Annotated in this window: 55 protein-coding genes and 6 tRNA genes; 35 read left to right on the top strand and 26 right to left on the bottom strand. The window is 34.3% G+C overall.

The window, feature by feature from the left end:
• The first annotated feature begins 101 nt into the window (after positions 1-101).
• The 6 genes from ACFSQP_RS11985 to ACFSQP_RS11960 all read left to right on the top strand — a co-directional run bounded on the left by ACFSQP_RS11985 (position 102) and on the right by ACFSQP_RS11960 (position 5,304).
• Positions 102-770 (top strand): bacteriocin fulvocin C-related protein, encoded by a 669-nt coding sequence (locus tag ACFSQP_RS11985; RefSeq protein WP_376894825.1) that lies wholly within the window; start codon positions 102-104, stop codon positions 768-770.
• Positions 771-870: 100 nt separating this feature from the next.
• The gene (locus tag ACFSQP_RS11980) at positions 871-1,602 is read left to right on the top strand and encodes a TlpA family protein disulfide reductase (protein ID WP_376894823.1); all 732 of its coding nucleotides are present in this window, start codon (positions 871-873) and stop codon (positions 1,600-1,602) included.
• Positions 1,603-1,733: 131 nt separating this feature from the next.
• Complete coding sequence (locus ACFSQP_RS11975; protein WP_376894821.1) at positions 1,734-2,591, top strand: GIY-YIG nuclease family protein; 858 nt, start codon at positions 1,734-1,736, stop codon at positions 2,589-2,591.
• 154 nt (positions 2,592-2,745) lie between these two features.
• Entirely contained in the window at positions 2,746-3,792 is a 1,047-nt protein-coding gene (locus ACFSQP_RS11970; RefSeq protein ID WP_376894819.1) for a leucine-rich repeat domain-containing protein, read from the top strand.
• Positions 3,793-4,009: 217 nt separating this feature from the next.
• Positions 4,010-4,534, top strand: coding sequence for a hypothetical protein (locus ACFSQP_RS11965; protein WP_376894817.1), 525 nt, complete (start codon positions 4,010-4,012; stop codon positions 4,532-4,534).
• Positions 4,535-4,929: 395 nt separating this feature from the next.
• Complete coding sequence (locus tag ACFSQP_RS11960) at positions 4,930-5,304, top strand: hypothetical protein (protein ID WP_376894815.1); 375 nt, start codon at positions 4,930-4,932, stop codon at positions 5,302-5,304.
• A 246-nt stretch (positions 5,305-5,550) separates the two neighbouring features.
• On the opposite strand, the gene ACFSQP_RS11955 is transcribed toward ACFSQP_RS11960, so the two are convergent.
• Complete coding sequence (locus tag ACFSQP_RS11955; RefSeq protein ID WP_376894813.1) at positions 5,551-6,156, bottom strand: hypothetical protein; 606 nt, start codon at positions 6,154-6,156, stop codon at positions 5,551-5,553.
• A gap of 386 nt (positions 6,157-6,542) precedes the next feature.
• Here ACFSQP_RS11955 and ACFSQP_RS11950 point away from each other — a divergent pair, with 386 nt between their 5' ends.
• The 22 genes from ACFSQP_RS11950 (at position 6,543) to ACFSQP_RS11845 (ending at position 28,290) form a co-directional block, all read left to right on the top strand.
• Positions 6,543-7,646 (top strand): hypothetical protein, encoded by a 1,104-nt coding sequence (locus tag ACFSQP_RS11950; RefSeq protein WP_376894811.1) that lies wholly within the window; start codon positions 6,543-6,545, stop codon positions 7,644-7,646.
• A gap of 159 nt (positions 7,647-7,805) precedes the next feature.
• The gene (locus ACFSQP_RS11945; protein WP_376894809.1) at positions 7,806-8,675 is read left to right on the top strand and encodes a tetratricopeptide repeat protein; all 870 of its coding nucleotides are present in this window, start codon (positions 7,806-7,808) and stop codon (positions 8,673-8,675) included.
• A gap of 181 nt (positions 8,676-8,856) precedes the next feature.
• On the top strand, positions 8,857-9,444 hold the full coding sequence (locus tag ACFSQP_RS11940) for a hypothetical protein (protein WP_376894808.1): 588 nt from the start codon (positions 8,857-8,859) through the stop codon (positions 9,442-9,444).
• Positions 9,445-9,691: 247 nt separating this feature from the next.
• Positions 9,692-10,645, top strand: a complete 954-nt coding sequence (locus ACFSQP_RS11935) for a Fic family protein (protein ID WP_376894807.1) — start codon at positions 9,692-9,694, stop codon at positions 10,643-10,645.
• A gap of 152 nt (positions 10,646-10,797) precedes the next feature.
• Positions 10,798-12,285: a TIR domain-containing protein gene (locus tag ACFSQP_RS11930; RefSeq protein ID WP_376894805.1), complete on the top strand. Its 1,488-nt coding sequence runs from the start codon at positions 10,798-10,800 to the stop codon at positions 12,283-12,285.
• A 160-nt stretch (positions 12,286-12,445) separates the two neighbouring features.
• A complete protein-coding gene (locus ACFSQP_RS11925) occupies positions 12,446-13,351 on the top strand; it encodes a methionyl-tRNA formyltransferase (RefSeq protein WP_376894803.1) in 906 nt (301 codons plus the stop codon).
• Positions 13,352-13,494: 143 nt separating this feature from the next.
• A complete protein-coding gene (locus ACFSQP_RS11920) occupies positions 13,495-13,791 on the top strand; it encodes a hypothetical protein (RefSeq protein ID WP_376894801.1) in 297 nt (98 codons plus the stop codon).
• Between the two features lie 1,018 nt (positions 13,792-14,809).
• The gene (locus ACFSQP_RS11915) at positions 14,810-15,337 is read left to right on the top strand and encodes a hypothetical protein (protein WP_376894799.1); all 528 of its coding nucleotides are present in this window, start codon (positions 14,810-14,812) and stop codon (positions 15,335-15,337) included.
• 177 nt (positions 15,338-15,514) lie between these two features.
• A complete protein-coding gene (locus tag ACFSQP_RS11910; protein ID WP_376894797.1) occupies positions 15,515-16,606 on the top strand; it encodes a DUF6920 family protein in 1,092 nt (363 codons plus the stop codon).
• Positions 16,607-17,052: 446 nt separating this feature from the next.
• Positions 17,053-17,634 carry a pentapeptide repeat-containing protein gene (locus ACFSQP_RS11905; RefSeq protein WP_376894795.1) on the top strand — a complete coding sequence of 194 codons (582 nt, stop codon included), beginning with the start codon at positions 17,053-17,055 and terminating at the stop codon, positions 17,632-17,634.
• Positions 17,635-17,837: 203 nt separating this feature from the next.
• A complete protein-coding gene (locus ACFSQP_RS11900; RefSeq protein WP_376894794.1) occupies positions 17,838-18,206 on the top strand; it encodes a VOC family protein in 369 nt (122 codons plus the stop codon).
• Between the two features lie 137 nt (positions 18,207-18,343).
• Entirely contained in the window at positions 18,344-18,676 is a 333-nt protein-coding gene (locus ACFSQP_RS11895) for an ArsR/SmtB family transcription factor (protein ID WP_376894792.1), read from the top strand.
• A gap of 45 nt (positions 18,677-18,721) precedes the next feature.
• Complete coding sequence (locus tag ACFSQP_RS11890; protein ID WP_376894790.1) at positions 18,722-19,174, top strand: DUF6428 family protein; 453 nt, start codon at positions 18,722-18,724, stop codon at positions 19,172-19,174.
• 12 nt (positions 19,175-19,186) lie between these two features.
• Complete coding sequence (locus ACFSQP_RS11885) at positions 19,187-19,819, top strand: protein-tyrosine-phosphatase (RefSeq protein WP_376894788.1); 633 nt, start codon at positions 19,187-19,189, stop codon at positions 19,817-19,819.
• A 3-nt stretch (positions 19,820-19,822) separates the two neighbouring features.
• The gene (gene arsB / locus ACFSQP_RS11880; protein ID WP_376894786.1) at positions 19,823-20,869 is read left to right on the top strand and encodes an ACR3 family arsenite efflux transporter; all 1,047 of its coding nucleotides are present in this window, start codon (positions 19,823-19,825) and stop codon (positions 20,867-20,869) included.
• Between the two features lie 270 nt (positions 20,870-21,139).
• Positions 21,140-21,601, top strand: coding sequence for an STM3941 family protein (locus tag ACFSQP_RS11875; protein ID WP_376894784.1), 462 nt, complete (start codon positions 21,140-21,142; stop codon positions 21,599-21,601).
• Positions 21,602-21,789: 188 nt separating this feature from the next.
• On the top strand, positions 21,790-22,179 hold the full coding sequence (locus ACFSQP_RS11870; protein WP_376894782.1) for a hypothetical protein: 390 nt from the start codon (positions 21,790-21,792) through the stop codon (positions 22,177-22,179).
• Positions 22,180-22,616: 437 nt separating this feature from the next.
• Positions 22,617-24,608 carry an amidohydrolase gene (locus tag ACFSQP_RS11865; RefSeq protein WP_376894780.1) on the top strand — a complete coding sequence of 664 codons (1,992 nt, stop codon included), beginning with the start codon at positions 22,617-22,619 and terminating at the stop codon, positions 24,606-24,608.
• 250 nt (positions 24,609-24,858) lie between these two features.
• A complete protein-coding gene (locus ACFSQP_RS11860; RefSeq protein WP_376894779.1) occupies positions 24,859-25,434 on the top strand; it encodes a hypothetical protein in 576 nt (191 codons plus the stop codon).
• Positions 25,435-25,577: 143 nt separating this feature from the next.
• Positions 25,578-26,819 (top strand): DEAD/DEAH box helicase, encoded by a 1,242-nt coding sequence (locus ACFSQP_RS11855; protein WP_376894777.1) that lies wholly within the window; start codon positions 25,578-25,580, stop codon positions 26,817-26,819.
• A gap of 150 nt (positions 26,820-26,969) precedes the next feature.
• On the top strand, positions 26,970-27,944 hold the full coding sequence (locus ACFSQP_RS11850; protein WP_376894775.1) for a carboxypeptidase-like regulatory domain-containing protein: 975 nt from the start codon (positions 26,970-26,972) through the stop codon (positions 27,942-27,944).
• Complete coding sequence (locus tag ACFSQP_RS11845) at positions 27,937-28,290, top strand: DoxX family protein (RefSeq protein ID WP_376894774.1); 354 nt, start codon at positions 27,937-27,939, stop codon at positions 28,288-28,290. The genes ACFSQP_RS11850 and ACFSQP_RS11845 overlap by 8 nt, the downstream gene beginning before the upstream one ends.
• A gap of 63 nt (positions 28,291-28,353) precedes the next feature.
• Here ACFSQP_RS11845 and ACFSQP_RS11840 read toward each other — a convergent pair whose 3' ends face one another.
• Positions 28,354-29,028: a M15 family metallopeptidase gene (locus ACFSQP_RS11840; RefSeq protein WP_376894772.1), complete on the bottom strand. Its 675-nt coding sequence runs from the start codon at positions 29,026-29,028 to the stop codon at positions 28,354-28,356.
• A gap of 33 nt (positions 29,029-29,061) precedes the next feature.
• Between ACFSQP_RS11840 and ACFSQP_RS11835 the strand changes: the two genes are divergently transcribed.
• From ACFSQP_RS11835 to ACFSQP_RS11815, 5 genes are all read left to right on the top strand, one after another.
• Positions 29,062-29,661 carry an alpha-ketoglutarate-dependent dioxygenase AlkB family protein gene (locus ACFSQP_RS11835; protein ID WP_376894770.1) on the top strand — a complete coding sequence of 200 codons (600 nt, stop codon included), beginning with the start codon at positions 29,062-29,064 and terminating at the stop codon, positions 29,659-29,661.
• A 530-nt stretch (positions 29,662-30,191) separates the two neighbouring features.
• Complete coding sequence (locus ACFSQP_RS11830; RefSeq protein ID WP_376894768.1) at positions 30,192-31,139, top strand: alpha/beta hydrolase; 948 nt, start codon at positions 30,192-30,194, stop codon at positions 31,137-31,139.
• A gap of 489 nt (positions 31,140-31,628) precedes the next feature.
• Positions 31,629-32,567 carry an alpha/beta hydrolase gene (locus ACFSQP_RS11825; RefSeq protein WP_376894767.1) on the top strand — a complete coding sequence of 313 codons (939 nt, stop codon included), beginning with the start codon at positions 31,629-31,631 and terminating at the stop codon, positions 32,565-32,567.
• A gap of 382 nt (positions 32,568-32,949) precedes the next feature.
• On the top strand, positions 32,950-34,257 hold the full coding sequence (locus tag ACFSQP_RS11820; protein WP_376894765.1) for a DUF819 family protein: 1,308 nt from the start codon (positions 32,950-32,952) through the stop codon (positions 34,255-34,257).
• 51 nt (positions 34,258-34,308) lie between these two features.
• Complete coding sequence (locus tag ACFSQP_RS11815; protein WP_376894763.1) at positions 34,309-35,010, top strand: DUF4369 domain-containing protein; 702 nt, start codon at positions 34,309-34,311, stop codon at positions 35,008-35,010.
• A gap of 277 nt (positions 35,011-35,287) precedes the next feature.
• Here the strand turns inward: ACFSQP_RS11815 and ACFSQP_RS11810 are convergent.
• The 5 genes from ACFSQP_RS11810 to idi all read right to left on the bottom strand — a co-directional run bounded on the left by ACFSQP_RS11810 (position 35,288) and on the right by idi (position 37,693).
• Positions 35,288-35,361 (bottom strand) — tRNA-Thr (locus tag ACFSQP_RS11810).
• 57 nt (positions 35,362-35,418) lie between these two features.
• Entirely contained in the window at positions 35,419-35,688 is a 270-nt protein-coding gene (locus ACFSQP_RS11805; protein ID WP_376894761.1) for a hypothetical protein, read from the bottom strand.
• A gap of 95 nt (positions 35,689-35,783) precedes the next feature.
• A complete protein-coding gene (locus ACFSQP_RS11800; protein WP_376894759.1) occupies positions 35,784-36,755 on the bottom strand; it encodes a type I phosphomannose isomerase catalytic subunit in 972 nt (323 codons plus the stop codon).
• A gap of 6 nt (positions 36,756-36,761) precedes the next feature.
• The gene (locus ACFSQP_RS11795) at positions 36,762-37,172 is read right to left on the bottom strand and encodes a 6-pyruvoyl trahydropterin synthase family protein (protein WP_376894758.1); all 411 of its coding nucleotides are present in this window, start codon (positions 37,170-37,172) and stop codon (positions 36,762-36,764) included.
• Positions 37,169-37,693 carry an isopentenyl-diphosphate Delta-isomerase gene (gene idi / locus ACFSQP_RS11790; RefSeq protein WP_376894756.1) on the bottom strand — a complete coding sequence of 175 codons (525 nt, stop codon included), beginning with the start codon at positions 37,691-37,693 and terminating at the stop codon, positions 37,169-37,171. Before idi ends, ACFSQP_RS11795 begins: the two co-directional genes overlap by 4 nt.
• Before the next feature lie 127 nt (positions 37,694-37,820).
• On the opposite strand from idi, the gene ACFSQP_RS11785 reads away from it, so the two are divergent.
• Positions 37,821-39,407, top strand: coding sequence for a peptide chain release factor 3 (locus ACFSQP_RS11785; protein WP_376894754.1), 1,587 nt, complete (start codon positions 37,821-37,823; stop codon positions 39,405-39,407).
• Positions 39,408-39,572: 165 nt separating this feature from the next.
• A complete protein-coding gene (locus ACFSQP_RS11780; protein ID WP_376894751.1) occupies positions 39,573-39,785 on the top strand; it encodes a (4Fe-4S)-binding protein in 213 nt (70 codons plus the stop codon).
• 231 nt (positions 39,786-40,016) lie between these two features.
• Here the strand turns inward: ACFSQP_RS11780 and ACFSQP_RS11775 are convergent, their stop codons facing one another.
• From ACFSQP_RS11775 to ACFSQP_RS11685, 19 genes are all read right to left on the bottom strand, one after another.
• A complete protein-coding gene (locus ACFSQP_RS11775) occupies positions 40,017-40,334 on the bottom strand; it encodes a DUF3467 domain-containing protein (protein ID WP_376894748.1) in 318 nt (105 codons plus the stop codon).
• 60 nt (positions 40,335-40,394) lie between these two features.
• Complete coding sequence (rpoC, locus tag ACFSQP_RS11770; protein ID WP_376894745.1) at positions 40,395-44,696, bottom strand: DNA-directed RNA polymerase subunit beta'; 4,302 nt, start codon at positions 44,694-44,696, stop codon at positions 40,395-40,397.
• 68 nt (positions 44,697-44,764) lie between these two features.
• Positions 44,765-48,577: a DNA-directed RNA polymerase subunit beta gene (gene rpoB / locus ACFSQP_RS11765; protein WP_376894742.1), complete on the bottom strand. Its 3,813-nt coding sequence runs from the start codon at positions 48,575-48,577 to the stop codon at positions 44,765-44,767.
• Positions 48,578-48,699: 122 nt separating this feature from the next.
• Complete coding sequence (gene rplL / locus ACFSQP_RS11760; RefSeq protein ID WP_376894739.1) at positions 48,700-49,074, bottom strand: 50S ribosomal protein L7/L12; 375 nt, start codon at positions 49,072-49,074, stop codon at positions 48,700-48,702.
• Between the two features lie 68 nt (positions 49,075-49,142).
• Entirely contained in the window at positions 49,143-49,664 is a 522-nt protein-coding gene (gene rplJ / locus ACFSQP_RS11755; RefSeq protein ID WP_376894737.1) for a 50S ribosomal protein L10, read from the bottom strand.
• Between the two features lie 19 nt (positions 49,665-49,683).
• Positions 49,684-50,373, bottom strand: coding sequence for a 50S ribosomal protein L1 (gene rplA / locus ACFSQP_RS11750; protein WP_376894734.1), 690 nt, complete (start codon positions 50,371-50,373; stop codon positions 49,684-49,686).
• Positions 50,374-50,390: 17 nt separating this feature from the next.
• Complete coding sequence (gene rplK, locus ACFSQP_RS11745; protein ID WP_376894731.1) at positions 50,391-50,831, bottom strand: 50S ribosomal protein L11; 441 nt, start codon at positions 50,829-50,831, stop codon at positions 50,391-50,393.
• Between the two features lie 72 nt (positions 50,832-50,903).
• Positions 50,904-51,458, bottom strand: a complete 555-nt coding sequence (gene nusG, locus ACFSQP_RS11740; RefSeq protein ID WP_376894728.1) for a transcription termination/antitermination protein NusG — start codon at positions 51,456-51,458, stop codon at positions 50,904-50,906.
• 11 nt (positions 51,459-51,469) lie between these two features.
• Complete coding sequence (gene secE, locus ACFSQP_RS11735) at positions 51,470-51,667, bottom strand: preprotein translocase subunit SecE (protein WP_376894725.1); 198 nt, start codon at positions 51,665-51,667, stop codon at positions 51,470-51,472.
• A 59-nt stretch (positions 51,668-51,726) separates the two neighbouring features.
• A tRNA-Trp gene (locus ACFSQP_RS11730) sits at positions 51,727-51,799 on the bottom strand.
• A 79-nt stretch (positions 51,800-51,878) separates the two neighbouring features.
• Complete coding sequence (gene tuf / locus ACFSQP_RS11725; protein WP_376894723.1) at positions 51,879-53,066, bottom strand: elongation factor Tu; 1,188 nt, start codon at positions 53,064-53,066, stop codon at positions 51,879-51,881.
• A gap of 58 nt (positions 53,067-53,124) precedes the next feature.
• Positions 53,125-53,196 (bottom strand) — tRNA-Thr (locus tag ACFSQP_RS11720).
• 82 nt (positions 53,197-53,278) lie between these two features.
• Positions 53,279-53,351: transfer RNA gene (locus ACFSQP_RS11715), tRNA-Gly, on the bottom strand.
• A gap of 205 nt (positions 53,352-53,556) precedes the next feature.
• A tRNA-Tyr gene (locus ACFSQP_RS11710) sits at positions 53,557-53,638 on the bottom strand.
• A 38-nt stretch (positions 53,639-53,676) separates the two neighbouring features.
• Positions 53,677-53,750, bottom strand: a tRNA-Thr gene (locus tag ACFSQP_RS11705).
• Between the two features lie 100 nt (positions 53,751-53,850).
• Positions 53,851-54,153 (bottom strand): ribosome hibernation-promoting factor, HPF/YfiA family, encoded by a 303-nt coding sequence (gene hpf, locus ACFSQP_RS11700; protein WP_376894720.1) that lies wholly within the window; start codon positions 54,151-54,153, stop codon positions 53,851-53,853.
• 29 nt (positions 54,154-54,182) lie between these two features.
• A complete protein-coding gene (locus ACFSQP_RS11695; protein WP_376894717.1) occupies positions 54,183-55,085 on the bottom strand; it encodes a tyrosine-type recombinase/integrase in 903 nt (300 codons plus the stop codon).
• A gap of 190 nt (positions 55,086-55,275) precedes the next feature.
• The gene (rpsU, locus tag ACFSQP_RS11690) at positions 55,276-55,470 is read right to left on the bottom strand and encodes a 30S ribosomal protein S21 (RefSeq protein ID WP_376894714.1); all 195 of its coding nucleotides are present in this window, start codon (positions 55,468-55,470) and stop codon (positions 55,276-55,278) included.
• Between the two features lie 230 nt (positions 55,471-55,700).
• Entirely contained in the window at positions 55,701-57,125 is a 1,425-nt protein-coding gene (locus ACFSQP_RS11685) for a carboxypeptidase-like regulatory domain-containing protein (RefSeq protein WP_376894711.1), read from the bottom strand.
• Positions 57,126-57,671 lie beyond the last annotated feature (546 nt).

Raw genomic sequence — 57,671 nt, 5'->3', positions numbered from 1 at the left:
TTTGTTTATTTTAAGCCAACAGGTCCAAAAGCAGAAAATCTGTGATTTGAAAATCAAGACCAAAAACTGTATTTTCATCTATAATATAATAACTTTACATCATGAAAAATTTTTTTAAAACAGGACTATGTTTAATGATTATTGCCCTAATTTCTTCTTGCCAAACTGAAGAAGAATGTTATAGCTGTAATGAATCAGTAGATAATTGGGCTCGTCAAAACATCGAGTCGATAAGTAAAATGGATAGAGCTGATATAATACAATTGCCAGCAGAAAAGCAGAGAGCAGCCTTCAGAGTTTTAAGCCCTGAAAGAAAAACTTCTGTTTGGTTAGACAAAATTTCATATTTGAAAAACAAATATAAATCTGATGAAGAAATTAAGCTTTTCGAATTTGTTGAGAACGTTTTAGCAAATAGAAAATTTGACAAAGAAATGAGTGATAAAGAATATTATGCAGTTGAAGCTAAATTGCTACCTTTAGTAGAAGCAGCTGGTTGGAGTAAATCTAAAATGGTTTATGCTTTTGGTACTTTACAAAATGAGAAACAGGTTAATAATGACTTTTATGGCTCATCTTCAAAGGTTGCTGTCGCACATGACGTAGATTGCAATTGTAATTGGGGCTGGTGTGGTGATGGAGGAGACTGTGAAAAAGAAACCTGTGATGAAACAGATTTTGGGTGTGGTTTTCTTGGTTTTGGAAGTTGTGATGAAATTTGTAGTGGACACGGACATGATAAATTAAACATAAGTGGTAGTAATAAATAAAATATTTCACTATTCATTAGTATTAGTAATATACCTCATTCTTTTAGGTTTTGTTAGTGATTCCCATACTTGGTTGATTTTCTATATGCAAATCTCTATTATGATACTGACTTTTATCTATTTTAAAAATAAAAAGATTAAGGTTTTACTTTATAGTATTATTTTATTCTTAATACTCGTATTAATTGGAATGTTATTTGAGAATAATTTTTCAAAAGGAATGCTTTACTTAATATTTATACCTTTAGTATTTTATCTAACAAAAAAATCATTCAATAAAAAGTTATTACTACCACTTATCTTAATCATTATCATTTTTAATAGTTTCTTTATTTTTCCTAATTATTTTGAATTTGTTTTAGGAACTTATCATCCTAAAAGTATTGGTGTTAAAATCAATCAAATAAGTTTTACTGATAAATATGGTAATTTAACTCAATTAGACGAAAAAAAAATAATTGTAATAGATTTTTGGAATACAAGCTGTGGAGCTTGTTTTAAAAAATTTCCAAAGTTCAATGAGCTAACAAAAAAATATCAGAATTATGACAATATTTCTTTTTATGCAATTAATGTGCCTACAGAAAGGGATAAAAATTTAGAAGATATTTCAAAAAAAATTGAATCTTTAAACTACAGTTTCAATAAATTATATGCTGTCGACCAAAAAGAAATTGAGAAAATTCTGGATTTCAATTTATACCCTAAAATTTTTCTTATTGAAAATGGAAAAGTAATAAATACAAAACTAAAGCTAAATGAAAAAGAAATAATAATTAACAACCTTGAATATGAATTAAAAAAAACTGTTGCCAACAATGGCTATAAGTAATTGCTTGTTCTCGCCTACTTCTGCAAATCCTCGCGGATTTTCAGTTTGGTGTGTACTTGCAAAGTTAAGTGCTAACCCACGCAACTACTCATAGCCGAGACCGTTGGCGTGCATTTAAAAAACCTAACTAAATGAGAAAATTTGGAAAGACAATTAAGTTGTTTTTAATAGATGGAGAACCTAATGGAAGAATGACTTGTGAGCTTTCCAATTGGACAGGAAAAGCCTATAAAATTCCGAGAATTCTGATTAAGGAATCATATTCAAGAGAAGATTTACAGAATCCTGGAATATATTTACTCTTTGGAGAAAATGAAGATGGAAAAGGATTGGTTTACATTGGAGAGGCTGAAACTATAATTGACAGACTAAAACAACACGTTTCCCAAAAAGAATTCTGGACTGAAGTTATATTATTCATAAGCAAAGACGAAAATCTGAATAAAGCACATATTAAATATTTAGAAAGTCGCTTATATGAGATTACCAAAAGAGTTAATCATTACGAATTAGAAAATAATACAGTTCCTTCAAAATCTTCGATATCGGAATCCGAAATAGCCGAAATGGAGGAATTTATCGAAAACATAAAACTTCTTACCAATACTTTGGGACATCGAGTTTTTGAAACATTGGTTAACGCAGAAGCTAATAAGACTAAAAAATCTAACACTTTTTACATAAATGCTGCAAGAGGAGCAAATGGATTTGGAATTCCAAGCTCAAAAGGATTTATTGTTTTTAAAAATAGTGAGGTAGCAACAAGCACGACTGAATCTATGCAGAAATCACTTAAAAATATAAGAGAAAGATTAATTGAAAATAAAACAATAATCAAATCAGAGAAAGGACTTGTATTTGACAGAGATTATGAGTTTTCAAGTCCATCAACTGCTGCTGCTATTTTAATGGGTAGAAATGCAAATGGACTTCGAGAATGGAAATTGAAAAGTGGAAAAACTTTAAAAGAATACGAGACAACTGAATAAAAAAAACGACACGCCAACACCGTATATAATTTATTGCTAGTTCTCGCCTACTTACGAAAATCCTCGCGGATTTTCTATTCAGTTTTTATTTGCTAAATTAGGTGCTTAAACACGCCACTAATCATACACAAAACCGTTGGCAAACATTTGATGAATGAACATCAGAAATCCAATATATTCATTTAGTATAATAGTCTTTATTTTCGGAATTTTCATTTTCTTTATTATGGGATTTTGGGGAATTGGAGCTATACTTTGGTTGTTTGGAATTTATTCAATTTTAGTATTGACAAGTTTTTTACTTAAAAAATTCAAAGTCAAATACCGACAAATTATTGAATGGACTTTAATATTTGTCTATGTTCTGTCCCACACTTTGTACCATTTAAATTGGGACGTTGGAAGTGAAATTTATTTCACAAATGAAAATGAACCTTTTGTTGAAAAAAATCAGAGTTTTATAATAGTTTTCGGAATAGAGAACCAACCAAAACTCGAAAGTAATTATTTTACAAATAATAAAATATTCATTCCCGAAAATGGAATTTTACTTACTTCTTCAAAAAAGGAAACATTTAAGCATAAATATAGATTTCCTGTAGTTGGTAGTGGAGAAAAGTTTTCAGCGACTTACTTTGAGCAATATAATTGTTACGGAGAAAAAAATTACAAATTTAATTACGTTGTTGGAACAATAAGCGATTTGGGAGAAGTTGATTATAGTTACAGAGATTCAATTGGAGATTTAATTTGTGAAAAACTCAAAAATGAAAATTTTAAAAACAATCTAAAAGCAGGTTATGAAAACGGAAATTATCTTGACCAAAAAGAGGTTTTAATAAATTATCAGAATCTGACTAAACTTCCAAACGGACTTTTAGAGTTGAGAAATCTTGAGTATTTAAATGTGCATTCTAATAAGCTGAAGGTATTTCCTAAAAGTATTTTAGAGTTTCCGAAACTTAAAAGACTGACAATTGGATATAATGAAATTAAAACAATTCCTGAATGGATTGGCGGAATTAAGAGTTTAGAAAGTCTTGCAGTAAATGGAAATGATTTGACTTCAATTCCTGATACATTATTGACTTTACCGAAACTGAACCATTTGCTAATAAGAGAAAATGATTTTGACGAATCGGAAATAAAAGAAACAATTGGAAAATTTGAACAAAAAGGAGTGACAGTCCAATATGAATAAAAAAACTGGTGGCAACACCGTATATAATTTATTGCTGGCTTCTCGCCTACTTACGAAAATCCTCGCGGATTTCCTATCTAGTTTTTATTTGCTAAATTAAGTGCTTAAAATAAGCAACTAATCTTATACAAACACGTTGGCAAACATTTGACGGTCGGAATAGCTGAAACAGCGACCTTAAATACTGAAAGTAGGCATTAAATAAAACTTTAATATTATGAAAATCACAAAATTTTTAGTGTTATTATGTATCTTAACTACATTAGGTTGTTCAGAACAAGAACAAACATCAAACGAAGAAAGCTTAACTGAAGAGTTAAGTAAAAAAATGGATAATGACTTTCAAACTTATCTAAATGGATTACAAACTGTTTACACAAACAAATCTGTTGACAAATTTTTCAACAAAGAACTTTTCAATCTAATTGAACTTGATTCTAAAAGCACAGAACAACAAGAAAATATAAACTTGTACATTAATAGTGGTTTAGAATTGATAAGAACTGAATTGGATGAAGAAGCAAAAAATGCCTTAAAAAGAATTGAATCTGGCGTGTATGATGAATTGATTAAAGAATTTGATTATGACGCAAGTAATTATGTTCAAAAAGGAATTATATGCAATGCAGAAGCTTGTGCCAATAGCATATCCTTATTAGTTGATTGTGGAGGGTGTCACGCTTTGTCACCAGGATGCTGTGCTTTTGTTGTAGGTATCGCTGTTCATTGTTGCGATGAATAAAATAATATTAGTAAATATTTATTATCTTTAAAAAAAATATCAAAATGAAAAAAATATTTGCTTTAAGCACTCTGGTATTACTAAGCATCTTTATTGCTATTTCAATAATTTCCATTTTTCTAATTGTTGATTACAGTAATTTTATGGATTCAATAAATGTGTTTTTATTATATATTTCGACTTTAGTAATATCAACTCTAATTCTCTTTACTCTAAAGAAAAAAGGATTATTTGAATAAAAACGTTTGCCAACAAAGTATATAAAAAATAGCAGCTAAGAGCTAAAACAAATGTTTGTTCTTTTCTGCTATTTTTGTTTGTAATCTGAAAAGGAATAGCTTATTTAACTGCTACTTCTCATACACGGAGACGTTGGCAAACATTAAAACAAAACTATGAAACAATTTTTTTTAATTTTATTTTTATTAATTCATCTTCTTTCATTTTCACAGGAATTCGAAAAAAAATATTTAGATATTAATAAAAATGAAATAACTGAAAAACAGTTCTACAAACAAAAAGATTATAATATTAATCTCGATGTCTTTATTCAATCTGATTCACTAATAATTGGAATGCTCGTAAGAAGAAAGAATCAAGGTAAATTAGATAATACACAATTAAAGCAATTGACAGAATATCTTTCCCGAATATCTGGAGAAGAAATTGATTCCTCTAAAACATTAGTTATTAATTATCTTTCTTCTACTCCTAAAACTCCATATTTTGGAAAAAAACTCAATGGACGATTTTTAAAAACGATTATTTAAGAAGTTTAAATAAAAATCCAAATATCCACCAAATTTGGGTTAATAATCCCGATAATCAAAACCTAAAATATTTTCACAGCGACCGGATTAATTGGGTTGAAGATTCTAATCGAATTATTGAAAATACACTGACTCAAAAAACAGGAGAATTGAGATAAAAACTAACTTATATAAATTTATTAAGACAAATAAAAAAAGCAGTAAAAAAAATTACTGCTTTCACATTTTAAAATTTAATTATTTAAATTAATCTGGAATCACTTGTATTTGACAATTTCCGCCGGTTGTTAAAATCAATTTTGCAGAAGGACAACCACAATGATAATGGTTATTTCCCATATCCGCCCAACCACAACAGCCACCATTGCATACGTAAGCTGTTCTGGAAGCGTAATTTTCTGATTTATTGATATCGTCTTCTAAAAAAATTGCATCTTCAATATTAAAATTTTGCTTTTCAAAATTATCATTCTTTCTTATAATTAAATTTTCATTATCAATCAACAAAGAATATCCATCATTAATTTCCAAAGGAACTAACATAGATTTATTCTCATTATCAATAATAAAACTGATAATTGCTAAAGTAGCTTTCTCATTTTCAACGAAATTAATACTCTCAAAATTAATCTCATCTTTTGGAACTTGAATTTCAGAATTTCTTAAAATCATTTCTTTAAGGTCATCTGTTTTGTTTGCAAGAATTTTTCCATTTGGAGAAATCAAATTGAAATTGTCTGTCTGATTTGCAATTTGCTCGGTAGAATTATCTTCTGAACAACTTTGTAATAAAATAGTAAATCCAAGAATCGAAAATACTAACAACGAAATTTTTAAATTAACTGCTTTCATAATATTCTGATTTAAAGTTTATTAAATGTAAATATAAATTTCTTATTATTCTAATTTTTTAAAATTATTCTATGTTGCTTACAAAATTAATGATAAGAAGAAATAAATGACAAATTAACTGTAGCTAACCACGTATATAATTTATTGCTAGTTCTCGCCTACTTACAAAAATCCTTGCGGATTTTGCGTGCACCAGTTCGCTGCGCTCGTGTCTATTCGGTTTTTATTTGCTAAATTACGTGCTTAAACCACGCAACTATCCTTACACAAACACGTAATGCATTTGACTAAACCAACAAACAGTTACACTAGACAATAACACTATTTCACTCATTTATACTTTTGGGTTAATACATGTAAAATAAACTAGTTGAAAACCAACAATAATGAACAAATCAGATCTCATAACCTTTTCGCTACTCTTTTTCTTTTCAATTTCATTTAGTCAACAAAAAGACACTATTTATGGCAAAGTAAAATTAATCAGAGAAAAATTGACTTTTATTGATAAAAAACAGGCTTATGATTATGAAGCTCATTATGGTTTTGGAAATCCAAAAGCTACAACAGAGAGATTTAATTACTTGTGGTATGAAACTCCGTGGACTCATTACTTGAATAATTTAAAAACTTACAACAAAAAAGGTAAGCTAGAAAAAGAAAAATGGTATTACTTAAACGGAGATTTAGTTTCAATTTATGAATATAAATATGATAAAAATTCCAATCTAATAGAAGAAAAGGAAACTGAATCAAATTACAACAAGTATGTCATAAAATATAAATATGACTTTGAAAACAAATTACGTTCAACACTTTCTTATTCTACAGAAAACCCTGATGAGTACAGATATACGGAATACATTTATTATGAAAATGTTAAACCTATACAAATAAAAAGTTTTGACGAATTTGGTGAGACAACTGGAAGAAAATTTAAATACGACGAAAAAGGTAACAAGACACAAATCATATTCCATAACCCAAATATTTGGGTTAAAAACAATAAAGGGTCTTCACAAGTAAGAGATAGTATTGGACATGATAAATTGATTCAACAACTAATTTATGATGATAATAATTACCTGAAAGAAATTTGGCATTTTAATTCAAATGAATTCAATAATAAAAAATCTAAATTACAGAGAAAAACCAAGTATAAATATGAAGGAAACCTATTAACACATATTTATAACATTAGAGTTAGAGATACATTAACAAACTATAAAGAATTCAAGTACGATTTCAAAGGTAGAATTATAAATGAAAGTAAAATTTATGTAAATAGACCTGATGAAAACCGAACATTAGAATATTTCTATAATGAAAATAATTACATCATTAAATTAATTTTCAATGAAAAGAATAATCCAATAATTATTGACTTTGAATATACATTTGACAAACAAAATAATTGGGTAAAACAAGTAAAATCAATAAATGGAGAAAAGTTATTTGTTTGGAAAAGAAAAATAAAATATTACAAATAAAACGCATCACAAAACCGTATATAATTTATTGCTAGTACAGGCTTACTTACAAAAATCCGCGCGGATTTTGCTTGCACTAGTTCGCTGCGCTCGTGTCTATTCAGTTTTTATTTACTAAATTAGGTGTTTAAATCATATATAAACACGTTGTGCATAATTATGAAGAAAACTATTAGGGTAACAATTTTAGCGTTGATATTGATTTCAAATATTGGATTTTCTCAAAATGATTTGACTGAATTAAAATTTGATACAAAGTATTTTAATGCAGTTGACAAATGGGTTGCATTTCCTAAAAAAGACACGGATTCAACTTACGCATACGGATTCATTTATTTGGATAATCAAGCAGGTTTCACTTTGAATTACGAAACTAGATTCCAAATTAAAGACCAAGAGCTAATAAATATAAAACGAGACCCAACAGTCGGTTTTATGAAATACCGACTTGAACCAAATACAAGTTTAGTTTCTGTTTTGACCGATAATCAAATTTCTGCTCTGAATTTACCTAACGAACCTGAATGGTTAGCGATTTACAAAGAAAATTCCGACCAAGTGGATTATTTAAAACAAGAGGGCTATCACTACAACCACGTTGGTGCCTGTGAACAAGCTCTAAAACCATTGTTAAAAGCTTATAAAATTGAGCCTCATTTTAATGGGCTGGAATTTGAATTAGTATATGCTTACAATCATTTGGGACAATTCGAAAATGCCATTCCAATTTTGGAAAAAGCAATTGAGAACAACCCTAAAAACTATTACTTTTTCAGAGAATTAGGTTATTCGTATTTAGGTTTAAATAAAGTGGCGGATGCAGAAAAAACTTATCGAAAAGGAATTAAAATATCCGATAATGATTTTGAAAAAAGTGAAATGTCAGTTAATATGGCTCAAGCTTATTTCAAACTCAAGAACAAAAAAAAATTTGATGAATGGGCTGAATTAACCAGAAAGTACGCAACTAAAGACAAAAGATACTTACAATATATCGACCAGTTTGAACAGAATTGGAATAAAAAATAACTATGTCAACACCGTATATAATTTATTGCTAGTTCTCCCCTACTTACAAAAATCCTTGCGGATTTTGCTTGCGCCAGTTCGCTGCGCTCGTGTCTATTCGGTTTTTATTTGCTAAATTTCGAGCTTAAACCCGCAACGAAATCATAAACAAACACGTTGCCAACAAGTTGAAAAAAACTGTATGAATAGAATAATAATCGGACTGATTTTAATAATTAGTTCACTAAACTTAACCTTTGGACAGAATTTACAAGAGGGACAAAAAAGATGGAGTTCTGAACAAAAACTAACAATTGACGATTTTAAAATCAAAATCAGCAATGAAAATAATGATGTCGTTTTCAGCCAATTTATGATTTCACACGCAATCGGTGGATTTGACTTTATGAAGCGCAATCTGAATCAAAAAATAGAAAATATATTTCTTGGCAATGCTTCGTGGATAGACACCACAAAAGTTTCTAACATTCAAAAACAAATTGACTTTCAACAAATGCAATTTGACCTTGCCGAAATTCACGCAAGAAAATTTAGAAAAAGAGCATTGGAAAATAAAGGGCAAATCGCAAAAGGCTTTGACGTTATAAACCAAATCAACAACGACATTATGACTGAATTTTCTAAAAGTCGTCTGGAATTGGTAAAAGAAACTGAAAGCGGGCGAAACGTGCAAAAAATCGTGGAATGGAAAGAGAACATAGCAACTGAATTAAAAGAATTGGAGGCGTTTAGTTACGAGAACAAAAGGAGAATCAAAACGGAAAAATAAAACCAGTTGCCAACAACCTATAAAATTAATTGTTTGGTTATCGCCTACATACGAAAGTCCTCGCGGATTTTGCTTGCGCCAGTTCCCTTCGCTCGTGTCTATTCGGTTTTTATTTGCTAAATTTAGTGCTTAAACCACGCAACAAACTATATACAAACACATTGTGTGGAATTAAAAAATTCCGTTTCATACCATAATTCTGTTTTAATGATTGTATCTTTGATACTATCAAATGATAGTATCAAAGATGAAACCACCCTACGAAATAACATCTTCTATTTTAAAATTAATAACTTCTATTTCAGAAAAAATAGGAGAAGTAAATGCTAATTTATTAAACAAGCCTTCGCCAAAATTGCGAAAACAGAATAGGATCAAAACGATTCATTCTTCTTTAAAAATAGAGGGAAATACACTTACAGAGGAACAAATAACAGCACTTCTTGAGAACAAAAGAGTTATTGGGCCTAAAAAAGATGTGATTGAAGTTTTAAATGCAATCAAAATCTATGAAAATTTAGAAGATTACAAGCCTTCTAACGAAAAATCCTTTTTAAAAGCACATCAGAACTTAATGGAAGGTCTAATTGAAAATTCTGGAAAATATCGAAATCAAAGTGTAGGAATTGTAAAAGGCTCTAAAGTAACCCATTTAGCACCACCTTATGAAAATGTGCCATACTTAATGAAAGACCTTTTTGAATATTTGAAAAAGTCTGATGAAATAGAATTAATTAAAAGTTGTGTTTTCCATTACGAAATGGAGTTTATACATCCATTTTTAGATGGAAATGGTAGAATGGGAAGATTATGGCAAACTTTAATTTTAATGGAAAAACATCCAATATTTGAGTTTTTACCTTTTGAAACTTTAATCACTATTGACCAGGGCAACTATTATAAAGCTTTGGCTGAAAGTGATAAATCTGGAAAGTCAACTAAGTTTATTGAATATATGCTTAACGTAATTGATATTTCAATAAGTCAGCTATTAGATTTTAATAATCGGACGTTAAATGAAAAAGATAGATTAGAATATTATGTTTCATTAAATAAAACAGAATTTACGAGAAAAGACTATATGGATATATTCAAAGACATTTCCTCAGCAACTGCAAGTAGAGATTTAAAGAAAGGCGTTGAATTAGATTTATTTGAAAAAATAGGAGAAAAAAATAAAACAATCTATCGTTTAAAATAACTGTTTCCAACACCATAAATAGTTCATGGCTAACTTTTCCCTAATTGCGAAAAATTATCGAACACCTAAATCTCGTTTTTATTTGCTAACTTTAACACTTAATAGATTGCAACGAAATTATACACCAGACCGTTGTGGTGCATAAAAAAACTATGAAAGCATATTTAGAAGATGTATTTAAAACATCAGGAATTCCGACTTATACATTCGTAAGACCTGATGAATATAACACAATATTAGTTTCTTTAAGAACTAAAGGTAGATGCTTAATTGTGGAAGGTCCATCAGGAATTGGTAAGACAACTTGTGTAATAAAAGTTATTGAAGAATTAGGTCTTAATAAAAATGTTACTTCTTTAACAGCTCGAAAAAAAGATGACTTGGAAATAATAAAACTCTTACCAGAATTTCAAGGTATGGGAACAGTTATTATTGATGACTTTCATTTATTGGAGTTTGATTTAAAATCTTCTATTGCAGATTATATGAAAGTTCTAGCAGATGAAGAAAGAATTGAAGATAAATTAATTCTTATTGGAATAAACAAAGCAGGAGATTCTTTAGTCCAAATAGCAGGTGATTTGAATAACCGAATTGATACTGTAAAATTTGAACAAAATCCGCCAAATAAAATAATTGATTTAATTAAACTTGGAGAAGAAGCTCTTAATATTCAAATAAACACAAAAGAGGATATTGCTCAATTGGCAAAAGGGAGTTTTCATATTGCACAATTACTATCAAAAGAAACTTGTATAGCTTCAGAAATTTTGGAATCTTGTAAAGATTCAAAAGAATTAAAATCAAGTATTGAGGTCATAAAAGAAAAAGTTTTAAATGACTTTGATAGAATATTTTATCCAAAAGCTAGGAAATTTGCAATTGGTAATAGATTGAGGAGAGAAGGTAGAGCACCATACTTACACCTTCTTTATTGGCTATCAATTTCTGAAGAATGGGCTATCCAGATTGATGATTTATATTTAAAGTATCCTGAAAATAAGCTTAGTATTACACAAATTGTTGACAAGGGATTTCTTGAAGCAATAATACGTGATAATGAGGAATTAAAAGATGTAATTCATTTTGATCCTAATTCAAGGGTTTTAGCTGTAGAAGACCCAAAATTTATGTTTTATTTACGAAACGTTCTGTGGTCTAAGTTTGCTGAAAAAGTTGGCTATATTAGCCTTACATTCTCAAACAAATATGATTTTGCTTTATCCTTTGCAGGTGAAAATAGGAATCTTGCTTCTAAAATAAATGACCTTTTACTTGATCGCGAAATTTCAGTATTTTATGATAAGAATGAACAGTCAAGAATATTAGCTGAAAATGTTGAAGAGTATCTTGCACCAATTTATAAATCAGAAGCTTATTTTGTCATAGTATTATTAAGCAAAGACTACCCGAAAAAGATTTGGACAAAATTTGAATCAGATAATTTTAAAGAGCGTTTCGGTACTAACTCGATTATTCCTATTTGGTATACTGATAATTATCCAGGGTTATTTGATGAAACTCAAAAACTAGGAGGTTTAAGTTTTGATCCAACTAAAGACCTTGTCGCACAGGCTGAGGAAATTACAGATGTCATAGTTAAAAAATTATCAGAACATAGAACTAAAGAAAAAGAATAAAACGCACTACAGCATTAGCTAAAAGTAATGGCTGGTTCTCGCCTACTTACAAAATTCCTCGCGGACTTTTTATTCGGTTTTAATTTGTTAAATTAACCGCTTACAAACCCAACAGATTATGTACAAAACCCGTGTAGCCAATTAATAAAACACCAAGCACATGAAAATAACACTGTATTTAATGACACAAAAAGGCTTTAACGTGTTAAATGCCTTAATAAACAAGAAGCTAACACCTGTTATTTCTGAAATAATAGTAGGAAGAGATAAAAATATCGACAATGATTTTGCCAATGAGATTATTTCAATTTGTAATCAAAACAATATAAATTACAAAGAAAGACATGAATCTTTTAAAATAACGTCCAATTATTCAATTGCAATTTCCTGGAGATGGTTAATACCTGACAATAAATCAAAATTGATTGTTCTTCACGATTCGCTTTTACCAAAATATAGAGGATTTGCGCCACTTGTAAATATGCTGTGTAATAAGGAAAAAGAAATTGGTGTTACGGCAATATTTGCTTCAGATGAATATGATAAGGGCGATATTATAGCACAAGCATCCACAAGAATTAAGTACCCTATCAAAATTTCAAAAGCCATTGATTTAATTGCTGAAAATTATGTTGAAGTTGTGCTAAACATATTTTCTGTTCTCGAGAAAGGAAATGAGTTAGTCGCTGTTAAACAAGACGAAAATAAAGCGTCTTACAGCCTATGGAGGGACGAAGAGGATTATAGGATTAACTGGGAAAAGCATTCTGATGATATCTTAAATTTCATTAATGCAGTCTCAAGTCCTTACAAGGGAGCATCAACTTATATTAACGGAAAACAAAAAGTTAGAATATTAGAGGCAGAATTAGAAAGTGACGTAGAAATAGAAAATAGAGATGTTGGTAAAGTAATATTTTTAAAAAATAAATTTCCCGTAATTGTTTGCGGGTCGGGCCTTCTTAAATTATTAAAGGTTATTGATGATAAAACACAAGAAAACTTATTACCGTTAAAGAACTTTAGGATAAGACTTACGGACCAAAACCATATCTATAAAAAATAGACAAAGATTTAAAGGAACAGTTCAATAGTCCTATCATAAATTAAGGCTATTGCAAAGCAAATAACCTTTTTATAACGGACGTTATTGTCGTTTGTCGTCCATCTAAAATCTGAAACTTTTTTCGTGTAACAAATACTATTACAATGGAAATAATTAATCAAAACAAAAAACTAGCAACTATTTTGTTTGTTGCTATTACAATACTTTTTATCCCGCTTATAGCAATGAACTTTACCAACGACGTAACATGGACTCTTTTCGATTTTGTGGTAGTGGGTGTTTTGTTATTTGGGTCTGGAATATTACTAGAATTTATTTTAAGAAAAACAAAAAAATTAAAAAACCGAATTATTTTTGCTTTGGTATTACTGGTTAGCCTATTCCTTATTTGGGCCGAGCTTGCGGTTGGAATTTTTGGATCACCATTTGCTGGCAGCTAAAAAACGGCACCTAACATCAAGAATTTCAAATTTTCAACTACTTAAAAAACTCCTAACATATTTATGCTTCAGATTGTATTTCCTAAATTAGCTTACTAAAAAATCACAAATAAATCGGCAAACATTAAGCAACCTAAAAACATAAATTAAAAAGTATCAAAAAAGTTGTACTACATAAACGTTTAACAATTGTAAATTTTACCATTGTCTTATTTTTTATCCTAATTTGGCTACTAAATTTTTATAACGTAGATTCTGTTGTAATTGGCGTTTTCCAAGAAATTTTAACCATCCCTTTTCTTATTGCACAAATTGTATTTCTTATCATTGGGGTAAAATATGTAGTAAAAAATGAAAAAAATTTATCATTAGTAATAAGTATTTTAACATTAGCTATTTGCACGATCCTTACAATTGGTAGTTTTTTTCTAGTTTAACACTTAAACGAAATAAAAAAAAAGGATTTAACAACAACCAAAACCCAAACATAGCGCTACTTCGCAATCGAAATTTGAAACTTAATATTACAACTAAATATTCAAATTGAATCAGTTTCAAAATGGCTTTCTCTACCATGATTACAAAATTTTGCAGCATACCAACTGGCTGGATTTACCCAAAACAAAACTGACTTAAAAACTAAAAACGGACTATTAATTGTAATAACAGCAACTATACTTGTAACATATAATATCAAAATAGTTAAACCGAGGGTTTTTTAGTTGCCACAATAATCGCGTGTCTTAAAACTAGTTAATGGTTGTAACCATAAAAAGCAATAAATAAAGACGCTAATTAACACCCTAATAAAGAGTACAAAAGTATATAACGTGTCGCATTAACACCCGGTACTCGCCTACTTAAAAAAATCTTCGCAGATTTTCTGTTCCGTCTTTTTTTAACTATATTCATAAAACAAAGCACGTAAGCTTTCCTGCACAAATGCTTTAGCTGTAATTAAAATGCAAGCCTTCTTGGCAAACAACCTATGCCCTATTATACATTTCATAATAAAAACATGTCTGATATTTTTATCGAAATAAAACATACACATTTTAGGTTCTTTAAGTTATTAGCGTTCACATTAATTCTATTTTCCTGTAAATCAGTACAAGTAAAAAGCACAGCGGTAGATTTTAAAACATATTGCGCAAACGCAATTAAAAAAGGGTTTGTTGAAAAAAACCCATTAATACTTGTAGATGCTAAACCTGTAGGTTTACTCTCTGAAATTGACTTTAATTCTTTTGAATTTAAGACAGTACATTCAAATAACCTTATGATAATACCAAAAGGTTCAGATTATTTAAAACGATTTTGGGGTGAAAATGCAAAAAATGGTATTATTGAAATTTCTAAATTCATGACGCTACATTGCGGCACACCACCAGAAAGAATTATTTTACTTAATGATACAGAGGTAAATTGGGAACAATTAAAACCTTTGAAATCTGAAGATATAAAATATTGGACACGAATTGATGATGTTGTGGATTCTGAAAAGAATTATTATGAAATTGAAATCATAATTACAAATTTGGAATAAAACAGCCGTATATATAACTTATTAGCTTATTCTTAGGCTACTTACAAAAACTCCTGCGAATGTTGCTTGCGCCAATTCGCTGTGTTCGTGTCTATTCGGTTTTTATTTTCTAAATTAGATACGAAAATAACGCTTTAAGCCATAACCAAAATCGTTAACCTTAAGTAAACTTCAGCAATGCGAATAGCTTTAATTATACTAATTGCACTACACGGAATTATTCATTTATTTGGATTCCTAAAAGCTTTTAACCTTGCTAAATTTAATGCTATTTCACAGCCAATTTCCAAAACTTCAGGACTGCTATGGCTAATACTATTTATTGTTTTTGCTACAGCAGTAAGCTTATTAATTAGTGAGTCCAAAATTTGGTGGCTACCTGCGTTTTTAGCTGTAATTGGCTCACAGCTTTTAATTATTAATTTTTGGCACGACGCAAAATTTGGCACAATTCTAAACCTAATAATTCTGGTATCTGCATTAATTGCGTATGCAAGTTTTAGCTTTAACAATACAATTGCAGCAGAAAGGTCAATCCTTTTAAAAAATACGCAAACTAACGGAGCACAAGTAATTACTGAAAAAACCATTTCGGAATTACCTGTAAGTGTTCAAAAGTGGCTAAAAAACAATGGTACCGTAGGCAAACGTCCAGTTTCCAATGTGCATTTAAAACAAGCGTTACAGCTTAAATTAAATCCCGAACAAGAAAACTGGAACACTGGTAAAGCTGAACAATATGTTACAACACATCCGCCGGCATTTCATTGGACCATTAACACAAAAATAAATTCAATTTTCAGCATAGTTGGTCGCGATAAATTCGAGGCCGGTAATGGAGAAATGACCATAAAACTGCTATCCCTCATACCTGTAGCAGATGCAAAAAACAGCCATAAAGTTAACCAAGCTTCTCTACAACGGTTTTTAGCCGAAATAGTTTGGTTTCCTTCTGCCTCATTAAGTAAATATATAACGTGGCAACCTATAAACAGCTATTCTGCGAAGGCCACTTTGGAATACAACGGAACAAAGGGTTCGGGAGAGTTCCACTTTGACGAAAACGGAAACTTTAAAAAATTTGTAGCCATGCGCTTTAAAGATTCAAATGCAATAGAACCAACAAAATGGATGGTAAATGCTACTCAAATTGAAGAAAGAAATGGTATAAAAATTCCTGTTGCCTGCGAGGCTAGCTGGGAACAAGAAAACGGCGTATGGACTTGGTTGAAATTAAAAATTACAGAAATTAATTACAACATAATGTAACCGCCAAAGGACATAAACCCCATAAAACTACCGTGCCTCAAACCTATTTAAAAACATAACGAGCGGTTTAACTCACTTTTTTGAGACCTATTTAGTTGTCTTCTGCCACTCAAAAAAAATGCGTATCATTAAACCAAAATTTCACTGAAAGTTACGGCTATAAATAACGAAAATTGCCACAATAACATTTTGGAAAAATACCAAAAAATTTAAATCATACAGGCAATACAGCTATTTACATAAGTGGTTAAATAAGCAAGCAAAAGGCCAAAAATAAAAAGCATTTTTAGAACAGAAAAAAATAACATCTGGCACCAATAAAGTACAGTATAAAGTAGCCCATAATTTACAGAACTTATTTTTTACTACTTTAGATGTGCCAAATAGGCCATAAAACCCATAACTAAATTCGTAATTTGAAATACGATTTTTGACATAATAATTATATGGAACATACGTTTACTGAAGAAAAAATATTTGAAAAGAACGACTTTTCTAAAAATACACTTCCAAAAGGCACATTTGAATTGTGTACCTTTTTAAACTGTAATTTTTCAAATGCCGACCTATCAAAAATCAGCTTTGTATCATGCGAATTTTACGAATGTAACTTTAGCTCGGCCAAAATAGTTCAAACAGCATTTCAAGATGCCTATTTTAAGGATTGCAAAATGTTAGGTTTACATTTTGAAAACTGCAATGACTTTGGGTTTTCTTTAAAAGTTAATAACTGCCAATTAAGCCACTCATCTTTTTACAAAAAACAATTTCCTAAAACCGAGTTTATAAATTCTAAACTTCATGAAGTGGATTTTAGCGGATGTAACTTAAGCGCATCCATTTTTAAAAACTGCGATTTTCTGCATGCCGTATTCGAAAATACAAACTTACAAAACACAAATTTCAAAGGTTCCGTTAACTTCACAATCGATCCGGAAAACAACCAAATTAAAGGCGCTAAATTTGATTTAGAAACGGTAGTTGGTCTTCTATCAAAATACCAAATTAAAATAGAGTTTGGTGCTTAAATTTTTTTACATCCAAGGAATCTAATAGCGTTACAATAACACCAAAATAAATAGTTACATAAGCTTGTAGAACGACATGAAATTACCTGTATCTTTAATTTATAGAACGTTAACACAGGCTTGCCAACTTATTACAATTCAATTCATATTAGGCAGAAATATTTTTTAAAATTTTTAATACACACATTAATAAAAGGCAAACCATGAAAAGTCATCTTTCCATTTTTGAAATTCCAGCAACCAATTTGTCGCGGGCAGTAAGTTTTTACGAAGCTATTTTAAACCTCAACATTGAAAAAATGAAAATGCCCAACATGGAAATAGGCATATTTCCATACGAAAACCACATGGTTACGGGTGTTATTATGAAAGCCGAGGGCTACATGCCATCCGCCAATGGTGTAACCATTTATTTAAATGGTGGCAATAATCTTCAAATTATTTTAGATAAAATTGAAGAAAATGGTGGTAAAATACTAGTTCCCAAATCACTTCACGCAGACGAAAGTGGCTTTTACGCTCTATTTATTGACTCCGAAGGAAATAAAATTGGTTTGCATTCCCCAAATTAAACATTTGCATAAAAAAACAAATCAGGCGCATGCAGCTAAAACATGCATAAATTAAGCTTGGTAGTAAAAAAAAGACTATCAATTTTTTAATTATATAAAATATATTGTAATATTGCAATAAACAAATAATAAATAGTATGGGATTAGCTAAAACGGAAATGTTTTCCAACCAACAAAATGAAATTTCGCTTTTTGCCAAAGCATTTGGACACCCTGCAAGAGTGGCTATTTTACAGCATTTATTTAAAATTAATGCGTGTGTTTGTGGCGATTTAGTAAACGAAATTGGATTAGCGCAACCCACAATTTCGCAACATTTAAAAGAATTAAAACATTTAGGGTTAATTAAGGGCCGTGTGGAAGGCACGCGTGTTTGCTACTGTATACACACCGAAAATTGGAAAAAAATGAAAACAGTTATGATGGCATTTTTAAACCAAGATATAACCGAACAACTGGATTGTTGTTAAAAAAATTTAAGCAAATTAATCGCATTATAGCAATAAACAAATATTATGACATTATCCGAACTAAAATTAATATTAAAGAGCCTAAAAACCATTAGTTTCAAATTACCAAACGGGCAATTTGTTCCTAAACATGCACACATTACTGAAATTGGTCGTATTTCAAAACACTTTATAGATTGTGGCGGCACGGAAAGAAAAGAAACGCTAATAAATTTCCAACTTTGGGCTGCCAACGATTACAACCACAGATTACATTCTGAAAAACTCTTGCAAATAATTGACCTTTCGGAAAAAGCGTTAAAGCTTCCAAATCTGGATATTGAAGTTTCCTATCAATCCGATACCATTGGACATTTTGGACTCGATTTTGATGGGCAATATTTCCTATTAACAAATACCTATACCGATTGTTTAGCCAAGGATAAATGTGGTATTTCAGAGGATAAACCGCCAATGGTATTAGAAAACAAATGCACACCCGGATCCGGCTGTTGTTAAAATAAATAATAAATGACTGCTAAAAAAACACCCTTATTTCCAGAAATTAAGGCCTTTATAGACGCCCTAAATCCTAACACCATTTCAAATAAACGTAAAACAGCTTTACAACCGCTCATTAATTTTATACAAACAAAGGCTTCAGAAAATGAGACTATACGGCTAAATTTTATTTGTACACACAACTCCCGCCGAAGTCATTTGGCCCAAATTTGGGCACAAACCATAGGCACCTATTTTCACATTGAAAACCTATTTTGTTACTCGGCTGGAACAGAAACCACCGCTCTTTATCCAACAGTAGCCAAAACACTACAAAATTCGGGTTTCTTAATTCACAAAATTTCGGAAACCGAAAACCCTATTTACAGCATAAAGTTTGGCAGCAATTCACACCCGATTATAGGATTTTCCAAGGCATTAAATTCTCATTTTAATCCAGTATCTGGCTTCGCAGCCGTTGTAACCTGCGCCCAAGCCGATGCCGGTTGTCCTTTTATAGCCGGCGCTGAAAAACGCATTATTATAACTTTTGAAGATCCTAAAATTTACGATACGACAGCGCAACAGGAGGAAAAATACCACGAGCGCAGTTTGCAAATTGCCACCGGCATGTTTTATGTATTTTCACAAATTAATTTGTAAAAAATGGCTTCAAAAAAGTTACATTTTCTAGACAAACATCTTACACTTTGGATTTTTTTAGCCATGATAATAGGTGTTGGCCTTGGCTATTTTTTTCCCACTTTCCCAAATAATATCAACGCTTTTAATAGTGGTACTACCAATATTCCCATAGCTGTGGGGTTAATTTTAATGATGTATCCGCCATTAGCCAAGGTTAATTATGCAACGCTACCTAAAATATTTAAAAACACAAAAATTTTGTCCATTTCACTTTTTCTTAATTGGGTTTTAGGTCCTTTTTTAATGTTTTTTTTGGCCATTACATTTCTAAAAGAATATCCTGAATACATGGTAGGCCTAATTTTAATAGGATTAGCGCGTTGTATAGCAATGGTATTGGTTTGGAACGATCTTGCAGAGGGAAGCACCGAGTATGCCGCAGGTTTAGTTGCTTTAAATAGTATTTTTCAGGTTTTTGCTTACGGTTTTTACGCTTGGATTTTTATTTCGGTTCTGCCCCCTTATTTTGGTTTTGAAAGCGCCATTGTTTCCATTCCAATAGAGACTATTGCTAAAAGTGTGGCTATATATTTAGGCATTCCCTTTGTAATGGGCTTTTTAAGCAGACTAATTTTGGTAAAATTAAAGGGTTTAACTTGGTATATCGCTAAATTTTTGCCTGCTATTTCACCAATTACCTTGCTTGCTCTTTTAATTACCATTGTAGTCATGTTTTCACTAAAAGGCGAGTTAATTGTGCAAATACCTTTAGATGTGGTAATTATTGCTATCCCGCTTCTTATCTATTTTACGCTTATGTTTGTTATTGGTTTTTTTATTACCAAAGCAACAGGCGCGGCTTACAACCAAACAACGGCGGTAGCTTTTACAGCTGCAGGAAACAATTTTGAATTAGCTATTGCAGTGGCCATTGCTGTTTTTGGTTTGCACTCTGGACAGGCTTTTACTGGTGTTATTGGACCTCTGGTTGAAGTTCCCGCATTAATTGTTTTGGTAAAATTATCCTTTTGGTTGCGCAAAAAGTTTTATAACAAGCTTACCATGTAAACCTTACACAAACCAGCAAATTGCTAAATACCAAAAAGCGTTTTTAAAATGGGTACAAATACCGTTACAATTCATGAATTCCTAAATAACTGAATCTTTCATAAATTGATTATTATAACCCCTTTGGTTTATCCAGATGCTTAAACAAAAATGCTACTTGTTCTATTATTTTTTTTTTAATATCTTAACTCTGATAAGAATTAAAAAAAAAACCGCATCAAAAAAGGGCATTTGGAAAGTAAATTAACATTTTACATATCTAAACGAAGCATGTTTAAGCTACTACTTTTAGCCTCCGTGATAATTGTATTTGGATTAGTATGCATTCGTGCCACCAATTATATGCTAATAGCCATAGGAATTTTAAACTTGTTTTTAGGAGTTGTAGGCATTTTTGTTGCCGTGTATAATTTAATAGATAAAACCCCACAACTGATCCTGTCTGAAGCAGGAATTATACATCAGAAAATAACTAAAAAGCCCATTTTATGGCGCGATATTAGTGAGGTAACAATTACCAAAAGGGGCAATAATCATGTTTTAATAGTAACACAAAAAGGACATACTAATCGTGCTGATTTTAAATACCTTTTTCGAAAAACGGCTAAATCCAAACTCAAAAATAATATTATTCCACTAAATTTAGATTCGCTCGCCATAGATTATCCGAAACTGCACAAGTTTTTGGATTTCAAATTAGGCAAGCAAACGGTAACAAATGCCTTGTCTTAATTAAAAAAATACAATTTTTTTATCCAATAATAGTGATACTGGTAAACTGGATAACAAGTTTTTAGCATGTAACAAAAACTAAAAATATTACAAAACCAAGGATGGTGTTTTTATAGTTCCATCTATTTTAAAGCGTATTAAATTTGTTTATTTTAGCCTTTAATGAACGTTCTAAAAATCGCCATAGCATGAAATTAGATTACCAAAAAAAGCAGTTACGATTCAATTTAATTTTTGGTACCATTTGGTTGGGTTATTTTTTCTTCAAACTATTTTATAATAATACCATGCATTGGCTAGATTACGGTTGGGCTGTAATAGCTATATCTTATTTGTCAATGTATTTCTATCAGAAAAAATATGGTTATGTTACTATTAGCAACAATGAATTAACGCTAAACGGTCCTTTTGGAAAAAAAATAAATCTGGATAAAGTTTATCAAATTAAAAAATTTGCTGGAGATTATATACTTGTAACGCCCAAAAAAAAGGTTTCAATAAATGGTGCATTGCTATCCAAAAACCAACTAAATATATTGGAATCTGAATTAAAAAAACTTAAAACCGAATGGCTGTAAGCTAAAAGCAACAACTTGTTTTAAACTAATACACATAAAATTGTATTTAGCGGTATAAGCCATTAAACCAAGCACGAGACTTTAATATCTTTTCATAACCAAGTTGCACTTATCCTTATAAATGACACAGCTGATACTAGGAATAATTTTCAAAGTTTCAAGTTTCAAAACAGGAGAAAAAAAGATTGGTTTTTTAGTTTAGCTGGTAATCACAGTGCCTTCAAATTAAAAATTCAGGTGTAACGAAAGGTGTTTCTAAAAATCGTGAATGCCAAACTTAACCTTAACAAAAAATTCCAAAAATTACGCTTGAAACGAAAAAATTAAAAAATACACGAAATTATTCTGGTTTACAGTAGGATAAACGTTTTGTAAGCTTGAAAATTAAAACTAAATTCGTGTTAACACAATAACCAACCAAATTTATTCCAGAACTTATGAAAACAAATACCTTTTTTGGGGTGTTGTTATTGGCGCTATTTTACATGTCTTGTAAGGATACCAAAACAACTGCCAAACAAACCGAACCTTCCAGTCCTGCCACTATTTATTTTAATGGCGATATTATTACAATGGTGGATAGTATTCCGCAATACGCCCAAGCTTTAGTTTCCAAGCAAGGTAAAATTGAGTTTGTAGGCAACCAGGAGTCGGCCTTTAAAATAGCTGGCACAAATCCGATTAAAAAAGATTTAAACGGAGCAACCTTGTTACCTGGTTTTATTGACTCGCACGGCCATATGTATAATACAGGTATGTTGGCAATGGCTGCTAATGTACTTCCTGCTCCCGATGGTCCTGGCGATGACTTTAATAGTATTGTTGAAGTTGCCAAAGAGTGGATGACCACAGAAAACGGCAAATTTTTAATGTCTAAAACAGGGTGGATTATGATTTATGGCTACGACGATTCCCGCCTAAAAGAGAAAACACACCCAACACGCGAACTTTTAGATAAAATCTCGACCACAATGCCCGTCATGGTTATTCATCAGTCCACTCATTTAGGCTGTTTAAACAGTAAAGGCTTGGAAATGGTGGGTTACAATAAAAACACCAAAGACGTAGCAGGAGGTAAAATTAAACGCGATAAGGATGGTAACCCTACGGGCGTTTTAGAGGAGGCTGCTTTTTTTGATGCTATTTTACCCATTCTAACAAAAAATACCGACGAAGAACTTCAGTTAAGAAGTGTACAAAATGGCCAAGAAGAATATGCCAAATACGGTTACACAACAGCACAGGACGGCCGAAGCAGTTCCGATGTAACTAGCGCCTATAAAATAGCGGCGGCTCAAAATAAATTTTTTATTGATGTCGTGTCTTACCCGGATATTATTTGGAATGCCGAAGCTATGAATTCCGAATTTTATACAACCAACAAGCGCTACAAAAACCATTATCGCATAGGTGGCGTGAAACTTGTTTTAGACGGTTCGCCACAAGGAAAAACCGCTTGGTTGTCCAAATGCTATCATGTAAACCCTGATGGGGAAGACGGTTGTTATGAAGGCTATCCTATTTTACCAGATAGTACAGCTACGGCATATGTAACCAGAGCATTTAAAAACAAATGGCAAATAATAGCACACACCAACGGAGATAGGGCCATAGATCAGTATCTAAACGCTATTCGCACCGCCATAAACACACATGGTTATCCAGACCATAGAAGTGTTATGATTCATGGTCAAACCTTGCGCAAAGACCAAATTCCTAGTTTAGTATCCTTAAACATTTTACCTTCTTTGTTTCCAATGCACACGTTTTACTGGGGCGATTGGCACCGCGAATCTGTTTTAGGTGAAGCCCGCGCAGCTTATATTTCGCCAACTCGCGATGTCCTTAACGCTGGTTTAACCGTTACTTCGCACCACGATGCTCCTGTAACATTTCCTAATTCGCTACGGGTTTTAGATGCTACCGTTAACCGGGTTACACGTACAAATTATGTATTAGGCCCAGACCAACGCCTAACACCGTACGAGGGTTTAAAAACCTTAACAGAATGGGCTGCCATTCAGCATTTTGAAGAAGATTACAAAGGCACGCTGGAAACAGGAAAGCTAGCAGATTTTGTTATTTTAGATAAAAACCCCTTAAAAATAGACCCCTTAACAATACATAAAATTCAAGTTTTAGAAACGATAAAAGAAGGTAAGGTGGTTTATGAAAAAGGCCATATGGTTGGGGCATATACAGATTCCGAAATAGATTTAGATATTAAAGAGGCAGCTACATTTGCAGCACAAACTATAAACAATCAGGTTTCTGTGGCCCACATATCCGAGGCAAAAAAACAAGTTGTTAATGGCCTAAATTTTACTTTTACGCTAACACTTTCCAACAAAGAAGTATGGCAGGTAACAGTTTACCGCAGCACCGATGGTATTTTTAGCCTGATTGAAAAAAATAAAATTACTAGCTAAAATTACCATTACAAATTGGCTAACTGAAGCCTTTACAAACGCTTCTCTTAGAACTTATTTCATTAAAAAACAGCGGACACTTACTTGGACGTCCGCTGTTTTTTTTGCGATAAACACAATTAATTACCTAAAAAAACACAAAATTCATACAAATACACAGGTTCTATTTATTTTTATCTATTTTTGCCCGCATAAAAACAGGAATAATAAGCATTCCTTAAAAACTTAACCTTTTAATCAATCAATTACCATGAAAAAATTACACGTATTTTTACTCGCAAGTCTACTATCTGTTGCAACTTTCTCTCAGGAAAAAGGAACCAACGATCTTTCTGTTGCTGTAGGTTTTGGTACCAGTAACGAATTTTTAGACATTTTAGAAACCATTGTTACCGCGCCATTTGGTTTGGCTAGTTACGCTAACGAAACCAGCACACCCGCAATTATGGTAACCTATAAAAGAGCTTTAGAAAACAACTGGTTTGTATACGCCGATGGCTCCTTTGAAAGTAACAAAGGAGACCTTATTTTAAATAACACTAAAGTAGGCGAATCAAAGCGTACTTATTTAACCATTGGCGTTGGTACAGAGTATCATTATATAGCCAATACCTGGTTCCAAATGTACTCGGGTGGTGCACTTGCCTTATCTACAGCATCATCAGAAAACACTTCGCCGGAAAATACGCAGAAGGATAATACCACGTATTTAAATTTTCAGATAAATGCACTAGGTTTCCGCTTTGGAAAAGCATTAGCCGCTGTGGTAGAACTAGGTGTAGGCTACAAAGGGTTTGCAAACGTGGGCCTTTCCTATCAGTTTTAAAAACTAATTCAATAACAAATTTTTAACACCTAACTAGAGTTTCAATCTAATTAGGTGTTTTTTTATACCATGCTGTAAAACCACCTATGCGTGACACGCTAAACACCAAAGTTTTCGTGTATCTTTGTGCCAAATACACACGCATGTTATTTAAAGATTTAAAGCTGTCTGATAACCTTTTAAAAGCCATAGAAGAACAAGGTTATTCACAACCTACTTTGGTTCAAAACCAAACAATTCCGTTGGTTTTAGCAAAAAAAGATGTTATTGCGTCGGCACAAACAGGAACAGGTAAAACCGCTGCTTTTGCACTTCCTATTATACAATTATTAGAAAGCAACACAGTAAAAACACCTCGCCCCGTAGCTATAAAAGCGTTAATTGTAAGCCCAACGCGCGAACTAGCATTGCAAATTGGAAATAATTTTAAAGCCTATGCGCGTCATACCAACCTGCGCACCGCTATTATTTTTGGTGGTATTTCGGAAAAGCCCCAGATAGACATTTTAACGAAAGGTGTAGATATTTTAATTGCCACACCTGGTCGATTAATAGATTTAGAAAAACAGGGACTCTTAAGTTTATCGGACATAAATATTTTAGTTCTTGATGAAGCCGACCTTATGTTGGACATGGGGTTTATAGACGATGTGCAACATATAGCAAAACTATGTCCAACCAACAGACAAACGCTCTTATTCTCGGCAACCATGCCTCATAAAGTTGTTCAGTTAGCCAACACTGTCCTAAAAAATCCAGAACGAGTAGCCATTACCAATTCTAGCATAACAGCTAAAAATATAAGTCAGCTAATTTATTATGTCCCAAAACGCCACAAAATTGAATTGTGTTTACATGTGTTGCGTAATAACGTAAAAGGAAATATACTTATTTTTAGACGCACTAAATTTGGTGTGGATAAACTAGAAAGTGCCTTAAGCAAAAATGGTTACCAGGTAGCTACTATTCATGGCGATAAATCGCAAAGCGACCGGCAAGAGGCTCTTAAAAAATTTAAAAACGGACTTGTTTCCATTTTAATAGCTACCGATGTAGCTGCTAGAGGAATTGATATTAGCGAATTAGATACAGTAATTAATTTCGATTTACCCAACGTTCCAGAAACCTATATTCATCGTATTGGAAGAACTGGAAGAGCCGGAAGCACTGGCGTAGCTTACTCGTTTTGTGGTCCAGATGAAAAAACATACGTCGGTAAAATTGAAACGCTTTTGCAAAGCCACATTCCCGAGGCTACTAATAATCCGTATCCTTTAAACCCGAAGGAAAAGGCAGTTACACACAAACCAAAACAACAAAAGTCCAAACACAAAAAAAACAGAAAAAGTACAGCTTCCAAAAAGAAAAAAAAGCGCTGGTATTAAATGCGGCACCTCAATTAATTATAGGACGTATTTTCAGAAAAAGAAACAATCTTAGTTACCAATTAAATTATTTATTGTAGCCTAACGCAAGCTTACTTTTTAAAAGTATTTTAAATTGGTACCTTTAAGGTTAAATTGATTATATGATTTATGTTTAAGATATTCTTTCAATTTTGTTGCTTATTTATTGCTGTCTCGGCATATAGCCAGATAACGGTTTTAGACAACAATTCAAAAACACCAATAAGCTATGCCACCATTTCATTTGGAGATGGACAAGGTTTATTTGCAGACGATGAAGGCCTATTTATATTTAACAAAACCAGATACCCAGATGTAGACACACTTTTTGTGTCGGCTTTGGGTTACCACAATAAAACCGTACTTACTGCCAATTTAGGCAAAACGGTATTGTTAACCGAAGAAATAAGCACGCTAGATGAGGTAGTCCTAATTGCGGAAGGCCGTAAATATAAAGAAGAAACTTTAAAACCTTATTTAGACGATGATTATTACGCTTGTTGGTTGCCAACAATTGAATCGGAAATAGCTGTGTTCTTTCCCAACCCCCACAAAGAACTTACCAAGTTAAGCACGATTCATTTTCCAGTAACTTTGGAATCTGTAGATTGGAACAAGCGCAAACGCAAAAACGCCGAAAAGAAACCTTTTTCCACCTTGTTTAAAGTGAAATTTTACAAAAATAATAATGGCCTTCCTGGGCAAGTGTTAAGCTACGAAAACATTGTTTTTAGGGCCACCGAAAAAGGAGGCGATGTTTATAATTTAGATGTTAGTCCGTATCAAATTACCATTCCAGACACCGGTTTTTTTGTTTCTATTCAAGTTTTAGGTTACACAGATAAGGCTGGTAAGTTACTGCCTAACAAAAAATACAAAGAAATTAAAAGTCCGAGAGGAACCGTAAAAATCCCAACCAATTTTAGACCCTTACTGCCATTTACAAATGCTATAAAAAGTTATAATACCTATATTAAACGCGTTTTTATTAATGGTAACCAATGGGTACAATTTAAGCCAGGCAATATTGATTCTGGTTTATTAAAAAAAGGCTTAACCAATTACGGTATTGGTTTTACCTACAAAATATACGAAAATGAATAATCCGTGGCATTTATATATAATGGCGGTCATGTACATATTGGCTGGCATCATGCACTTTATTAAACCAAACATTTACATCCGTATCATGCCAAACTATTTACCTGCCCATAAGCTATTGGTTTATGCTAGTGGTTTAGCTGAAATTGTTTTGGGTATTGGCCTCTTTTTTGGTGCCACTAAAGCAATAGCTGTTTACGGTATTATAGCCATGTTAGTGGTTTTTTTACTTGTACATGTTTACATGATAACCGAGCCGAAAGCTTCTGCAGGCATACCAAAATGGATTTTATGGCTTCGTTTACCGCTTCAATTTGGGTTAATGTATTGGGCTTATACCTATTTATAGTAATGTGTGGTGTTTAAAATTTAAACTTTTAGCAACTCACAAAACAGGCTTAATAAGCTGCATCTACTCCACTACAAAATCGAAATAGGTGTCTGGAAATGGTTCATTTTTTAGCGTAAAATGCCACCATTCTTGAGCGTAGTTTCTAAAGCCATTTGTTCGCATAACCTTTTGTAAACGCGCTCGATTCTTTTTCTGTAATGGCGTTAAGTTTTTATGGGCCACCCAAGACATTTCACCAAAATAATCGTAGGGGCTTCCCATGTCCAAAGCTTTGTTTGTTTTTAAATCTATAATTGTAACATCCACGGTGCTCCCCCTACTGTGCCCAGATTTTGAGGCAATATACCCATCGCGAAACAAATGTTGCTTCTCCACCTTCGGATAAAAAGATTGTTTCATGAGTGTATCGTTTAGGTTTTTAGCCCAAGCTATAAAATGATTTACGGCGCGTTGTGGTCTGTAGGCATCATAAACACGCAAACCAAGCTGTTCTTTGGCCAATTCTGCTTGTACTTTTTTAAGTGCTTCGGCAGTTGGTTTTGTAACTATAAGCGTGTTGGCCTGATAGCCTGTAATGGTATCGCCAACAAAATTATTGGTTGAAAAATAACGCAAGGTTACATCAATATTAGGAATTAAATCTGTACCGTAAACAAACCCGTCGGGTAATGTTTTTTTTTGAGCAAAGGTATAACTGGATAAAATTAAAACGAATAATATAACTTTGTTGATCATAGCTTAAAAATAATTTGAATAAGAAGCCAAGATATGAATTTATTTCAATCCCAAAAAGTCGTTTTAAACTTACCGCAGGCAGACCTCGTGTACATACCTAATTTTTATAATCCTGACACTGCACAACAGCTATTTCATGAGCTACAAAATAACATTGCTTGGCAGCATGATACCATAACTGTTTTTGGTAAAACATACCCACAGCCGCGACTAACCGCTTTGTATGCTACAAATAATAAAAGTTATTCCTACTCCAACATTACAATGCACCCCAAGCCTTTTACGCCTACATTAAAGGCTATAAAAACAGCCGTTGAAAATGAGGCCCAAACTAATTTCACCACCGTATTGCTCAATTTATACCGAAGCGGTAGCGATAGTAATGGTTGGCATGCTGATAATGAAAAAGAATTAGGTATTAATCCAGTAATTGCATCGGTTAGCTTGGGTGCTCCTAGAGTGTTTCATTTTAAACATAAAGATATTAAAACAGAAAAGCACAAACTGGTGCTAGAGTCGGGAAGCTTATTGGTTATGAGTGGCGAAATGCAACATTATTGGCTGCATCAAATACCAAAAACAAAAAAGAATATTGGGGCACGAATAAATTTAACTTTTAGGCATATTTTATAGAATAATTTGTGGCATATGGTTCAATAAAAAACCGAGGTCCCTCAACCTCGGTTTCTTTTTATTTGCAATTACTATGCGTTTAGATTTAGGGCGACTCATATCAACGACAAAGTGCAAATACTAATTAATTAATCCATTTGAACTAAAACATATATTTTTTAGAACGATCCAAATGTATACTTTTTATTAAAATAAAGCGATAAAAGGTTTATTAATTCGATGAAATACATAAAATTTTAACAAAATCGGATTAAATAGCATAATTATCCGACCAAAACCATTTTTTTTATAAAAACTTAATTTTTGTAAAATCTAAACTATGCCACATAAAAAAGTTTAGTTGTCCCTATTTCCTATAGATATGTAAGTGCTTCAATATGGTATCAAAACAGGGTTCCAGCACTTTATTTATTTACCAGAAAAACGAATGAACGCCACAATGGGTTTCCTATTGGTGAGCAGAAGGATTTTACTGTTGGATGTATCATAAAAGATGTATTTTTACGTTAGGATAAAAAATTTAAATACGCATGCTAAAACCTTTTACACTTATCATTAAAATAAGTACACTTTGCATGGTTATGTTTTTCTCGGAGCTAACATATGCACAGGAAAACAGCCACACCCAAGAAGAACTTGAAATAACACCATTTGTAGATGGAACCTTATTGCAACCAGCAGATGCCAAGAAAAATATACTTGCCATTATTATTGGCGATTATGGTCCTACAGACAGAAATGGAAACCAAAATTTTCAAAAAAATAATAACTTAAAAAAATTAGCTTATAGTTTTGCTAACATGGGCATTAGTTCATTTCGTTACGACAAACGGATTGTTAAGCAAATAAAAAAGGGCCGAATTAATGCCCGTTTATCTTTTGACGATTATGTAAAGGACGCTAAAGACGTTATTAATTATTTTGTTAACCAAGCCAATTATACAAACATTTATGTTGTTGGGCACGGTCAAGGAAGTCTAGTGGGTATGCTGGCTATTAACGAACATGTTACGGGTTTTGTATCGTTAGCAGGTTCGGCCAAACCTATAGACGCTGTTATTTTAGAGCAAATAGAACAAACAGCACCAGGCTTAAAAACAGATGCCGAGCGTGTTTTTAATGTCTTACGTACGGGTAAAACCACCGCTAACTACCCGCAAGCATTAAGTAATATTTTTAGTTTAGATACGCAGGACTTCATAGCAAATTGGATGCAATACCAACCAACAGAAATTATTAGCAATTTAAATTTACCAATACTTATTGTTAACGGTACCAAAGATTTACAAGTATCTATGCATGAAGCAGAACTTCTTCACCAAGCTGCAACAAACAGTAATTTGGTAAGTATTCAAAATATGAATCACGTTCTTTTTATTATTGAAGGTGGCGATTTGGAAAATTCAAAATCGTATAACGAATCGTTTAGACCACTAGCTCCCAAACTTATTAGCGCCCTGCAAGATTTTATAAAATGATAGCCACAAACTTGTAAAGCAAAAAAAGCACTCCTTAAACAAAGAGTGCTTTTCTTACTAACCAACCAAAAATATGAAAATCTACTGTTGTATTATCAAGTAACCACACTTGTAAACTAAATTACAACAGCACTAAACTATTAGCAATAGTCGTGCCAAAAATATTGATTGCAAACTGTTCGCTGTAAAAACAGCTTATTACCGTGTAAATTTGTAATTAGTTACTTTGTGGTTTTCACGTTTTAATAGCAAGCAAGGTTGGCAACGCATATCGCCTAAAATTTTTAAGGTGTATCGGTATTTTACATGTAACTACATGACAATTTTACATAACAACACGCCGCCTAAAAACATTTAGTTGAAGCAGAAGCTGTATATAAACACATAACATTATGTGTAAAAATTAACAAATTAGTTTATCTTTCATTATTTTAAACGCAAAATTATTTGGTTAGGCAACTACGCCAACTGTAACCTCTTTCATTTATTATGAAAAAAATTCATGTTTATTTCCTTTTAATTTTAATTAGTAGCCCAACCCTATTTGCTCAAGATTCCATAGTTGAAGAAGCTGTTATGTTAAAAAATGACAGTATTATTTTACCCGGAACATTAAGTTATAACAAAGCTATTAAACAACAACCCTTGGTAATTTTTATTCACGGCTCTGGTAATGTAGATAGGAACGGAAATCAGTTAGGAGCGGTAAATGCTAACTATATTAAGCAGCTTGCCGATAGTTTAAACAAACGAGAAATTGCGTTTTACAGATACGATAAACGCTCTGCTAATTGGGTAAATCTGCGCTTTATGATGGCCGATTTAAATTTTCAGCGCTTTGCAGACGATGCTAAAATAGCTATCAACAATTTTAAAGACGATAGGCGGTTTTCTGGAATTACCCTAATTGGCCACAGTCAAGGATCGTTAGTGGCTATGTTAGCAGCAGATAAGGTGGATAAGTTTGTATCATTAGCAGGCCCTTCAGAACCCGTAGATGTGGCTATTGTTAAACAATTAACTATTCAAAACGACACATTAGGAAGCACAGCAGCAGAACACTTTAAGGAACTAAAAGAAACCGGTAGTGTAAGTCAGGTAGACCCGAAATTACGTAGTATTTTTTCTAAACCTAATTTACCTTTTTTCATAAGTTGGATGGCTTATAACCCCGTTGAAGAGCTAAAAAAATTAACAATTCCCATCCTAATAATTAATGGCACCAAAGATTTACAAGTTTTTGAAAGCGATGCTAAAAATTTACAACAAGCAAACACACAGGCGAAATTAGTTATTATACCCAATATGAATCATGTTCTTAAGCATATAGAGGCAGATGCAGACAACATCAGTTCCTATACAAATCCGGATTTTCCGCTATCGGAAATGCTTATTAATACGCTGGAAAATTTCATAAAGGAAAAATAAAACCAGATATTATTTATGTTCCCTGTTTACATAAAATATGGCCAATACACCAAACACCCCAGATGCACTCATAACAATCTTGTAAATTTTGTGATAAATCAGTTTGCTAATGGTAAACTTTATTTGCAGTACAAACACCGTATTGCTGCCACTAGTGAAAACATTTTAATGTACCACGAAAAAAAAGCACTCACTAAACCACTTTTCGTGTAAGTAAAAAGCTTTAAAAATGAAGTGGATAAAAAAAGAAAAAAACCAGTATGGTTTTGGTACCCAACAAACCGTGTTGATAAAAAAAATAAACCATCCACAAAAGCATGCCTTGAACTTGCTTTTTTAAACCCGTTTATTTTGGTATTTTGCACCCTCAAACTAATTAATCATGCAAGAACCCTTATTTACTAGCGATACCATTGTATTTGGCCTTTTAATGCTAACCCTTGGTTTTATTTTCTACACCGAATCTATTAAAACGGGTTTCTGGCCCAAGTTTTATAAAATAGTGCCGGGTTTATTTATGGCCTACATGCTTCCCGCCGTGCTTACCACATCCGGACTTATTGCTCCAGAATGGGAAACCGTAACAGCTACAGGCGAAGTAACCAAAGAAAAAACAAGCTTATATTACATGGCTAGTAGATATTTACTACCTGCTGCACTGGTGTTAATGACCTTAAGCATCGACCTAAAAGCTGTATTCAATTTAGGTTGGAAAGCTCTAGTTATGTTTTTAACGGGTACCTTAGGCATTGTAATTGGTGGTCCTATTGCTATTTTACTTGTTTCTATAGTATCGCCAGAAACTGTTGGTGGTGCTGGCCCTGATGCCGTGTGGCGCGGTCTTTCAACACTTGCTGGCAGTTGGATTGGCGGCGGTGCTAACCAAACCGCTATGCTAGAAATTTACGGTTACAACCAAGCAGAATACGGCAAAATGGTATTTGTAGATATTGTTGTAGCCAATATTTGGATGGCTATTATTCTTATTGGCATTGGTCGTTCCAAAGCCATCGATAAATGGTTACGAGCAGATAATAGTGCCATAGAAGCCTTAAAAGCAAAAGTATCCTCGTTTGAACAAAGCGTAAAACGAAACCCATCATTAACAGATATTATGCTTATTGTTGCCATTGCGTTTGGAACTGTAAGTGTTGCCCATATAGGATCGGAATTTTTATCGCCATTATTCAATAAAATTGTTGGTAATATGGAGTCCCCAACTATGCGCAGTACGTTTACGTTTTTAAGCTCCAAGTTTTTCTGGATGATTAGTATTGCAACACTTATAGCCATTTTGTTGTCCTTTACCAAAGCAAAAAATTATGAAGGTGCGGGCGCCAGTAAATTTGGATCGGTATTTATATATATTTTGGTAGCCACCATTGGTATGAAAATAGATTTAGCATCTATATTCGACAATCCTGGGCTTATAGCCGTAGGGTTAATTTGGATGAGCATCCATGCTATACTGCTTATAATTATGGCTAAACTAATACGTGCTCCTTACTTTTTTCTTGCAGTTGGAAGTCAAGCTAATGTTGGCGGTGCGGCCTCTGCGCCTATAGTTGCTTCAGCTTTTCATCCATCATTAGCAACAGTAGGCGTTCTGTTAGCTGTATTTGGTTACGCCATTGGCACCATTGCTGCAATAGGTTGTACTATTTTAATGCGTTTGGCGGCTGTTGGCTAGTATTTAAAAAATAATTATATGATATTTGGCCTCTCTAATTTTTTACCAAACATGAAACATATTTTAACACTTATTGGTTTACTCACATTGGCTTCTTGTACAAAGGATACGAACAACCTAATTGTAAAAGGAACAATTAAAGATTTAAAAAAAGGTACTGTTTATTTACAAAAAATAGAAGATTCGGTATTCATAAATGTAGATTCTGTGCAGGTGAATGGCAATCCTAACTTCGAACTTCGTTCAGAAATTGAGTCTCCTGAAGTGTTTTTTCTGCATCTAAATAAAACAAATAAAGATGCTTATGGCAAAATTCCTTTTTTTGCGGATAAGGGAGTTACTAGTATACAAACAACTTTAAAAAATTTTGAATTAAATCCCACAATTGAAGGTTCGGAACAACAAGCCCTTTTTCAAGAGTATTTAAAAATGATGGCGCGTTACAACGATAAAAATTTAGAATTAATTAAAGGAGAATTAGACGCTAAAAAACAAAACGATTCCCTACTAATTGCCGAAAATGCAAAGGCTTTCCAAAATTTACTTAAAAGTAAATACCTGTACACCATCAATTTTGCTATCAGAAATAACAACAGTGCCGTAGCACCTTATGTAGCCTTAACAGAAATTTATGACGCACAAATAAAATGGTTGGACACTATAAATAACGCCTTAACCCCAGAGATTAAAGCAACCAAATACGGCAGAGAATTGGATGCTTATATAGCAAAGCGTAAACAAGAAATACAATAACAAAAGAGACCCGCAAAGGGTCTTTTTTTTTGCTAGTGCGTTACGTTAATTACCCTGCAGACTTACTAAAAAAACTATTTCTATATTTTTAAAATACCCACAGTAACTACCAGTGTATTCAAAATTTATAGGCAGTGCAGGCTAGCTTGTTTTGTGTTTAAAATGAGTTATACACTGCGGAAAACACCCATTATTTGTAACTTTTTATGTCTTATAGTGAAGGACTTATTAGGCATAAAAAAACTCCAAGCTGTAAAGCATTGGAGTTAAATAAAAGAGCCGATGGAGGGACTCGAACCCACGACCTGCTGATTACAAATCAGCTGCTCTAGCCAGCTGAGCTACATCGGCAAACAGGCTGCAAATATAATCTTCAAAATTTTATTTGCAACTATTTTTTTAAAAAAATTAGCCTAATTGGTTAATTTTTTCAATCAATTCGCGCCCTTTAGTTTCAAGCTCTGTATTAATAGCCTTAAAGTGCGCTTTCTTATCTTGTGCACTTCGGTCGTTTACCTTGGCTATTAACGAATCGAATGTAGCAATGGCGTCATCTATAATAGCCTCGCCAGCTTTTGTATCTTTATCTGTATTGGTGTATTCCCACACATAAACTGCTTCAATAATATCTCCTAAAACATAATTAATGTCTTTTTTAAGATCTCTTTTATTTGCCATAATAATAAGGTTTAAAAATTTTTACAAAAGTAGGTAATTTAATTGTATTCCCGACAATGCAACGGCATGATTACAATGCCCTTTTACAGGGTTTGTTACACATAAATTTCTAGTAAAGTAGCATGGCTGGACGCTAGTGTTATTTCCGTTAAACTGGCTGGTACTAATACTGTTTCGCCCATTGCTACCAATTGGCTAACACCGTTTGCTGTAATGGTAGCATGCCCCTCTACACACATATATATCATAAATGAGTCGTATGTATTGGCACGTAACAGCGTTTCCGTGATGCGTAAATAATTGGTAGTAAAATAAGGGCACGAAGCCATAAAGTTGGTTTTATTTGGCTCCTTATTATAATTAATCCGAAAATCCTCTGGCATATTAAAATTAAACGCTTCTAAAGCCAAATCGGTATGAAGTTCTCTTGGATTTCCTGTATCATCTACCCGATCCCAGTCGTAAATACGATAAGTTATATCGCTAGTTTGTTGAATTTCGGCTACTAAAACTCCCGCACCAATGGCATGTATTCTGCCTCCGTCAATAAAATATGCATCGCCGGTTTTTACGAAATCGAAGTTCAAAATTTCTGGTAGCGTTTTATTTTTTAAATGTTCTTGATACGTGTTTATGTCCATTGGCTGGTTAAACCCAACTATTAGTTTAGCATCTTTGTCGGCCTGCATCACGTACCACATTTCGGTTTTCCCAAAAGAGTTATGGCGTTTGGCCGCCAAGGCATCGTTAGGATGCAACTGTATAGACAAATCGGACTTGGCATCAATAAACTTAATTAGCAGTGGAAAGGTATTGCCAAACTGCTGGTAGTTTTTCTCCCCTACTAATTCTGCTTGGTATGTATGGAGCAATGTTTTAATAGATTGTCCTTTAAAAATCCCATTTTCAACAACCGAAGGTGAACCCGCTACATCGCTAATTTCCCAACTCTCGCCAACATTAGGGCTAGAAGCATTTTTATTAAGCATGTTTTTTAGCTTATTGCCTCCCCAAATTTTTGTTTTTAATATGGGCTCAAACTTTATGGGATATAACTTGTTTGCCATATAAACTTACTTACCCGAATATGTTACGAAGTTTCGTGGTGTTTCGTAAAGTGTTACTTCCATATCTAAGTGAGCACCTAAATGAGGTCGTAATTTATTATAAATTACAACAGCTATATTCTCTGCAGTAGGGTTTAAATCGCGAAAATCCGGTACATCTAGATTTAAGTTTTTGTGGTCGAAGGCATCTTCTACTTCCGATTTTATTAAATCCTTTAAAACCTTCACGTCAATAACGTAGCCCGTTTCTTGGTCAATCTCTCCCGTGACACTTACAATTAAATCGTAATTATGACCATGATAATTTGGGTTATTACATTTGCCAAACACAGCATCGTTCTTCTCATTACTCCAGTCTTTCCTGTACAAACGGTGCGCCGAATTAAAATGCGCTTTTCTACTAACTGTTACTTTCATGCTTCTGTAATATTTATATGTTCATAGAATTTTTCAAAAATAATTTTAAACCAGGCCGTATAAACACCCGGATTAGCCAAGATGTCTGCCTTAACGGCTTCCAAACTCATCCATTTCCACGCAGCAACTTCGTCTGGATTAATCTGGGGCTCTTCGTTATAATAGCCTATTAAAATGTGGTCAAACTCATGTTCGGTTAAACCGTTATCAAAAGGCGCTTTATAAATAAAGGAAATAGACTCCTTAAGGTCGGTTACAAAACCCATTTCCTCCATTAAACGGCGCTTACCGGCTTGAATATTGCTTTCGCCCTCTCGTTGATGACTGCAGCATGTATTTGTCCATAAGTCCGGTGAATGGTATTTATGACTTGCGCGCTGTTGCAACATTAACTCGTTGTTATCGTTAAAAACAAATACCGAAAACGCGCGGTGAAGCAATGCTTTTTCATGAGCTTCCATTTTGCCCATTAGCCCTATTTGCTCGTCTTTTTCATTTACTAAAATAACCTGTTCTTCCATAGTTGAGCAAAAATACCACCTAAAATTGTAATTCTATGCTAATCTTCTCATAAATTTAAAAAGCCCAATAAGCCTGTTTAAATATGTGTATTTAAAACGTATATTTGCAACCATTTTACAAGAGTATATGAGTTTTAAAACAGAAATAAACAGACGCCGAACTTTCGGTATTATATCGCATCCAGATGCGGGAAAAACCACGCTAACCGAAAAATTACTCCTATTTGGTGGTGCCATACAAGAAGCAGGCGCCGTTAAAAGTAATAAAATTAAAAAAGGGGCTACCAGCGATTTTATGGAAATTGAGCGCCAACGTGGTATTTCTGTTGCTACCTCCGTCCTTGCTTTTGAGTATGAAGGTATAAAAATAAACATTTTAGATACGCCCGGCCACAAGGATTTTGCCGAAGATACATTCCGTACATTAACAGCGGTAGATAGCGTAATTGTGGTTATTGATGTTGCAAAAGGTGTCGAGGAGCAAACTGAAAAATTGGTTAAAGTTTGTCGCATGCGCAATATCCCCATGATTGTTTTTATAAACAAGCTAGATAGAGAAGGTAAAGACGCCTTCGATTTGCTTGACGAAGTGGAACAAAAGCTAGGATTACAGGTAGTACCTTTAAGTTTTCCTATAGGCATGGGCTACGATTTTAAAGGTATTTATAATTTATGGGAAAAAAACATTAATTTATTTAGCGGAGACAGTCGGAAAAATATTGAAGAGACTGTTGAGATATCCGATTTAAAATCGGATGACTTGCATAAGTTAGTTGGTAGTAAAGCAGCCAAGACATTACAGGACGAGGTGGAACTGGTTGAAGGTATTTATCCAGAATTTAACAAAGAAGCCTATTTATTAGGGCAACAACAGCCAGTGTTTTTTGGTTCTGCTCTAAACAATTTTGGTGTACGCGAGTTATTAGACTGTTTTATAGAAATTGCTCCAAAACCTAGACCAAAACAAAGTGAAGAACGCTTGGTACAACCCGACGAAAAAGACTTTACTGGGTTTGTATTTAAAATACATGCTAATATGGACCCAAATCACAGAGACCGATTGGCCTTTATAAAGATAGTATCGGGTACCTTTGAACGTAACAAGCCGTATTTACATGTTAGAAATAACAAAAAAATGAAATTTTCTAGTCCGAATGCATTTTTTGCAGAGAAGAAGGAAATTGTAGATATTTCTTATCCAGGAGATATTGTAGGGCTTCATGACACCGGAAACTTTAAAATAGGCGATACACTAACCGAAGGTGAAACTATTCATTACAAAGGAATACCAAGCTTTAGTCCAGAACACTTTAGGTATATAAACAATGCCGATCCGTTAAAATCGAAACAACTATACAAAGGCATCGATCAGTTAATGGACGAGGGTGTAGCGCAATTATTTACTTTAGAGCTTAACGGCAGACGTGTTATTGGTACTGTTGGAGCGCTGCAATACGAAGTAATTCAATACCGTTTGGAGCATGAATACGGTGCAAAATGTACCTATGAAAACTTAAATGTGCACAAAGCTTGTTGGGTAGAAGCCAAAGATGTAAAAAGTGACGAGTACAAAGAATTTTTACGTGTGAAACAACGGTTTTTAGCCAAAGATAAACAAGACCAATTAGTGTTTTTGGCAGATTCGCCATTTTCCTTACAAATGACACAGGAAAAATATCCAAATATTACATTTCATTTAACATCGGAGTTTTAAAAATTGATAAAAGCGTGTCTTTTATCGAATATTTTACAGGCAATTTTGAAGTTTATCGATTTTTTACTACATTTAATCGATTAATAATGCCGTTTACCGCACTATTTAGTCAGAAATTAAAAGCGTTAACCTTTAAATCTACTGCCTTATGAAAACCCCAATCATGTGTTTCGTAATAAGGAAATTACTGTAACCTACAACCCGCAAGTTTGTATAAATGCCGAGCACTGCGCGCGCGAATTATCGCATGTATTTAGGCAAGCCGTTATTCCATGGATTAATTTGGAAGCAGACACGACAGCCAATATTATTTCTCAAATAAAAAAATGTCCGTCGGGTGCCCTGCAATTTAGCTATCATAAAAAGCAAGCTAGTTAAACTAAAAAATCCTATTAGCTTTTAATGGTAATAGGATTTTTTAATGCTAGGCATGAAGCCAAAGCTTTATAGCCTTAAAGCATTGCTAAACTATTTTCAATGCTTTTGTTAGCATTGTTTTATACCTTACAGCCAATTTGCGCTTATGGATTATATACGCATAATATCATATTTAATGGTATAACAGGTTTTTTAATAGGTGTTTTGCAAAAGCGTTAACACACAATCGTTTTATGCCTGACCAGTTGGGCCAAAGTTTAAGGGTATTGGTGGTTGCTCGTAATCTTTAATCTCGCCGTGCGCATTTTCAAAACGCGCTACATTATCGCCTAAAGCTTTTAACAAACGTTTGGCGTGCTGTGGTGTTAAAATTATACGCGATTTTACTTTACTTTTAGGTGTACCCGGCATGATACTCACAAAATCTACCACAAATTCGGATACAGAATGGTTAATTATAGCCAGATTGGAATAGGTTCCTTCCGCTATTTTCTCGTCAATCTCTATATTTATTTGACCCTGCTTTTTAGGGTTCGCTTTATCACTCATACAAATATGTGTTTATGGTAAAAAAATAGCGTGAAAATTTCACGCTATTTTTTTTTATCATTAATTAAAATTAACTTCTTGTTTGGCTTGCATCATTTCATCGAATTCTTCTTTAGAACCCACGATAATGTTGTCGTAAGAACGCATACCGGTACCGGCAGGAATTCTGTGTCCAACAATAACGTTTTCTTTTAAGCCTTCAAGTGTATCCACTTTACCATTTACAGCTGCTTCATTAAGAACTTTTGTTGTTTCTTGGAAGGATGCAGCAGATATAAACGATTTAGTTTGTAAGGATGCTCTTGTTATACCTTGCAATATTGGTGTTGCGGTTGCTGGTTGTGCATCGCGCGCTACTACTAATTGCTTATCGTTTCGGCGTAATAAGGAGTTCTCATCTCTTAACTGACGTGGTGATACAATTTGGCCTGGTTTCAGGTTTTCAGAATCGCCAGCATCTTCTACGACTTTCATACCGAAAATTTCATCATTTTCTTCTATAAAATCGGCTTTATGTACCAGCTGGTTCTCTAAAAATGTGGTATCGCCAGAATCCATGATTCTTACTTTACGCATCATTTGTCTTACCACTACTTCAAAATGCTTATCGTTAATTTTTACACCTTGTAAGCGGTAAACTTCCTGTACTTCATTAACCAAATATTGCTGTACGGCAGAAGGGCCTTTAATATTAAGAATATCGTTTGGTGTTACGGAACCATCGGATAATGGCATACCTGCTTTTACAAAATCATTTTCTTGTACTAGAATTTGATTTGATAGTTTTACCAGGTACTTTTTCACTTCACCTAACTTGGACTCCACAATAATTTCGCGGTTTCCACGCTTAATTTTACCAAAGGAAACAACACCGTCTATAGCACTTACTACGGCTGGGTTAGAAGGATTACGTGCCTCAAAAAGCTCTGTTACACGTGGTAAACCACCCGTAATATCGCCAGATTTAGCAGATTTACGCGGTATTTTAACCAAAATCTTACCAACTTTTACCTTATCGCCATCATCAATCATTAAGTGTGCACCAACTGGTAAGTTGTATGAACGAATGGCATTACCTTTAGCGTCTTCAATATGAAGCGTAGGTATTAATTTTTTATTTCGCGACTCGGAAATAACTTTTTCTTGGAAACCGGTTTGTTCGTCAATTTCCACTTGGTATGTTACCCCTTGCTCAATATTCTCATAACGAACTTTACCGGCAAATTCAGATATAATAACACCGTTGTAAGGATCCCATGTACATACAACATCGCCTTTTTTAAGGGCATCGCCGTTCTTAATATGAATGGTAGAACCATACGGAATGTTGTTAGTACTTAAGGTAATACCCGTTTTCTTGTCTATTAATTTTAACTCGGATGTACGTGAAATAACTAAATTAGCTTCATTTCCATCTGAATCTTCTCCTTTAATGGTTTTTAGTTCATCAATTTCTGCAATACCATCAAACTTGGCAACTAATTTGTTGTCCTCCGAAATGTTTCCGGCAATACCACCTACGTGGAAGGTACGCAAGGTTAACTGGGTTCCTGGCTCTCCAATAGATTGCGCAGCTACAACACCAACAGCTTCACCACGCTGAACCATTTTACCGGTTGCTAGGTTACGTCCATAACATTTAGCACAAATACCTTTTTTGGCTTCGCAAGTTAATGGTGAACGTACTTCAACAGCATCTACAGGCGAGTTTTCAATTGCTTTGGCTATGGCATCGTCAATCATTTCGTTAGCAGATACTAAAAGCTCATCGGTTAATGGGTTGTACACATCGTTTAATGAAATACGACCAACAATACGCTCGGACAGTGTTTCAACCACTTCATCGTTTTTCTTAAGAGGTGTTACTTCCACACCACGCAAGGTGCCACAGTCTACACTGTTTACAATAACATCTTGAGAAACATCTACCAACCTACGCGTTAAATACCCGGCATCGGCAGTTTTAAGAGCGGTATCGGCAAGACCTTTACGAGCACCGTGTGTTGAAATAAAGTATTCTAAAATTGAAAGCCCCTCCTTAAAGTTAGAAAGAATTGGGTTTTCAATAATTTCTCCACCACCAGCAGTCGATTTTTTAGGCTTGGCCATTAATCCTCGCATACCAGTAAGCTGACGAATTTGTTCTTTAGAACCACGCGCGCCAGAATCAAGCATCATATACACCGAGTTGAAACCTTGTTGGTCCTCACGAATTCGCTTCATAGACAACTCGGTTAACTCCGCATTTGTAGATGTCCAGATATCAATAACCTGGTTATAACGTTCGTTATTAGTAATAAGACCCATGTTATAATTGGCCATAATACCATCTACTTTTGTATTGGCGCCGTCAATCATAGCTTGCTTTTCTGGCGGAATAATAATATCCCCTAAACTGAAGGATAACCCTCCTTGGAAGGCAAAGTTATAGCCTAAAGTTTTTATTTCGTCTAAGAAAGCAGCTGTTTCAGGTACACTTGTAACCTTTAAAATATCGCCAATAATGTTACGCAACGATTTTTTGGTTAATACCTGATTTATATAACCTGCAGCATGTGGTACTTTTTCGTTAAATAACACACGGCCAACAGTTGTATTTATAATTTGTAGGGTTAGTTCTTCTGCTTCATTAAACGCATACGTTCTTACCCTAATGGCAGCATTAAGATTTACCCGACCCTCGTTGTAAGCAATAATTACTTCCTCTGGCGAGTAAAACGTTAAGCCTTCCCCTTTTATTTTAACGGTGTCTGTTGAAACACGCTCTTTGGTCATATAATACAGACCTAAAACCATGTCTTGAGACGGTACAGCTACCGGCGAGCCATTAGCTGGATTTAAAATATTATGTGATGCCAACATTAACAATTGCGATTCCAAAATAGCTTCTGGACCTAATGGTAAATGCACCGCCATTTGATCGCCATCAAAATCGGCATTAAAAGCGGTTGTTACCAATGGGTGCAACTGAATAGCTTTACCCTCTATTAATTTAGGTTGGAACGCTTGAATACCCAAACGGTGTAAGGTAGGTGCTCGGTTTAATAACACTGGATGACCTTTAAGTACATTTTCCAGAATATCCCAAACTACAGGTTCGCGTTTATCAATTATCTTTTTGGCAGATTTAACTGTTTTTACAATACCTCTTTCAATTAACTTACGTATTACGAAAGGTTTGTATAGCTCGGCTGCCATATTTTTTGGCAAGCCACATTCGTATAGTTTTAATTCTGGACCTACAACAATTACCGAACGTGCTGAATAATCTACACGCTTACCAAGTAAGTTTTGACGGAATCGACCTTGCTTACCTTTTAAAGAGTCTGATAACGACTTTAACGGACGGTTAGAATCCGTTTTAACAGCCGAAGACTTACGCGTGTTATCGAATAACGAATCTACAGACTCCTGTAACATACGTTTTTCGTTACGCAAAATAACCTCGGGTGCTTTAATTTCCACCAAACGCTTTAAACGGTTGTTTCTAATAATTACACGACGGTATAAATCATTTAAATCCGAAGTGGCAAAACGACCACCATCTAAAGGAACTAAAGGACGTAATTCTGGCGGAATAATAGGAATTACCTTCATAATCATCCACTCCGCTTTATTTTCGCGATTCTCATTTGATTCGCGCAACGCCTCTACTACTTGCAGGCGTTTTAAAGCCTCTGTTTTACGCTGTTTAGACGTTTCTGTGTTAGCTTTGTGACGCAATTCAAACGACAATTCGTCTAGATTTATACGTGCCAAAAGCTCAATTAAACACTCGGCTCCCATTTTAGCCAAGAATTTATTAGGATCGCTATCCTCTAAAAACTGGTTATCCTGCGGAAGTGTTTCTAAAATATTTAAGTATTCTTCCTCCGTTAGAAAGTCCATTTTTTGAACAGGTTCTCCTTCAGCATTTTTTGCATTACCCGGCTGTATAACTACATAACGCTCGTAGTAAATAATCATGTCTAACTTTTTAGACGGTAAGCCTAATAAGTAGCCTATTTTGTTAGGTAACGAGCGGAAGTACCAAATATGGGCTACTGGTACCACCAAATTAATATGCCCCACACGGTCGCGACGCACTTTCTTTTCAGTTACTTCTACACCACAACGGTCGCAAACAATACCTTTGTAACGAATACGCTTATATTTTCCGCAGGCACATTCATAATCCTTTACGGGACCAAAAATACGCTCGCAAAACAAACCATCGCGTTCTGGTTTGTGAGTTCGATAATTAATAGTTTCTGGCTTAAGAACTTCACCGCGCGACTCTGCTAAAATAGATTCTGGTGATGCTAAACCAATGGAGATTTTATTAAATCTCTGTACTGTATTTTTATCTTGTTTTCTTGCCATGTTTTTTCTTTTTTGTAGGCGCTCGTCGGCTACTTAAATGGGTAGCCAACGATTGCAACATACCTTGGTTATTCTTCTAATCTGATGTCTAGTCCTAAACCTTTCAATTCGTGCATAAGTACGTTGAAAGATTCTGGTAAACCAGGCTCTGGCATTGGTTCGCCTTTAACAATACTTTCGTATGTTTTAGCACGACCAATAACATCATCAGATTTCACCGTCAATATTTCTCTTAAAGTTGCAGAGGCACCGTAAGCTTCTAGTGCCCAAACTTCCATTTCTCCAAAACGCTGACCACCAAATTGTGCTTTACCACCAAGCGGTTGCTGTGTAATTAAAGAGTATGGCCCAATAGAACGCGCGTGCATTTTATCGTCTACCATATGGCCTAGTTTAAGCATGTAAATAACCCCTACTGTAGCTGGTTGGTCAAAACGTTGACCGGTACCACCATCGTATAAATATGTATGTCCAAATCTTGGAATACCGGCTTGATCCGTATATTCATTAATTTGATCCAGTGTTGCCCCATCAAAAATTGGTGTAGCATAGGTTTTATTCAGTTTCTGTCCAGCCCAACCTAGCACTGTTTCATAAATCTGACCAATATTCATACGGGAAGGTACCCCTAATGGGTTTAATACAATATCCACTGGCGTGCCATCTTCCAAGAAAGGCATATCTTCTTGTCGCACAATACGTGCTACAATACCTTTGTTACCGTGACGTCCAGCCATTTTATCTCCCACTTTAAGTTTCCGTTTTTTGGCAATATAAACCTTGGCTAGTTTTATAATACCAGATGGTAACTCATCACCAACAGAGATTGTAAACTTCTCGCGTCTTAACGATCCTTGCAAATCGTTTTCTTTTATTTTGTAGTTGTGAATTAAATCTGCAACTAATTTATTGGTATCGTCGTCGGTTGTCCATTGCCCAGATGTTAGGTGTGTATAATCGTCTACGGAATTAAGCATTTTCAGCGTGTACTTCTTACCTTTTGGAAGAACTTCTTCACCCAAATCGTTATAAACGCCTTGTGCCGTTTTACCGCCAACAATAGCGAACAGCTTCTCAACTAACACATCTTGTAATTCGCTAAACTTGTTAGCATATGACGCTTCAAGCGCAGCAATATCCTCTTTATCTTGAGCACGCTTACGCTTGTCCTTAAGCGCCCGAGCAAATAATTTCTTATCTATTACCACGCCGTTTAAGGAAGGTGATGCTTTTAAGGATGCGTCCTTAACATCGCCAGCCTTGTCACCAAAAATGGCACGTAATAATTTTTCTTCTGGTGTTGGGTCCGATTCGCCTTTAGGCGTAATTTTACCAATAAGTATGTCGCCTGGTTTTACTTCGGCACCAATACGAATCATACCATTTTCATCCAAATCTTTTGTAGCTTCTTCCGATACGTTTGGAATGTCGTTAGTAAGCTCTTCGTTACCTAATTTAGTATCACGAACTTCTAAAGAGTATTCATCTATATGAATAGATGTGAAAATATCCTCACGAACTACTTTTTCAGAAATTACAATAGCATCCTCAAAGTTGTAGCCTTTCCAAGGCATGAAAGCCACCTTCATATTTCTACCTAAAGCCAATTCGCCTTTTTGTGTAGCGTAGCCTTCGCATAGTACTTGACCTTTTTCAATAAGGTCGCCTTTTTTAACAATAGGCTTTAAGTTAATAGAGGTACCTTGATTCGTTTTTCTAAACTTAACAAGCGGATATGTTTTGGTATCGCTATCAAAGCTTACTTTAGCCTCATCCTCTGTACGGTCGTATTTTATAGTAATCTCGTTAGCATCTACATACTGAACAACGCCACTTCCTTCGGCATTAATTAATACACGCGAATCTGAAGCAACTTGTCTTTCTAAACCTGTTCCTACAATTGGAGCCTGCGGACGCAGTAGTGGTACTGCCTGACGCATCATGTTGGATCCCATTAAGGCACGGTTGGCATCATCATGCTCCAAGAATGGAATTAAGGAAGCCGAAATAGAGGCAATTTGGTTAGGTGCAACGTCTGTGTAATGAATTTCATTAGGATCGATAACAGGGAAATCGCCTTCCATTCGGGCAATAACTTTATCGTGTAAAATTTTACCTGTATCATCTACCTTAACGGTAGCTTGAGCAATTAATTTATCTTCTTCCTCTTCGGCACTTAAATAAACCGGATCGCTTTTAATATCCACAACGCCATCGGTTACCTTACGGTATGGCGTTTCTATGAATCCCATTGCGTTTACTTTGGCAAACACAGAAAGAGAAGAAATAAGTCCAATGTTTGGTCCCTCTGGTGTTTCAATAGGACACAAACGGCCGTAATGCGTGTAATGGACGTCACGTACTTCAAAACCTGCACGTTCTCTGGATAAACCGCCTGGTCCTAGAGCTGATAAACGACGCTTGTGCGTAATTTCGGCTAACGGATTGGTTTGGTCCATGAACTGCGATAATTGGTTGGTACCAAAAAATGAGTTAATTACGGACGATAATGTTTTGGCATTAATTAAATCGATAGGTGTAAAGACTTCGTTGTCTCGCACGTTCATACGCTCACGAATAGTTCGTGCCATACGGGCCAGACCAACACCAAATTGCTGCGATAATTGCTCGCCAACGGTACGCACACGACGATTAGATAAGTGATCGATATCGTCTATTTCCGCTTTCGAGTTAATTAACTCAATAAGGTATTTTATAATGGTAATGATATCTTCTTTGGTAAGCACTTGCTTATCCATACCAATATCTAAACCAAGTTTTTTATTCATTCTGTAACGGCCTACCTCTCCTAAAGAGTAACGTTGGTCCGAGAAGAATAATTTATCAATAATACCGCGTGCCGTTTCTTCATCTGGCGGCTCGGCATTACGTAATTGTCTATATATATGTTCAACAGCCTCTTTTTCAGAGTTTGTTGGATCTTTCTGCAGTGTGTTATGAATAATAGCGTAATCGCCTTGTTGCGCACTTTCTTTGTGCAACAAAATTGTTTTTACGCTAGTTTCCAGAATTTCTTCAATATTGTCTTTATCCAGAACGGTGTCTCGATCTAAAACAATTTCGTTTCGTTCAATAGAAACTACTTCGCCCGTATCTTCGTCAACAAAATCCTCGTGCCATGTATTTAGTACACGAGCAGCAAGTTTACGGCCTAAAACTTTCTTTAAACCAGCTTTAGAAACTTTTACTTCCTCTGCAAGATCGAAGATTTCTAAAATATCTTTATCACGTTCAAAGCCAATAGCTCGGAACAAGGTAGTAACTGGTAATTTTTTCTTTCGATCGATATACGCATACATTACTTGGTTGATGTCTGTTGCGAATTCAATCCAAGATCCTTTAAAAGGAATTACTCTGGCAGAGTATAATTTGGTTCCGTTTGCATGGAATGATTGGCCAAAGAATACGCCTGGAGATCGGTGTAATTGCGAAACAACTACACGTTCGGCACCATTAATACAAAACGTACCTGACGGCGTCATGTAAGGAATGGTTCCTAAATACACATCCTGAACAATGGTTTCAAAATCCTCATGTTCTGGATCTGTACAATACAATTTTAGCCTAGCTTTAAGCGGTACACTGTAAGTAAGTCCGCGCTCTATACACTCTTCGATGGTATAACGCGGTGGATCGATAAAGTAATCTAAAAATTCTAAAACAAATTGATTACGTGTGTCGGTTATTGGGAAGTTTTCAAGAAAGGTATTGTAAAGACCTTCATTACCTCTTTCTTCAGATTTTGTTTCTAGCTGGAAAAAATCCTGAAAGGATTTAATCTGAATATCCATAAAATCTGGATATTGTGTTCTATTTACAATAGACGAGAAATTTAATCTTTCAGCTTGTTTTGCTAACATCAATGGGCGGAATTTTGATTAAAAATAATAAAATAGCGTATGTAACGATTATATACGCAAAATGGTCTAGGCCTAAAAGTGTTCACTTTAGACCTAAACCGTAATGTTTTTGGAGGCTTAAATTACTTAAGCTCAACCTCTGCTCCTGCTTCCTCTAATTGAGTTTTCAAAGCTTCTGCTTCGTCTTTAGAAACACCTTCTTTAATTAAACTTGGTGCATCATCAACTAATCCTTTAGCTTCTTTTAATCCTAAACCAGTTAATTCTTTAACTAATTTTACAACTGCTAATTTTGAACTACCAGCCGACTTTAACATTACGTTAAACTCTGTTTGCTCTTCAGCGGCTTCGCCACCACCAGCAACAGGACCAGCCATAGCAACAGCTGCAGCAGCAGGCTCTATACCGTATTCTTCTTTTAATATAGTAGCTAACTCATTAACTTCTTTTACTGTTAAGTTAACTAATTGTTCTGCGAAATCTTTTAAATCTGCCATTTTTCTATCGTTTTAATAGTTTTTAATAATAATATAATTGTAATTAAGTGCGTACGTTTTTGTAACTACTACCCTTCTTTTTCGGATAGTGTTTTTAATATACCAGCCAGTTTACCGCCACTTGATTTAAGTGCAGATACAACATTTTTAGCTGGCGACTGTAATAAGCCAATAATATCGCCAATAACCTCTTCTTTAGATTTGATATTAACTAAAGCATCTAGGTTTTCATCGCCTACGTAAATAGCCTCTTCAATAAATGCGCCTTTAAGGATAGGCATTTGAGATTTTTTACGGAAGTTTTGAATAACTTTGGCTGGTGCATTACCCACTTCAGAATACATAATAGATGTATTGCCTTTTAACGTAGAAGGCAAATCGCCGAAATCCTTATCCGACGCCTCCATTGCTTTTTGAAGTAAGGTATTTTTAACCACTGCTAACTGCACATTTGCTTTGAAACACGCCCGACGCAAATCGGATGTTGCTCCTGCATTTAAACCGGAAATATCAGCTAAATAGATATTTGAGTTATCGGCTAATTGGGCAGTTAATTCTTTGATTACATGTGATTTTTCTTCTCTTGTCATAATAAAAGTTTTTAACTACTTAACCTATTTTAGTATCTACAGCTATACTCGGACTCATGGTACTAGACATAAAAATGCTCTTCACATAAACGCCTTTAGCGGCAGTTGGCTTAAGTTTTATTATTGTTTGTAATAATTCGTTTGCATTACCTGCAATTTTGTCTGGGCTAAAAGATACTTTACCAATAGCGGCGTGAACAATACCTGTTTTATCAACCTTAAAGTCAATTTTACCAGCTTTAACATCGCTAACAGCTTTGCCAATATCCATAGTTACCGTACCTGTTTTTGGATTAGGCATTAAACCACGTGGGCCTAAAATACGACCTAATGGACCTAATTTACCCATTACACTTGGCATGGTTACAATAACATCCACATCGGTCCAGCCACCTTTAATTTTATCCAAATACTCATCTAAACCTACAAAATCGGCACCGGCTTCTTTAGCTTCTGCTTCTTTGTCTGGTGTTACTAAAGCCAAAACTTTCACATCTTTACCAGTACCGTGAGGTAATGTTACTACGCCACGTACCATTTGATTAGCTTTTCTAGGATCTACTCCTAAACGAACAGCTATATCTACAGATGCATCAAAATTTGTGCTTGTAATTTCTTTTACTAATGCTGAAGCCTCATCAATAGAGTAAAGTCTACCTTTTTCAATTTTAGCTGCAGCTTCTTTTTGTTTCTTTGTTAATCTTGCCATTTTACAATTTTTTTAGATTAATTAGGGGCTGTACCACCTTTAATAGAGATTCCCATTGATCTTGCAGTACCAGCAATCATAGTCATAGCAGATTCAATTGTAAATGCATTTAAATCTTGCATTTTGTCTTCTGCTATAGCTCTGATATCATCCCAAGAAACTTTTGCTACTTTTTTAATGTGTGGTTCACCTGAACCTTTTTTAACTTTGGCCGCTTCTAATAATTGTACAGCTGCAGGTGGTGTTTTGATAACAAAGTCGAATGATTTGTCTTTGTATACCGAAATAACCACTGGTAAAACTTTACCAGGTTTATCTTGGGTTCTTGCATTAAACTGCTTACAGAACTCCATGATATTAACTCCAGCGGCACCTAAAGCGGGTCCAACCGGTGGCGATGGATTCGCTGCACCTCCCCTAACTTGTAGTTTAACTACTTTACTTAACTCTTTTGCCATTTTTAATAATTTAGTTTGGTTGTAACCTCAATTTTAGAAGCTTAAGATTACAGGTTATAATCGTAACAACTATTATACTTTTTCTACTTGCATATAACTTAACTCCAATGGGGTTTTTCTTCCGAAAATTTTAACCATTACTTCAAGTTTACGCTTTTCTTCATTAATTTTTTCGATGGTACCATCGAAACCATTAAACGGTCCATCAATAACCTTAACAGTTTCTCCAACTGTGTAAGGGATGGCCACATTAGTATCGGCATGAATAGACAATTCATCTACTTTACCTAACATTCTATTTACTTCAGATTGTCTTAACGGCACCGGATCGCCTCCTTTGGTTTCACCTAAAAAGCCAATTACGTTTGTAACCGACTTAATTATGTGAGGGATCTCGCCAGTAAGGTTCGCTTTAATCATGATGTAGCCTGGGAAGTAAACCTTTTCTTTGTTTGTTTTCTTGCCGTTGCGAATTTGCACAACTTTTTCGGTTGGAACGAGCACTTGCTCTACGAAATCTTCGTAACCCAAACGGGCAATTTCGGTTTCTATATAGGCTTTTATCTTATTTTCCTGACCACTTACTGCTCGAACGACGTACCACTTTTTTCCATTATCTTCAGACATAAAAACTATTTTTAACCGTTAATCCAATGAAAGTAAGTACTTATGGCTTTGCTAAAAACCGTATCGACACCCCAAATAGCTAGTGAGAAAATAATAGAGAACACTGCTACTACCACAGTTAACTTTTGTCCTTCTGCCCAAGTTGGCCAAGTAACATTGTTTTTTAGCTCTCCAAATGATTCTTTTATATAGTTTACTATTCCAGCCATTGTTTTTAATTGTTTTAATGCACAGCAAAGAAAACATAAACTCTTTGCTTCATAAATTGCACGGGTTGCGAGACTCGAACTCACGACACCTGGTTTTGGAGACCAGTGCTCTACCAACTGAGCTAAACCCGTAAATACAAGTCAAGGTATTCCGTGGTCCCACAAAAAAGGGAGGAATACCTTAACTTTATATTAGTGTATTAGATAATTATTAATCTAAAATTTCAGTTACCTGACCTGCACCTACAGTTCTACCACCTTCACGGATAGCGAAACGAAGACCAACGTTCATGGCAATTGGCTGAATTAAATCAACGTGAATTGTCAAGTTATCACCAGGCATAACCATTTCAACACCTTCTGGTAACGAAATATTACCTGTTACATCCGTTGTACGTACGTAAAACTGTGGACGGTAGTTGTTATGGAATGGTGTATGACGACCACCTTCTTCTTTCTTAAGGATATAAACCTCTGCCTTAAATTTAGCGTGTGGTGTTACAGAACCTGGCTTACAGATTACCATACCTCTAGAGATTTGAGTTTTCTCAATACCTCTTAATAAGATACCAGCATTATCACCAGCCTCACCTCTATCAAGAATTTGACGGAACATTTCAATACCTGTAATAGTAGAAGTTAACTTTTCAGCACCCATACCAATAATTTCTACAGGATCACCTGTTTTAGCAATACCAGTTTCAATACGACCAGTAGCAACAGTACCACGACCAGTAATAGAGAATACATCTTCAATTGGCATTAAGAAATCTTTATCAACCTCACGCTGTGGCTCCTCAATCCAGTTATCTACAGCTTCCATTAATTCTAAAACTGTATCAACCCACTTCTGCTCACCATTTAAGGCACCTAATGCAGAACCAGCAATAACAGGACCATTATCACCATCATACTCGTAGAATGATAATAAATCTCTAACTTCCATATCTACTAACTCGATAAGCTCTTCATCGTCCACCATATCCACTTTGTTCATGAATACAACAATACGAGGAATACCTACTTGACGACCTAAAAGGATGTGCTCTCTTGTTTGTGGCATAGGACCATCAGTAGCCGCAACCACTAAAATTGCACCATCCATTTGAGCGGCACCAGTTACCATGTTCTTAACGTAATCCGCGTGACCTGGACAATCTACGTGTGCGTAGTGACGGTTTTGCGTTGCATATTCTACGTGTGAAGTATTAATAGTGATACCTCTTTCTTTCTCTTCTGGAGCGTTATCAATTTGATCGAATGATCTTGCTTCTGAAAAACCTGCATCAGCTAATACTTTAGTAATAGCAGCAGTTAAAGTTGTTTTACCGTGATCTACGTGTCCAATAGTACCTATATTTAGGTGTGGTTTTGAACGATCGAAAGTTGCCTTTGCCATGTTTAATTTATTTAATCTTAATTTATATTAGTACTTAATTATTCTTTTAAAAAAATTGAGCCAATGACGGGAATTGAACCCGTGGCCTCTTCCTTACCAAGGAAACGCTCTACCACTGAGCTACACCGGCGTAACGTTCATTCCCTACTTTTTATTTGCCCATTTAAAACAACACTAAAAAGAAGAGTTTCCTAACTATTCAGGAAATTTAGAGCGAGAGACCGGGTTCGAACCGGCGACATTCAGCTTGGAAGGCTGACGCTCTACCAACTGAGCTACTCTCGCGTTTCTTTAAATTTATTTCTAAATTTAAAAGGTGTTCATTATTTCAAATTTAAGATTGCTACTACAATCCTAAATAAGCGAATTTTTACATGTTTTTTAATACTGCTTTTTACCAGTATTTCTGTAAGAATATATTCTTACTGCAACTTATTAAACGCTACACTACAAAAGTAAACTTTTGATGGCAGCTTATTTAAAAGCTTTGTGGGGAGAGCAGGATTCGAACCTGCGAAGACATAGTCAGCAGATTTACAGTCTGCCCTCGTTGGCCGCTTGAGTATCTCCCCTAATGCTTTAATTCACTATTTCAAAAAACTTTTTTTTGAGCCGATGGAGGGACTCGAACCCACGACCTGCTGATTACAAATCAGCTGCTCTAGCCAGCTGAGCTACATCGGCTTTTAATTAGGCTTTTAGGACCTAAAAAAAGTCCGCTATTTCTAACGGACTGCAAATGTATATATTTATTTAAATAATCAAAACATTTTTTATCTTTTTTTTACAAATGTGGTCGTAATTTTTCTTTTCGCTTTTTCAATTTACGTTCCAAACTAGCTACTGCCGTATCTACGCCTTCTTCAAAGGTTTTGCATTGTTTCTTTACAACAAAACTATCTCCGGGTACATTTACACGTGCTTCAAAAATTTTATTTGCTTTATCACTGGTATTTTCAACTTTTAAATACACATCGGATTGGATTACTTTATCGTAATACAAATCGAGTTTATCCATGCGTTTTTGAATAAAATCTAACAGCTTTTGATCTGCTGTAAAATTTACGGATTGGGTGTTTACTTTCATACGGTTCTATTTTTTAATTGAACAATGATTTAGGATTCGGTTGTTTTGTTACCTCGCGGATGTGCTTTTAAATATGTTTGTTTCAGTTCTAATATGCTATTATGGGTATACACCTGTGTAGCAGCTAAACTAGCATGTCCTAAAAGTTCTTTTACGGTATTTAAATCGGCTCCTTGGTTTAATAAATGCGTGGCAAACGAATGTCTTAAAATATGTGGGCTTTTTTTTACTTTAGTTGATGCCAAACTAAAATAATCATTTATTATTCGGTAAACAAGTGTTTCATAAATTTTAACGCCTTTTTGGGTAAGAAACAAATAAGCGGCATCCTGTTTATTTTCCAAGTTATTTCGGGCTTTTAAATAGGCGTCTAAACTGGATAACACCGGATTTATAAGAGGTATAATGCGTTCTTTGTTGCGTTTTCCTAAAACCTTTAAGGTTTTGTTGGAAATATCAATATGTTCTAATTTAATTGATATTAGTTCTATTCGCCTAATACCGGTTGCGTAAAATAGCTCTACAATAAGTTTGTTGCGCAATCCTTCAAAACTAGTATCCTCATTTAAGGCATCCAAGACTACGGACACCTCTGACTCCGAAAATGGTATTTGGACCTTCTTTTCAACTTTTAAACTTTTATGTTTAGCCAGTGGGTTTGTTTGTACATCGCCTGTTTTAAGTAAAAATTTATAATAAGCTGTAAGCGCTGAAATTTTTCGATTAATACTCCTGTTGCTTATTTTATTCTGAACCAAACTAACAATCCAGCTTCTTATTATGCCGTAATGCACCTCGGGCATATTGCTGGTATTGTAGGTGCTAACAAGAAAAGTTTGAAACGCTTTTAAATCCGTTTCATAAGCTTTTACGGTGTGTTCTGAATATTTTTTTTCCAGAAGCATATAATCTAGAAACGCCTTAAATGCCATAAAGTTTAAATTTGTTGAAGCTACATAACGATTTGGTCCTTCAAGTAAAACTACAAAAGTTTATTGGCAATTGCCTATCCTGCAAAAAAAAATCCCGCAAATTGCGGGACTTATATAATTTGAATTTGAAAAACCCTATTTTTTGAATTACAAAACGGGGCTTTAAAAACGGTTTAAGCTAATAGATAACTTAAAACTGCTCCTGATCTCTTAAACGCTGTATGTACTGTGCTTTTTGAATTTGAGCTCTTTTTTGTACAGAAGGCTTTACAAATTGCTTTCGGCTATTTAGTGCACGTTTGGTACCAGTTCTATCAAACTTTCGCTTGTAGCGCTTTAACGCTCTATCTATATTTTCGCCTTCCTTAATTGGTATAATTAACATAGTTCTTAACCTCCTCTCTTTTAGAATTTCAGGGCGCAAAAATAACAACATTTTTTAATTGAACAATGAAAAATAATTATTTTTAATTTCGACGCTTTTAAATTTGAATAGAGTGGCTAATTACCGTATCTTTTATTCACTTTTTTAGTTAGTTTCTAAATTGTAAAACAGCTTTTTTTCGTTTCGCCTTAAAGCAGACTGGAAATACATAAAAAGAAGCACCCAGCTTACTACTCTTTAAACAAGGCGTAACGTTTGGTTAAATCTTGAATAAGTTTCTCCTCCTCTTTGCTTTCCAATAAGGTGTTATAATTTGTCCAAAACTCCTTGTTGTAGGGTTTTGGTGAAAATAAATCGGCATCCCAAGGCCCTTTTAAGGTTTCTGACACAACATCTTGGTTGGTAATAATTTCGGTAAATAAAATTTCTTGCACCGTATAATAAAAGCGTTCGTCTTTATTGGCAACCGATTCGTCTATTTCGGTTTTAGGGTCGTCTTTAACAACACCTACATTAACTAATTTAGGAGTTTCGTAATACACATAATTTAGATACATATTATCCTTGTAAGCTTTGTAAGTAAGCACTAATTTATGATTTACGTCGGTATCGTATAGGGTTTTACTCCGACTCCGTTGGGCTCTGGAAGCCGCTACTAATTGGTACTCAATTTTTTTGATAGCGTAGGTATCCCAATCTATATACATCCAACCTCTAGGATGGTACCCATCATTAAATATTCCAGGTGTTTCCAGGTTGATGTATGACGTCCCTTCCGAAATTTTAATTTTATACACTTTCTTATCATTTTCAAGCAATACCGTATCCAAGGTAAACTGATGGGTACTTAAAACGTTCTCGCCCAGTAATGCCCCCGGATTTCCGGCATTTCTAACCATATTCAGTTTGCCTTGAAACAGCGTTTCCAAACCATTTATGCGTTTATCGTTCCATTTTATGGCCTCTACCAAAGAAGCCGTTTTAATGGTATCTCTGCGAAGATTATTTTTAGTGAGTGGAGCATTTTTGGTTTTACTTTTTAGGTAGGCTGTGTACGCTAACAAACTGTCCACATCCCGTAAGTCGTAACTTTTTCTAACCTGATCTACATGTAATTTTAAGTGGGCTGATGGATTCGACTCAAAAGTTGAATCGTACAAGGTAATAGCACTTTCAATAAGCCATTTAAATTCTTTTTTGTTTCTTTCTTTATGTCTTAAAAATCCCTTTTGCAAATAGGAAGAATCTGGCAAATTTTTACCAAAATCTTCAATAGCTCTTAATACAATATCGTTTCCAGTTTTTGGTCTGGTTTCGGCAATTAGAAGCACCTCATCCAAAGAGGCCACATCTTCATCTAAATAAATTTCAAAGGAGGCATCAAAATCGCTTACGGGTACTTTATAACTTTTAAAACCAATAGAAGAAACTATTAACGTATCGTTTGCATAAGCATTAGGAACAGTTAGTAAAAATTTTCCATCGGCATTGGTTACTGTACCTATTGTGGTGTTTTTAACATAAACACTCGCACTTTCAATGGGCAAAAATGTACTGCCCTCCAAAACTGTATTGCTTAACTCTTTTTGAGAAAAAACATTAAAACATAACAGACTAATTACTATACCAAAGCCATATTTAAAATTCCCATACATAGATATCTGTTTTTTTGAAAAGGCTGTATTACATACCTCCCTATTTAATTTCGCATAAAGTTAAAACGTGCTAATTTCTTTTTATGAAAAAGCATTCTGTTAGAGCTACTTTTACAGTGAACGTATCACGTGTTTCTCATCTTCCCTAGCCATCGTCATTTTGGCGCCGATTCCGTGAGGAATTTTCGCCAAAACAACCACAACATTAATTAGTAGCTGGCTTATAATCCTTACCATCTAGGGTCATTTTGGCGCTGATTCCGTGAGGAATTTTCGCCAAAACAACCACAACATTAATTAGTAGCTGGCTTATAGTCCTTACCATCTAGGGTCATTTTGGCGCTGATTCCGTGAGGAATTTTCGCCAAAACAACCACAACATTAATTAGTAACTGGCTTATAGTCCTTACCATCTAGGGTCATTTTGGCGCCGATTCCGTGAGGAATTTTCGCCAAAACAACCACAACATTAATTAGTAGCTGGCTTATAATCCTTACCATCTAGGGTCATTTTGGCGCTGATTCCGTGAGGAATTTTCGCCAAAA

This window comes from Bizionia sediminis, from assembly GCF_042684585.1.
Classification (GTDB): Bacteria; Bacteroidota; Bacteroidia; order Flavobacteriales; family Flavobacteriaceae; genus Algorimicrobium; species Algorimicrobium sediminis.
Note: the sequence above shows the minus strand (reverse complement) of the source record. Positions and strands in the feature narration are given on the sequence as shown.

Bases quoted from the DNA above. Each gene is read 5' to 3' on its own strand.
- ACFSQP_RS11985 (WP_376894825.1), top strand. From the start codon at position 102: ATGAAAAATTTTTTTAAAACAGGACTATGTTTAATGATTATTGCCCTA.
- ACFSQP_RS11980 (WP_376894823.1), top strand. From the start codon at position 871: ATGATACTGACTTTTATCTATTTTAAAAATAAAAAGATTAAGGTTTTA.
- ACFSQP_RS11975 (WP_376894821.1), top strand. From the start codon at position 1,734: ATGAGAAAATTTGGAAAGACAATTAAGTTGTTTTTAATAGATGGAGAA.
- ACFSQP_RS11970 (WP_376894819.1), top strand. From the start codon at position 2,746: ATGAACATCAGAAATCCAATATATTCATTTAGTATAATAGTCTTTATT.
- ACFSQP_RS11965 (WP_376894817.1), top strand. From the start codon at position 4,010: ATGAAAATCACAAAATTTTTAGTGTTATTATGTATCTTAACTACATTA.
- ACFSQP_RS11960 (WP_376894815.1), top strand. From the start codon at position 4,930: ATGAAACAATTTTTTTTAATTTTATTTTTATTAATTCATCTTCTTTCA.
- ACFSQP_RS11955 (WP_376894813.1), bottom strand. From the start codon at position 6,156: ATGAAAGCAGTTAATTTAAAAATTTCGTTGTTAGTATTTTCGATTCTT.
- ACFSQP_RS11950 (WP_376894811.1), top strand. From the start codon at position 6,543: ATGAACAAATCAGATCTCATAACCTTTTCGCTACTCTTTTTCTTTTCA.
- ACFSQP_RS11945 (WP_376894809.1), top strand. From the start codon at position 7,806: ATGAAGAAAACTATTAGGGTAACAATTTTAGCGTTGATATTGATTTCA.
- ACFSQP_RS11940 (WP_376894808.1), top strand. From the start codon at position 8,857: ATGAATAGAATAATAATCGGACTGATTTTAATAATTAGTTCACTAAAC.
- ACFSQP_RS11935 (WP_376894807.1), top strand. From the start codon at position 9,692: ATGAAACCACCCTACGAAATAACATCTTCTATTTTAAAATTAATAACT.
- ACFSQP_RS11930 (WP_376894805.1), top strand. From the start codon at position 10,798: ATGAAAGCATATTTAGAAGATGTATTTAAAACATCAGGAATTCCGACT.
- ACFSQP_RS11925 (WP_376894803.1), top strand. From the start codon at position 12,446: ATGAAAATAACACTGTATTTAATGACACAAAAAGGCTTTAACGTGTTA.
- ACFSQP_RS11920 (WP_376894801.1), top strand. From the start codon at position 13,495: ATGGAAATAATTAATCAAAACAAAAAACTAGCAACTATTTTGTTTGTT.
- ACFSQP_RS11915 (WP_376894799.1), top strand. From the start codon at position 14,810: ATGTCTGATATTTTTATCGAAATAAAACATACACATTTTAGGTTCTTT.
- ACFSQP_RS11910 (WP_376894797.1), top strand. From the start codon at position 15,515: ATGCGAATAGCTTTAATTATACTAATTGCACTACACGGAATTATTCAT.
- ACFSQP_RS11905 (WP_376894795.1), top strand. From the start codon at position 17,053: ATGGAACATACGTTTACTGAAGAAAAAATATTTGAAAAGAACGACTTT.
- ACFSQP_RS11900 (WP_376894794.1), top strand. From the start codon at position 17,838: ATGAAAAGTCATCTTTCCATTTTTGAAATTCCAGCAACCAATTTGTCG.
- ACFSQP_RS11895 (WP_376894792.1), top strand. From the start codon at position 18,344: ATGGGATTAGCTAAAACGGAAATGTTTTCCAACCAACAAAATGAAATT.
- ACFSQP_RS11890 (WP_376894790.1), top strand. From the start codon at position 18,722: ATGACATTATCCGAACTAAAATTAATATTAAAGAGCCTAAAAACCATT.
- ACFSQP_RS11885 (WP_376894788.1), top strand. From the start codon at position 19,187: ATGACTGCTAAAAAAACACCCTTATTTCCAGAAATTAAGGCCTTTATA.
- arsB (WP_376894786.1), top strand. From the start codon at position 19,823: ATGGCTTCAAAAAAGTTACATTTTCTAGACAAACATCTTACACTTTGG.
- ACFSQP_RS11875 (WP_376894784.1), top strand. From the start codon at position 21,140: ATGTTTAAGCTACTACTTTTAGCCTCCGTGATAATTGTATTTGGATTA.
- ACFSQP_RS11870 (WP_376894782.1), top strand. From the start codon at position 21,790: ATGAAATTAGATTACCAAAAAAAGCAGTTACGATTCAATTTAATTTTT.
- ACFSQP_RS11865 (WP_376894780.1), top strand. From the start codon at position 22,617: ATGAAAACAAATACCTTTTTTGGGGTGTTGTTATTGGCGCTATTTTAC.
- ACFSQP_RS11860 (WP_376894779.1), top strand. From the start codon at position 24,859: ATGAAAAAATTACACGTATTTTTACTCGCAAGTCTACTATCTGTTGCA.
- ACFSQP_RS11855 (WP_376894777.1), top strand. From the start codon at position 25,578: ATGTTATTTAAAGATTTAAAGCTGTCTGATAACCTTTTAAAAGCCATA.
- ACFSQP_RS11850 (WP_376894775.1), top strand. From the start codon at position 26,970: ATGTTTAAGATATTCTTTCAATTTTGTTGCTTATTTATTGCTGTCTCG.
- ACFSQP_RS11845 (WP_376894774.1), top strand. From the start codon at position 27,937: ATGAATAATCCGTGGCATTTATATATAATGGCGGTCATGTACATATTG.
- ACFSQP_RS11840 (WP_376894772.1), bottom strand. From the start codon at position 29,028: ATGATCAACAAAGTTATATTATTCGTTTTAATTTTATCCAGTTATACC.
- ACFSQP_RS11835 (WP_376894770.1), top strand. From the start codon at position 29,062: ATGAATTTATTTCAATCCCAAAAAGTCGTTTTAAACTTACCGCAGGCA.
- ACFSQP_RS11830 (WP_376894768.1), top strand. From the start codon at position 30,192: ATGCTAAAACCTTTTACACTTATCATTAAAATAAGTACACTTTGCATG.
- ACFSQP_RS11825 (WP_376894767.1), top strand. From the start codon at position 31,629: ATGAAAAAAATTCATGTTTATTTCCTTTTAATTTTAATTAGTAGCCCA.
- ACFSQP_RS11820 (WP_376894765.1), top strand. From the start codon at position 32,950: ATGCAAGAACCCTTATTTACTAGCGATACCATTGTATTTGGCCTTTTA.
- ACFSQP_RS11815 (WP_376894763.1), top strand. From the start codon at position 34,309: ATGAAACATATTTTAACACTTATTGGTTTACTCACATTGGCTTCTTGT.
- ACFSQP_RS11805 (WP_376894761.1), bottom strand. From the start codon at position 35,688: ATGGCAAATAAAAGAGATCTTAAAAAAGACATTAATTATGTTTTAGGA.
- ACFSQP_RS11800 (WP_376894759.1), bottom strand. From the start codon at position 36,755: ATGGCAAACAAGTTATATCCCATAAAGTTTGAGCCCATATTAAAAACA.
- ACFSQP_RS11795 (WP_376894758.1), bottom strand. From the start codon at position 37,172: ATGAAAGTAACAGTTAGTAGAAAAGCGCATTTTAATTCGGCGCACCGT.
- idi (WP_376894756.1), bottom strand. From the start codon at position 37,693: ATGGAAGAACAGGTTATTTTAGTAAATGAAAAAGACGAGCAAATAGGG.
- ACFSQP_RS11785 (WP_376894754.1), top strand. From the start codon at position 37,821: ATGAGTTTTAAAACAGAAATAAACAGACGCCGAACTTTCGGTATTATA.
- ACFSQP_RS11775 (WP_376894748.1), bottom strand. From the start codon at position 40,334: ATGAGTGATAAAGCGAACCCTAAAAAGCAGGGTCAAATAAATATAGAG.
- rpoC (WP_376894745.1), bottom strand. From the start codon at position 44,696: ATGGCAAGAAAACAAGATAAAAATACAGTACAGAGATTTAATAAAATC.
- rpoB (WP_376894742.1), bottom strand. From the start codon at position 48,577: ATGTTAGCAAAACAAGCTGAAAGATTAAATTTCTCGTCTATTGTAAAT.
- rplL (WP_376894739.1), bottom strand. From the start codon at position 49,074: ATGGCAGATTTAAAAGATTTCGCAGAACAATTAGTTAACTTAACAGTA.
- rplJ (WP_376894737.1), bottom strand. From the start codon at position 49,664: ATGACAAGAGAAGAAAAATCACATGTAATCAAAGAATTAACTGCCCAA.
- rplA (WP_376894734.1), bottom strand. From the start codon at position 50,373: ATGGCAAGATTAACAAAGAAACAAAAAGAAGCTGCAGCTAAAATTGAA.
- rplK (WP_376894731.1), bottom strand. From the start codon at position 50,831: ATGGCAAAAGAGTTAAGTAAAGTAGTTAAACTACAAGTTAGGGGAGGT.
- nusG (WP_376894728.1), bottom strand. From the start codon at position 51,458: ATGTCTGAAGATAATGGAAAAAAGTGGTACGTCGTTCGAGCAGTAAGT.
- secE (WP_376894725.1), bottom strand. From the start codon at position 51,667: ATGGCTGGAATAGTAAACTATATAAAAGAATCATTTGGAGAGCTAAAA.
- tuf (WP_376894723.1), bottom strand. From the start codon at position 53,066: ATGGCAAAGGCAACTTTCGATCGTTCAAAACCACACCTAAATATAGGT.
- hpf (WP_376894720.1), bottom strand. From the start codon at position 54,153: ATGAAAGTAAACACCCAATCCGTAAATTTTACAGCAGATCAAAAGCTG.
- ACFSQP_RS11695 (WP_376894717.1), bottom strand. From the start codon at position 55,085: ATGGCATTTAAGGCGTTTCTAGATTATATGCTTCTGGAAAAAAAATAT.
- rpsU (WP_376894714.1), bottom strand. From the start codon at position 55,470: ATGTTAATTATACCAATTAAGGAAGGCGAAAATATAGATAGAGCGTTA.
- ACFSQP_RS11685 (WP_376894711.1), bottom strand. From the start codon at position 57,125: ATGTATGGGAATTTTAAATATGGCTTTGGTATAGTAATTAGTCTGTTA.